43 protein-coding genes and 1 tRNA gene are annotated in these 57,671 nt (G+C 56.1%); 16 read left to right on the top strand and 28 right to left on the bottom strand.

The features are described 5' to 3' along the window. Nucleotides 1-212, top strand: a 212-nt coding sequence (locus tag EYC98_RS14490) for a hypothetical protein (RefSeq protein ID WP_279244865.1), incomplete at its 5' end; no start/stop codon positions are given. 380 nt (nt 213-592) lie between these two features. Here the strand turns inward: EYC98_RS14490 and EYC98_RS14495 are convergent. The 7 genes from EYC98_RS14495 to EYC98_RS14525 all read right to left on the bottom strand — a co-directional run bounded on the left by EYC98_RS14495 (nt 593) and on the right by EYC98_RS14525 (nt 11,287). Further along, nucleotides 593-668, bottom strand: a tRNA-Ala gene (locus EYC98_RS14495). An 89-nt stretch (nt 669-757) separates the two neighbouring features. Further along, on the bottom strand, nt 758-2,257 hold the full coding sequence (gene gltX / locus EYC98_RS14500) for a glutamate--tRNA ligase (RefSeq protein WP_279246091.1): 1,500 nt from the start codon (nt 2,255-2,257) through the stop codon (nt 758-760). Between the two features lie 44 nt (nt 2,258-2,301). Beyond that, nucleotides 2,302-3,771, bottom strand: coding sequence for an FAD-dependent oxidoreductase (locus EYC98_RS14505; RefSeq protein WP_279246092.1), 1,470 nt, complete (start codon nt 3,769-3,771; stop codon nt 2,302-2,304). Between the two features lie 4 nt (nt 3,772-3,775). After that, complete coding sequence (locus tag EYC98_RS14510) at nt 3,776-4,867, bottom strand: Gfo/Idh/MocA family protein (protein ID WP_279246093.1); 1,092 nt, start codon at nt 4,865-4,867, stop codon at nt 3,776-3,778. 7 nt (nt 4,868-4,874) lie between these two features. Next, nucleotides 4,875-6,227 carry a divalent metal cation transporter gene (locus EYC98_RS14515; protein ID WP_279246094.1) on the bottom strand — a complete coding sequence of 451 codons (1,353 nt, stop codon included), beginning with the start codon at nt 6,225-6,227 and terminating at the stop codon, nt 4,875-4,877. Next, nucleotides 6,224-7,369 carry a Gfo/Idh/MocA family protein gene (locus EYC98_RS14520; protein WP_279246095.1) on the bottom strand — a complete coding sequence of 382 codons (1,146 nt, stop codon included), beginning with the start codon at nt 7,367-7,369 and terminating at the stop codon, nt 6,224-6,226. Before EYC98_RS14520 ends, EYC98_RS14515 begins: the two co-directional genes overlap by 4 nt. Nucleotides 7,370-7,372: 3 nt before the next feature. Beyond that, entirely contained in the window at nt 7,373-11,287 is a 3,915-nt protein-coding gene (locus EYC98_RS14525) for a DUF7133 domain-containing protein (RefSeq protein WP_279246096.1), read from the bottom strand. A gap of 199 nt (nt 11,288-11,486) precedes the next feature. On the opposite strand from EYC98_RS14525, the gene EYC98_RS14530 reads away from it, so the two are divergent. Next, nucleotides 11,487-12,173 (top strand): SDR family NAD(P)-dependent oxidoreductase, encoded by a 687-nt coding sequence (locus tag EYC98_RS14530; protein WP_279246097.1) that lies wholly within the window; start codon nt 11,487-11,489, stop codon nt 12,171-12,173. Nucleotides 12,174-12,190: 17 nt separating this feature from the next. Here the strand turns inward: EYC98_RS14530 and EYC98_RS14535 are convergent, their stop codons facing one another. The 4 genes from EYC98_RS14535 to EYC98_RS14550 are packed head-to-tail and all read right to left on the bottom strand — an operon-like array spanning nt 12,191 to nt 16,803. After that, complete coding sequence (locus EYC98_RS14535; protein WP_279246098.1) at nt 12,191-12,766, bottom strand: nucleotidyltransferase family protein; 576 nt, start codon at nt 12,764-12,766, stop codon at nt 12,191-12,193. Between the two features lie 38 nt (nt 12,767-12,804). Continuing rightward, nucleotides 12,805-13,842 carry an XdhC family protein gene (locus tag EYC98_RS14540; protein WP_279246099.1) on the bottom strand — a complete coding sequence of 346 codons (1,038 nt, stop codon included), beginning with the start codon at nt 13,840-13,842 and terminating at the stop codon, nt 12,805-12,807. Nucleotides 13,843-13,897: 55 nt separating this feature from the next. After that, nucleotides 13,898-15,127, bottom strand: coding sequence for a CoA transferase (locus EYC98_RS14545; protein ID WP_279246100.1), 1,230 nt, complete (start codon nt 15,125-15,127; stop codon nt 13,898-13,900). 2 nt (nt 15,128-15,129) lie between these two features. Next, nucleotides 15,130-16,803, bottom strand: a complete 1,674-nt coding sequence (locus EYC98_RS14550; protein ID WP_279246101.1) for an acyl-CoA dehydrogenase family protein — start codon at nt 16,801-16,803, stop codon at nt 15,130-15,132. A 211-nt stretch (nt 16,804-17,014) separates the two neighbouring features. On the opposite strand from EYC98_RS14550, the gene EYC98_RS14555 reads away from it, so the two are divergent. The 4 genes from EYC98_RS14555 to EYC98_RS14570 all read left to right on the top strand — a co-directional run bounded on the left by EYC98_RS14555 (nt 17,015) and on the right by EYC98_RS14570 (nt 21,174). Next, a complete protein-coding gene (locus EYC98_RS14555) occupies nt 17,015-18,673 on the top strand; it encodes an ATP translocase (RefSeq protein WP_279246102.1) in 1,659 nt (552 codons plus the stop codon). Between the two features lie 107 nt (nt 18,674-18,780). Continuing rightward, nucleotides 18,781-19,773 carry a tRNA dihydrouridine(20/20a) synthase DusA gene (dusA, locus tag EYC98_RS14560; RefSeq protein ID WP_279246103.1) on the top strand — a complete coding sequence of 331 codons (993 nt, stop codon included), beginning with the start codon at nt 18,781-18,783 and terminating at the stop codon, nt 19,771-19,773. Beyond that, nucleotides 19,770-20,738, top strand: coding sequence for a transaldolase (gene tal, locus EYC98_RS14565; RefSeq protein WP_279246104.1), 969 nt, complete (start codon nt 19,770-19,772; stop codon nt 20,736-20,738). The genes dusA and tal overlap by 4 nt, the downstream gene beginning before the upstream one ends. Next, complete coding sequence (locus tag EYC98_RS14570; RefSeq protein WP_279246105.1) at nt 20,722-21,174, top strand: tellurite resistance TerB family protein; 453 nt, start codon at nt 20,722-20,724, stop codon at nt 21,172-21,174. The genes tal and EYC98_RS14570 overlap by 17 nt, the downstream gene beginning before the upstream one ends. Before the next feature lie 19 nt (nt 21,175-21,193). Here EYC98_RS14570 and EYC98_RS14575 read toward each other — a convergent pair whose 3' ends face one another. From EYC98_RS14575 to hrpA, 7 genes are all read right to left on the bottom strand, one after another. Then, nucleotides 21,194-21,673: an anti-anti-sigma factor gene (locus EYC98_RS14575; protein WP_279246106.1), complete on the bottom strand. Its 480-nt coding sequence runs from the start codon at nt 21,671-21,673 to the stop codon at nt 21,194-21,196. Nucleotides 21,674-21,676: 3 nt separating this feature from the next. Beyond that, entirely contained in the window at nt 21,677-22,858 is a 1,182-nt protein-coding gene (locus EYC98_RS14580) for a PP2C family protein-serine/threonine phosphatase (protein ID WP_279246107.1), read from the bottom strand. Between the two features lie 101 nt (nt 22,859-22,959). Then, entirely contained in the window at nt 22,960-23,694 is a 735-nt protein-coding gene (locus EYC98_RS14585) for an MlaA family lipoprotein (RefSeq protein ID WP_279246108.1), read from the bottom strand. Between the two features lie 63 nt (nt 23,695-23,757). Then, on the bottom strand, nt 23,758-24,564 hold the full coding sequence (locus tag EYC98_RS14590) for an HvfC family RiPP maturation protein (RefSeq protein ID WP_279246109.1): 807 nt from the start codon (nt 24,562-24,564) through the stop codon (nt 23,758-23,760). Continuing rightward, nucleotides 24,557-25,414, bottom strand: coding sequence for an HvfB family MNIO-type RiPP peptide maturase (locus EYC98_RS14595; RefSeq protein ID WP_279246110.1), 858 nt, complete (start codon nt 25,412-25,414; stop codon nt 24,557-24,559). Before EYC98_RS14595 ends, EYC98_RS14590 begins: the two co-directional genes overlap by 8 nt. Before the next feature lie 51 nt (nt 25,415-25,465). Next, a complete protein-coding gene (locus tag EYC98_RS14600; protein ID WP_279246111.1) occupies nt 25,466-25,849 on the bottom strand; it encodes an HvfA family oxazolone/thioamide-modified RiPP metallophore in 384 nt (127 codons plus the stop codon). Nucleotides 25,850-26,050: 201 nt separating this feature from the next. Further along, on the bottom strand, nt 26,051-29,788 hold the full coding sequence (gene hrpA, locus EYC98_RS14605; RefSeq protein ID WP_279246112.1) for an ATP-dependent RNA helicase HrpA: 3,738 nt from the start codon (nt 29,786-29,788) through the stop codon (nt 26,051-26,053). Nucleotides 29,789-29,865: 77 nt separating this feature from the next. Here hrpA and EYC98_RS14610 point away from each other — a divergent pair, with 77 nt between their 5' ends. The 4 genes from EYC98_RS14610 to EYC98_RS14625 all read left to right on the top strand — a co-directional run bounded on the left by EYC98_RS14610 (nt 29,866) and on the right by EYC98_RS14625 (nt 33,635). Continuing rightward, nucleotides 29,866-30,342: a MaoC/PaaZ C-terminal domain-containing protein gene (locus tag EYC98_RS14610; RefSeq protein WP_279246113.1), complete on the top strand. Its 477-nt coding sequence runs from the start codon at nt 29,866-29,868 to the stop codon at nt 30,340-30,342. 82 nt (nt 30,343-30,424) lie between these two features. Next, the gene (locus EYC98_RS14615; protein ID WP_279246114.1) at nt 30,425-31,252 is read left to right on the top strand and encodes an SDR family NAD(P)-dependent oxidoreductase; all 828 of its coding nucleotides are present in this window, start codon (nt 30,425-30,427) and stop codon (nt 31,250-31,252) included. Between the two features lie 181 nt (nt 31,253-31,433). After that, entirely contained in the window at nt 31,434-32,969 is a 1,536-nt protein-coding gene (locus EYC98_RS14620; protein ID WP_279246115.1) for a phospholipase D family protein, read from the top strand. A 162-nt stretch (nt 32,970-33,131) separates the two neighbouring features. After that, on the top strand, nt 33,132-33,635 hold the full coding sequence (locus EYC98_RS14625) for a YgjV family protein (RefSeq protein WP_279246116.1): 504 nt from the start codon (nt 33,132-33,134) through the stop codon (nt 33,633-33,635). Between the two features lie 75 nt (nt 33,636-33,710). Here EYC98_RS14625 and EYC98_RS14630 read toward each other — a convergent pair whose 3' ends face one another. Continuing rightward, the gene (locus EYC98_RS14630) at nt 33,711-34,193 is read right to left on the bottom strand and encodes a hypothetical protein (protein WP_279246117.1); all 483 of its coding nucleotides are present in this window, start codon (nt 34,191-34,193) and stop codon (nt 33,711-33,713) included. 131 nt (nt 34,194-34,324) lie between these two features. Between EYC98_RS14630 and mnmC the strand changes: the two genes are divergently transcribed. From mnmC to EYC98_RS14650, 4 genes are all read left to right on the top strand, one after another. Further along, nucleotides 34,325-36,322, top strand: a complete 1,998-nt coding sequence (mnmC, locus tag EYC98_RS14635; protein ID WP_279246118.1) for a bifunctional tRNA (5-methylaminomethyl-2-thiouridine)(34)-methyltransferase MnmC2/FAD-dependent 5-carboxymethylaminomethyl-2-thiouridine(34) oxidoreductase MnmC1 — start codon at nt 34,325-34,327, stop codon at nt 36,320-36,322. 79 nt (nt 36,323-36,401) lie between these two features. After that, nucleotides 36,402-39,338 (top strand): insulinase family protein, encoded by a 2,937-nt coding sequence (locus EYC98_RS14640; protein WP_279246119.1) that lies wholly within the window; start codon nt 36,402-36,404, stop codon nt 39,336-39,338. A 72-nt stretch (nt 39,339-39,410) separates the two neighbouring features. After that, nucleotides 39,411-40,103, top strand: a complete 693-nt coding sequence (locus EYC98_RS14645; RefSeq protein WP_279246120.1) for a response regulator transcription factor — start codon at nt 39,411-39,413, stop codon at nt 40,101-40,103. Beyond that, nucleotides 40,103-41,602: an ATP-binding protein gene (locus EYC98_RS14650; RefSeq protein WP_279246121.1), complete on the top strand. Its 1,500-nt coding sequence runs from the start codon at nt 40,103-40,105 to the stop codon at nt 41,600-41,602. The genes EYC98_RS14645 and EYC98_RS14650 overlap by 1 nt, the downstream gene beginning before the upstream one ends. A 32-nt stretch (nt 41,603-41,634) precedes the next feature. Here EYC98_RS14650 and ppc read toward each other — a convergent pair whose 3' ends face one another. The 4 genes from ppc to EYC98_RS14670 are packed head-to-tail and all read right to left on the bottom strand — an operon-like array spanning nt 41,635 to nt 46,935. Then, nucleotides 41,635-44,274 carry a phosphoenolpyruvate carboxylase gene (ppc, locus tag EYC98_RS14655; protein ID WP_279246122.1) on the bottom strand — a complete coding sequence of 880 codons (2,640 nt, stop codon included), beginning with the start codon at nt 44,272-44,274 and terminating at the stop codon, nt 41,635-41,637. An 8-nt stretch (nt 44,275-44,282) separates the two neighbouring features. After that, complete coding sequence (gap, locus tag EYC98_RS14660; protein WP_279246123.1) at nt 44,283-45,284, bottom strand: type I glyceraldehyde-3-phosphate dehydrogenase; 1,002 nt, start codon at nt 45,282-45,284, stop codon at nt 44,283-44,285. Next, entirely contained in the window at nt 45,281-46,303 is a 1,023-nt protein-coding gene (locus EYC98_RS14665; RefSeq protein WP_279246124.1) for a type I glyceraldehyde-3-phosphate dehydrogenase, read from the bottom strand. The genes gap and EYC98_RS14665 overlap by 4 nt, the downstream gene beginning before the upstream one ends. Nucleotides 46,304-46,305: 2 nt before the next feature. Then, complete coding sequence (locus EYC98_RS14670; protein WP_279246125.1) at nt 46,306-46,935, bottom strand: bifunctional 4-hydroxy-2-oxoglutarate aldolase/2-dehydro-3-deoxy-phosphogluconate aldolase; 630 nt, start codon at nt 46,933-46,935, stop codon at nt 46,306-46,308. 238 nt (nt 46,936-47,173) lie between these two features. On the opposite strand from EYC98_RS14670, the gene hexR reads away from it, so the two are divergent. Together hexR and uxaC are read left to right on the top strand one after the other, a co-directional pair. Next, nucleotides 47,174-48,019: a transcriptional regulator HexR gene (gene hexR / locus EYC98_RS14675; protein ID WP_279246126.1), complete on the top strand. Its 846-nt coding sequence runs from the start codon at nt 47,174-47,176 to the stop codon at nt 48,017-48,019. 142 nt (nt 48,020-48,161) lie between these two features. Continuing rightward, the gene (gene uxaC / locus EYC98_RS14680) at nt 48,162-49,577 is read left to right on the top strand and encodes a glucuronate isomerase (protein ID WP_279246127.1); all 1,416 of its coding nucleotides are present in this window, start codon (nt 48,162-48,164) and stop codon (nt 49,575-49,577) included. Nucleotides 49,578-49,591: 14 nt separating this feature from the next. Here the strand turns inward: uxaC and EYC98_RS14685 are convergent, their stop codons facing one another. From EYC98_RS14685 to EYC98_RS14705, 5 genes are all read right to left on the bottom strand, one after another. Beyond that, complete coding sequence (locus EYC98_RS14685) at nt 49,592-50,263, bottom strand: alpha/beta hydrolase (RefSeq protein WP_279246128.1); 672 nt, start codon at nt 50,261-50,263, stop codon at nt 49,592-49,594. A gap of 175 nt (nt 50,264-50,438) precedes the next feature. Continuing rightward, a complete protein-coding gene (locus EYC98_RS14690) occupies nt 50,439-53,183 on the bottom strand; it encodes a YncE family protein (RefSeq protein WP_279246129.1) in 2,745 nt (914 codons plus the stop codon). Between the two features lie 77 nt (nt 53,184-53,260). Continuing rightward, nucleotides 53,261-54,127 carry a serine hydrolase domain-containing protein gene (locus tag EYC98_RS14695; RefSeq protein WP_279246130.1) on the bottom strand — a complete coding sequence of 289 codons (867 nt, stop codon included), beginning with the start codon at nt 54,125-54,127 and terminating at the stop codon, nt 53,261-53,263. 243 nt (nt 54,128-54,370) lie between these two features. After that, nucleotides 54,371-56,539 (bottom strand): GumC family protein, encoded by a 2,169-nt coding sequence (locus EYC98_RS14700; RefSeq protein WP_279246131.1) that lies wholly within the window; start codon nt 56,537-56,539, stop codon nt 54,371-54,373. A 9-nt stretch (nt 56,540-56,548) separates the two neighbouring features. Beyond that, nucleotides 56,549-57,079: a polysaccharide biosynthesis/export family protein gene (locus EYC98_RS14705; protein WP_279246132.1), complete on the bottom strand. Its 531-nt coding sequence runs from the start codon at nt 57,077-57,079 to the stop codon at nt 56,549-56,551. Nucleotides 57,080-57,671 lie beyond the last annotated feature (592 nt).

Here is a 57,671-nt window from a genome sequence, read left to right on the forward strand (position 1 = left end):
CTGGGCTGGGCGCTCCCGTCCAGCTCCTGATGGGCAAACCGGATCAGGGGTTCGGCCGCAGCTCGAAGTTCGGTTTGCGTTTTGCCTTACCCTTCTTCAACTTACCGCCACCAGCCACAAAAACTCCTACCATCCAGCTCGGCATAGGCTCGGTTCCACCAACCTCCCCGCCATCCCCAGCAAAAACCCCTTCCCTTTCTTCCAGTTACTGACCACCTCCACCACACACCATCCGCCTCATAATCGGGTGCTCTAACTAGCCACTAGCATCCACGATAGAAAACGCTTTAAGAATCAGAGTCTTTACTGGCGCGAGAGCACCCGACTCTGAAAATCGCACTGGAAAAGTGGAGAGAAGATTAATGATTTGTGGTCGAATGAATTCGACCCCACAGTTTGGGTAGAGCCTGACAAGGTCAGCGGTTCGAATGCGGAGCAAGAAAAAAGACCAAGCCTAAGCAGACTCGGTCTTTATAAATATTGGTGGAGCTAAGCGGGATCGAACGGGCCGGCCATCCGGCGCTGACAAGGTCAGCGGCTCGAATGAGGAGCAAGAAAAAAGGCAGTACCCATGAGGTACTGCCTTTTGTATTGGTGGAGCTAAGCGGGATCGAACCGCTGACCTCAACACTGCCAGTGTTGCGCTCTCCCAGCTGAGCTATAGCCCCAGTATTTTGTGTTTCCGCTAACTGGTGCGGATTGGGGCCAAGCCCCAAGAAGCGCGCATTTTAGTGATGCACCGGTGCCCTGTCAAATGCTAATCCGGCAGAGCGTCGTAGGCCTTCTCCAGCTTTTTCATGCCCTTCTTGGAGACGCCGCCCAAAATGTCTATGGCTTGGCGCAATCGGGCGCGGGTCATGTCGGGGCCCAGCAAAATCATGGCGTCGAAGATGGAGAAGGAGGCGGCAGAGCCGCACACGGCAATGAAGAACGGGGCCAGGAAGTCTTTCATTTTCACTTCCAGGGCGTCGGCGATGGTTTTGAGGTCGTTAAACACGGCATCGCGCTCCCAGTGACGCTGGGCTTCTAGCCGCCAGAGAGCAAATTGCAGGGCTTTTACGGTGTCTTCGCGTTCGCCTTTGAGGTCGGCAAAGCTGTCTTCGGTCAGTGGCAGGGTGCCAGACACCAAAAAGCTGGCCAGCGGGGCAAAGTCGCTCAGGGTTTCCATGCGCTGACGGGCATGGGGCAGTATCGACAGCAGGGTCTTGCGGTTAAACGCCCACTCCTGCAGCCGGTCGGCCAGTTCTTCGTCGGTGTGGTTTTCGCGTATCCACATGCCGTTGAGCCAGCTCAGCTTTTCGACATCAAAGATGGGGCCACCCAGGGAGACGCGCTGAATATCAAAGTTCATGATCATATCGCCCAGCGTAAACTTCTCGCTTTCGTCGGGCATCGACCAGCCCATGCGGCCCAGGTAGTTGAGCAGCGCCTCGGGCAGAAAGCCCATGCGCTCGTAGTACATGATGCTGGTGGGGTTCTTGCGCTTGCTCAGCTTGCTCTTGTCGGGGTTACGCAGCAGCGGCAGGTGGCACAGTACCGGCATGTCCCAGCCAAAGTATTCGTACAGCAGCTTGTGCTTGGGCGCTGAGTTAATCCACTCTTCGCCGCGTAGCACGTGGGTAATATCCATCAGGTGATCGTCCACCACGTTGGCCAGGTGGTAGGTGGGCATACCGTCAGATTTGATCAGTATCTGGGCGTCGACCATGCCCCAATCAAGCTCGATGGTGCCGCGCAGCAGGTCGTCTACGGCGCAGCTGCCCTCCTCCTCGGGTACCATCATGCGAATAACACAGGGGTCACCGGCCTGTTCACGGCGGGCTACTTCGTCTGCGGGCAGTATCAGGTCAGAGGGCTTGAGTGCGGTGCTGTTGCCAGCCTCACGGCGGCCGTCACGCAATACGGTGAGTTCTTCCGGGGTGCGGTAGCATTTAAACGCTTTGCCCTCAGCCAGCAGCTGCTCAGCGTAGTCGGCGTACAGGTGCATGCGCTCGCTCTGGCGGTAGGGGCCGTAATCGCCCCCTACATCGGGGCCTTCGTCCCAGTCCAGTCCCAACCAGCGCAGGCTGTCTAATATGGCCTGCTCAGACTCCGGAGTACTGCGGGTCTGGTCGGTGTCTTCTATGCGCAGTATGAACTTGCCGCCGTGAGCACGGGAAAAGCACATATTGAACAGCGCAATATAGGCGGTGCCTACGTGGGGGTCGCCGGTGGGCGAAGGCGCAATACGGGTTCTAACGGGTTTTTGAGCAGTCATTTTAGAGTCTGGCCACAACTTAAGTGGCGGCGATTATACGGCAATTATCGCGCAGCGGCAGCCCGTCCGGCGCGGCGGCCAAAGTAAGTGGCATCACCAATCGACATACCGCTGGCATAGCCTTCTGCGGTGCGCGGCAGCCCGGCGGTGGTGCGCCCGGCGGCATACAAACCTTTGATGGTCTGACCGGTGGGGGTTTGTACTTCGCCGTCGATGCTGGTTTCCAGGCCACCGAAGGTAAATGAGGGGTAGTAAATACCGCTGTCTATGGAGAAGTCCAACAGCGCATAGGGCGGCTTGTTCAGCGGCCGCAGCCATTCTTCGCTTTTATGAAACAGTGGGTCCTGGCCCTGTTCGGCATAGCGGTTATAGGTGTCCATGGTGGCACTGAGCGAACCCTCGGCAAAGCCGGCGTCGCGCTCCAGGTCGGCAAAGGTCTCGGCCACCTCTACCACTTGCGCCGCCGAGTACATGGGCGGCTCGGTGTATATGTCGCTGTCGACCACCATATACACCTTGCGGTTGCTCTGGTTCAGGCAGTGATGAGCACCGCGTGAGTGATAACAGTCTTCATTGATAAAACGGTTGCCCTGCTCGTTGACGAACACGCCTTTGCAGAACTCGCCCGAGGGGTACCAGATGACGGAGACAAAGCCTTCGTGCATATTGATGGCAGCAGCACCGGCGCCCATGCCCATGAGAATACCGCTGCCGTTGTCGCCGGGGCTGCCAATAGGCGTGCCGTCGACCAGACGCGGTGCGTAACGGGCCACCATGTCGCGGTTCATGATGAAGCCGCCACAGCACAGCACCACGCCTTGTCGGGCACGCCAGGCGCGTTGCTCGCCGTCTTGACGCACCATTAGGCCGACCACCGTATCGCCCTCGCAAATCAGGGTGAGTGCGCGGGTATCAAAGTGCACGTCGATATCGGTAGCGGCAATGGCAGCGGTGAGGGTTGCCATGAGGGTAGCGCCGCCCTCTTCCCAGTGAGCTTTGGGTTTGTGCGCACGCGGGGCTGGTTGTGACAGTTGCTGTTCGGCATGGCCTTTTTCATTGCCGGAGTAAGCCAGCGATTGATACTCGGGAGTATTGGTGTGCTTGCCACCGTAAAACTGGGGGTTAAACACCACGCCCTGGCTCACCAGCCAGTCATAGTGTTCCAGGCTGTCGCGGCAGTAGGCCTGTACGCGGCTGTCGTCGGTATGGTGGCCCGCTGCGGTGCGCACGTAGGCTTCCATCGCTTCTACGCTGTCTTCAAAGCCACAGGCTTGCTGAATGGGAGTCCCACCGCCCAAGTAGATCTGGCCGCCGGCCAAGGCGGTGGTGCCGCCACTGCCACTGGCCAGTTCCAGCAGGGTTACCGCAGCGCCGCTGGCATGGGCCTGCAGTGCAGCGCAGGCACCGGCGCCACCATAGCCAATCACCAGTACATCGGTCTCAGCGTGCCAGTGGTCTATGTCGGCGGCGCTTAGGGGTTGATTGGGGTCTAGCTTATCGGTGGTCCCGGCCATTGGGTTAGTCTCCGGCTGATGCTAAGGCCTGCTCGGCTTGTCGCTGCGCTAGCAAGCTGATCTCTGCGGCCTTGAAGGCGTGGCGTTGAGTCATGGCATGTTCGGTGCGGTTGAGGCTATCCAGTATCAGCTGACCAAAGAACGGAAAGCCGCTGCGGCCCAGGCATTCAATTTCCTGCTCGCCTTCACCGTTGACCAGAAACAAACGCGAACTGGGGGCTTCGCGGGCCACATCCAGATACTTGCGCAGCTCCATGGTGCCTTCGGTGCCCACAATAAAGGTACGCCCGTCACCCCAGGTGCGCAGGCCGTCGGGGGTAAACCAGTCCACCCGGGTGTAGAAGGAGGCGCCGTTATCGCCGGTGAGCGAGATCTCGCCAAAATCTTCCAGGTCGGGCGTGGTCGGGTTGTTCATATTAGCGACGCGGGCAAAGTTGATGCTGGCATCGTGGCAGCCGGCGTAGGTTAAAAACTGTTCTACCTGATGGCTGCCAATGTCGGTGAGAATGCCACCGGTGCAGTCTTTATCAAAAAACCACAGTGGGCGCGTGTCGCGGGCCAGCCGATGCGGCGCAATGTTCAGCACTTGCAGTACGCGGCCAATAGCGCCTGCCTTAATCATCTCACCGGCGGTCCAGGCGGCGTCGTTGTGCAGGCGCTCGGCGTAATAGACCATGTATTTACGACGGGTCACGCTGACCACATCGCGCACCATGCTCAGCTGCTCCAAGCTGGTGAAGGGAGATTTGTCGGTGAAATAGTCTTTGCCCGCGGCCAGTACCTGACGACCCAGTTCGGCGCGGTCGTTGGGAATAACAGCACTGGTTACCAGGTTTATGTCCGAGTCGGTTAGTACTTGGCTCATGCGGTCTGCCACTTGTACGCCGGGGTAGCGCTGTACAAACTCGGCAACTTTTTGCGGGTCGGGGTCATAGACCCACTTCAGGGTAGCGCCGGCATCCAGCAGGCCGTTGCACTGGCCGTTGATATGGCCATGGTCCAGCCCTACCGCCGCAAACTGAAATTCGCCGGGGCCCACCACCACTTCGGCCTTGGCCGTGGGGGCGTAGTTGGCGCCATCGCTAATATCTACCATACCGTGCTTACCACATTCCCAGTTTGACCAAGGTACTGTACGTGACGCTGGCCAGCACCACCACAATGCACAGCACCATAGCGGTATTAAACAGCAGCGCGCGCCCGCCTGTGGGCATGGCATCGCCTAAGTAGTCGCGACGATTGTTCAGCACCAGCCAGCCGACGTAGGCGATGGGCAACAGAAACCCGCAAATGGCTGAGGTAGGCAGTACCACCCAGGCGCCCATGGTCGACCACACAAACACCCCCAGCACCGCCGGTGTCGGCAGCAACAGCGCCAGGCGATACTTGCGCGAATCATGCGACCAGCCAAACATCTCCGCAGCAGCAGCCCCGCAACACAGCATGTGCATAACCAGTGAACCCACCGCCATACCCAGCACGCCAAAGGCAAAGATCAAACGACCGGTGACCTCACCCAGCCCGGCCTCGGCGAACATGCCGCTGGCCTGCGCCGGTGACAGCTTGCCGGCTATATCCAGGTCACTGCCGTAAAAGGCTCCGGCGGCGGCAATTGATATCAAACTGGTCACCAGTATGTAGGGGATCACCAAACCCAGCACAATGTCATAGCGCGACAGCTCGCGGTGTGACGGCCCCCAATTGCGGTGCAACAGGGTGTAGCCGTAAACAAAGGTCATATTAATACCCACCGCTGTGCCCAGTGCGGCCATGATGGTGGTGACACCGGCGGCATCGGTGGGCAGGGATGAGGGAATGTAACCGGCCGCGACTGCGCCCCAGTCAACCTGACCCTGCGCGCTGGCCGATAGCACCACCCAGGCAAAGCTGATAATAATCATGCCGCTAAGCAGCTTGACTCCGTTTTCAAACAGCGCCACCGCACGGCCACCGGCACCGTAGTGCCACGCTGTGTAGGCGCACACGCACCACACCGCCACCGCCAGACCCAGCAGGTAAAAGTCGCGCGCCAGACCGCCGGTTTCTTTCAGACTGAAGCCGGTGCCTACTTCAACAATTTCTTCCAGCATGCCGGCGCTAAGCGGGTAGTGAGAAAAGCCCCAGATAATACTGGAGGCCAGCGCCGCAATGGCCCAGGCCCAGGCCAAACCCGGGTGCACGTATTCGCGCATGGCCTTGAACGGGGCCATACCAGTACTCAGGGTCTGGTGCGACAGGGCAAACAACATGATGCAGCCCACCAGCATAGACAGGGGTTGCACCCACAGCAGCTCGTAACCGTACATGCCGCCAATGGTCAGTGAAGTAATGGCACTGCCACCTCCGAGTGTCATGGCTCCCTGCAGCCAACCGGGGCCGCTCAGGCGCAGGTATGAGGGCAGCTTAACCAGCCAGGGTTTCTGTGCCAGTGCGTCGAGCCGTTCTGCTTCAGTCATCGGTACGACTTCTCCATATCCACATGCACTTCAATATCGGCTTTTTGACGCAGGCTGGAGTTGGCCAAACGGACCTCCAGTGCTTGTTGGTAAGCGGCGCTGTCCAGCGGCAGCTTGACGCACTGACCCTGCCAGGCTGACAACAAAATGGCGTTGGCCAGTGCCAGCGAATCCAATCCCTGCACAGCAGGTGCTATCAGGTCGGCGCCGCTGCTGATGGCGTCGACAAAGTTCTGCAACATGGCCGCATGTTGGTCGGTGGCCGTCGGCACTGTAATTACCGTGGTTTCCTGCTGCGGCTGACCGAACATGTCGCGAGTCTCGCGGTTGTACTGTGCGGTGCCGGGTTCGTTGCGCGTGTGGGTCAGCACCTCGCCGTCGTAACAGAGCATGCCCAGGTCACCGACAATATCCAGCCGGTTCACCCCCGGCGCTTCGCCGGTAGAGCCGACAAACACGCCGCTGGCGCCATTGGCATATTCAAAATGGGCGGTGGCTTCGTCTTCTACTTCAATATCGTGGTACTTACCAAAGCTGCAAAAACCGTTCACTACCAAGGGCATGCCACACAGCCATTGCAGAATATCCAGGTTGTGAATGCACTGGTTCATTAACAGGCCGCCGCCTTCACCGCGCCAGGTGGCACGCCAGTCGCTGACCTGAAAATACACCTCGGGCCGAAACCAGTTGGTCATGGTCCATTGAGTGCGTTGCAACGGGCCCAGCAGGCCTGCGCTTAACATTGATTTCATGTGCGCATACACGGGATCAATACGCTGGTTGAGCATCACCCCAAATACCTGCTCTTTAGTCGCCGCCGCCAATACGCTCTCGGCTTCGGCCAGTGACAAGCCCATGGGTTTTTCCAGCATCAGGTGCAGGCCACGCTCCAGCACGTAGCGGCCAATCTCGGCGTGGCTCATGGTAGGTGTCGCGACGATTATCGCATCACACAGACCGGAATCTACCAGCTCGCGGTAGTCATTAAATACAGTGGCTCCCGATGCATTGAGATCCGCAGGCGGATTACGCGCCGCAACAGCGGTCAGGGTAGCACCCCGCACTGCCCCGCTTTGAATACGACCGATATGCTGCTGACCAATGTTACCCAGCCCGACCACGCCTACGCGCACGGCGGTCATGGCTTAACCCTCCACTCGGGGAATAGGAATACGTTGGCCCTGACGTATCATCACCAGACTGCGCACCATGCCATCGTCTTCTACAATAAATTCCAGCTCTACGGTCTCATCACCGGCGGCGGCATTAAAGCGGTTGTCGCCCAACGGCTGCATGGGGCCATCGCCATACATAGGCACTTTCATATTCAGCTCACCGTCAGCTTCGTACACGGTCAGTGTCAAAAAGCTGATTTTGTAATCGCCGACTAAGCGGCCGTAACCGCGATCTACCGGTACTTGTTCCAACTCAGCCACGGTCCAAGGTGTGGTGCGCCCGGCAGTGGCTTCCCGAATGCTTTCTACCATGGCAATACTCACCGGATCTTCGCCGTGGCCCCAGGAGCGGCGCAGGTAAATCATCAGGCCTGCCAGCGTCTCGTCGTCCAGTGCCGCCTGACCACCATGTGGCGGCATCAGGCCATTCCACACTTTGCCATCTATCTCTACTGGCCCGGTCATACCCTGCAGCAGAATACGGCCCAGCCATTCCGGCGGCCCCAGGACCCAGGGCGCGTTGACCAGCGACGGTGCCAGTCCGGCAATACCCGCACCCCCGGGGCCGTGACAGCTGGCACAGGTATTGTAGAAGCGCTCGCCTTTTGCCATCAGTGCCAACTGCGTAGGACTCAACGGGGTAATACCGGCCGCTAATTCATCGCCGGGCCAGGTAAACGCGCGTCGGCCCGACAAACGTGCTGGCCACAGAGGGCTGTCTTCATCGACGCGGGTGTCACTGAAAATGGGTGGCGCAGCTGCCAGCTGGGCCGGCACAAAGCCAGTGCTGTAGGTCACGCTGCGCAAGCCATCGAGCAGTGCAATTTGTTGCCACTGATCACTAGCGGCTACCAGGTCGAGCAGTTCCAGCAAACCTGCTGGCGCTGGCTCAGTGCTATCGAGTGGACCGCGTAATTCAAGATAGGCCGCAGCCACCATCGCGGTTAGTAATTGCTGGGCACCTTCTTCATCTTGTAAAACATCAGCCGCGAACAAGGCCTGCAGCAATTTAAATTCGCGACCAGTGGCCGCACGCACCAGCGCCTGACGCAAAAGCGCGCTATCAACACTGGCAGCCGCCAGCTGCACCCATTGCTGCTGAATAGTCGGGTCCTGTAACTGCGCCTGCATGGCGTAGGCCAGTTGCAGATGCACCACGGCGGGCAGATCTTCGCGCTGCAGTAACGTATTAAGATCGGCAGCCGTTAGTAACTTAGCACCGGCACGCAGCGCCTGTAACTGACGCGCATCCTTAGCGGCATTGATAGCTGCCAGAACCTGTTTGCGGGTCAGCTCATTACGCCCAGCCAAAGTCCACAGCGCATGCACTGCCGCCAGTTCGTTGTCGGCTTGCAGCCAGTCGGCCAGCGCGGCGCCGGGTTGATGCTGTGGCTGCAGCAATAGGCGCTGTGCGGTATCGCGCACCCAGCCGTTATCGCTGGCCAGTGCCGCTACCAGTTCAGCCGTGGTTGCATCACCCAGTGTGATGGCAGTGCCATCAGCCTTACCTTCGGTATGCACCACGCGCCAGATACGACCGTGGCCCAGAGGCCGGTCGAGTTCACGGGTGAATATCTGCTCGCGCAACTCTTCGGTTAAAAAATGCTGCTCCTGAATTATGCCGCGGTACATATCCAGAATGTAGAGTGCTCCGTCGGGACCGTTAAAGGCATCTACCGGGCGAAAGCGCTCATCGGTAGAAGCCAGAAATTCGCGCTGCCCCCAGGTGCTGTCGGCGTACAGGCTATGCTCTGCGCTCAGCGCTGCGCCGTCTTCGCTCAACTGAAACTGGGCCACGACATTAGCCCCGGGCTCGGGCACAAACACGTTACCGCGATAACGCTGCGGAAACTGGTCGCCACGATAAACCGCCAGACCGCTGACGGCAGTGGCATGATACAAGCGTCCGTCTTCGCGCAAAGTGTTGTCCAGGTAAGCACGATTAACGCCGGGGTTGACCCGCGCGCTGAACACTTCCTCGGGTGCGGTTAACACCACACCAACACCAGCCGCGTCAGTAAGGCCTGCAGCGGTAGCCTGATCGCTGGCGGCAATAAAGTCGGCGGTAATGAAATTGGAGTTGTTGTTGTATAGCACACGGCCGAAGTCGTCTTTGGTAATACCCCACTGTCCGCGATGCACAGTCGTGCGCACTTCCAGCTCGCCGTCCACCATACGCATCTCGCGGTTAGACTTGGCGCTCAGCAGCCAGTTATCCAGCCCCGGCAGCAGGCCGTTTTCCAAATGCTCAATACTGGTATCACCGTCAGACATGCCGTACTCGCCCAGGCTGCGCTTATTGGCACAGGCAGATTCCGGTGTCGGCAATTCGCACAGCCACAGGTGCGGGGGTTCGCCAATCAGTATGCCGTCGTTAACGACAGCCACGGCGCGCGGATTAATCAGACCATCCAGAAATACCTCACTGGTATCCATCTGCCCGTCACCGTCGGTATCGGTCAGGCGAACAACCTGCCCTACCGGCTCTTCCTGCCCTACTCCATAGGCGTCTGGCATAAATCCACGCATCTCTACTACGTATAAGCGACCAAATTCATCCCAAGCCATGGCGACCGGGTCTTCAACCAAAGGCTCCGCCGCAACCAGTTCAATACTGAAACCCGGGGCCAGCAAAAAGTCGGCCTGCGCCTGGGCGGGTGTGAACACAGGCGCCGGTTCGTTATCCAGCGTCTCGTAAAACAGCGGTTCGGTGCTGCCACCGCGCAGATCGGTCCAACTGAAATTCTGTAAAAGGAAGCCGTCGGCACAAGCCGCCGGTGCAACAATAATCGGACCCGCATCGGGCAGGCCATCGCCCTGCCAGCGCAGCACTTCAACTTCACCCACGGTGACTACTACGCGGTTGCCCGATGCCAGCAGTCGCACCTCATGGGCATCTGCCTCCGGTAGTGATACAGCCTCGGCCTCGCGCTTGCCTGCGGCCGTGACTACGGTGGCCTGAGCCGAATTACCCGTCAGGCTTACCTCAACATGACGACCACCCTCAGCCCCCATGGGGTGATGCCGAAACTGCACCCGCTGTGGTTGCTCGCACACCCCCAGACTAAAGCGGGCCTCAAACTCACCAAATTGACGCCGTGTGGTCAACAGTGCGTCCGCTGCCGGTTGGCCCTGCCAGCCGCTGTCTGCAAACTGCACCTCGGGCATGTCGTTAACGCGCCAATCACCTTCTTTATCCAGCGCTGGGCCCGGTGCCAAAGGCGACTCAAGTTCGCGCAGTCGAATATTGCGCCAGCGTATCGCACCGCTGTTACCTGAGTGCACCTGGAGGGCAATAAACCCGCGCGCACTCAGAGTGTCTATCAGGTCGGCCGCCGGAACGCCGTTGAGCCAGGTTTGAATCGAGGCGCCGCTGACCTTGATGTGTACTTCGTTCCAGTCATCCAGGCGAATCGCCTGTCGCGCGGCTTCGTTGTCTTCAAGGTTATTGATCCAACCGCGTCTGGCCTCGTCATAAATACCGCCCGACCAGGCACGATCTGAATGGTCAAGTTCGTATTGGTAACCGTAGACGCGGCCATTACCCTTACTATTGCCGTCATCGTCACGCTGAGCGGCGCGGAACATGACACCGGAGTTGCCCAGTTCATCCCAACGCATCTCCAGCTTCAATTCAAAGTCGGTGAACTCTGCTTCGGTGCGCAAAAAACTGTTGGCGCCGGGGCCATAGGTGCCCAGTATCGTGCCGTCGTCTACCCGATAGGTGGCATCTCCGCCCACCGCATACCAACCGTCCAGAGTATGGCCATTAAACAGTGACACAAAGTCCGCTTCAGAGCCTTCACTGCCGCCAAACCGCGCTTGCCAGCCGGCAAAAACGGCAAACAAAACCATAAACAGAACGATCAAAAATCTAGACATCATTACACTTCAATAAATTGGCCTGACCAATTTACGAGTCTAACTCATCACCTGTTTACAATACAGACCTGCACAGGCTCGCCAGGGGCCTGCAAAGTGATCGCGTGCGCTACCAAAGCTACCTAATTCCCGCACTAACTGGTAAATCTGCCACAGTTATATCACCATTGAGCGCTAGCCATTAATCAGTGAGACCAACCCCATGTCGCTCAACCAGAAAATCATTGCCGTCACCGGCGCCAACGGTAACCTTGGCCGTGCTGTTGCCACCGCCGCTCTCGCCCAAGGTGCCTCGGTAGCGCTGCTCGACATTGCCTTTGCCGACGATCTCAAAGAGTCCAGCGATGAGCGCATCCGATGTTTTGAAGTGGACATGTTTAATGAACAGGCCACACGTGATGCCTTTACTGCGATCGGGGCAATAGACGGCCTGTGTAATGCTGCTGGCGGTTTCGCCATGGGCACGGCTGTTCACGATACCACCGAGTCTGACTGGCAAATGATGTTTAACCTGAACGTGCTGACTGTGCTCAACAGCAGTCGCGCCTGCGTACCGGCCATGCTGACCCGCGGTCACGGTGCCATTGTGAATATTGGCGCGGCGGCAGCCATCAAGGGCGAGGCACTGATGGGCCCCTATCTGGCCACTAAAAGCGTGGTACTGCGGGTTACTGAGACCATGTCAGAAGAGCTCAAAGAACAGGGCATTAACGTCAACTGCGTTATGCCCAGTGTTATCGATACGCCACAGAACCGCAGCGCTATGCCAGATGCCGACGGCAGTGACTGGGTCAGCCCCGAGCAGTTGGCAGAAGTGATTTGTTTTCTGTTATCCGATGCCGCCAGTGGTGTGCACGGCGCCTGTGTACCGGTTAAAAACCTGGCCTAGTTTTAGCAGGGATCCGGTCACGAGCGTTTGCCGTCCTGATGTCGCGTCAGGTCGGCGGGCGTGTCTACATCCCACAGCGCGGCGGCCAATTCAATCTCACGCAGGTCGCGGTTATCGCGCAGTAATGCCTGTGCACCACGGTCACCGCGCAAGCCTGTTAGTTTTTGATACCAGCCTCGGGTAAAAATCGCGGGCACGCCGCGGATATTGCCATAGCGGCTGCATACGCAATCGAAGCCGGGTAATTCATTGATTAAGTCCTGCAGATGTTGCGCCGTTACCGCTGGCTGGTCACCCAGCATGACCAGCAGCCAATCGTATTGCTCTGCCAGCGCGTCAACGCCGGCAGCCAGCGAGCTACCCATACCCGACGCCCACTGCTCATGCGCTATAAAGCGAGCACCATTAACCGCAGACTCGATTTCGGTGGCTCCGTTGCCTAACACGCAGTAGACATGATCTGGCAATACAGCAGTGGCGGCATCCACCGCATGTTGTAGCAGCGGCTTACCCTGCAGCGGCGCCAGTTGTTTGAGACTGCCAAAACGACTGCCGGCACCGGCCGCCAAAATGAGTGCGGCGCCACGGCTCATGGAAACGTCAGGCCTGTCACAGCGCTAACACGAAGTTATCACGGCTTTATCAAGCCACTCATGGAGACAGCGTCTGCGCCCTGTAAAACCGCGTGACACTCGGCCAAAACCGACAGCGCAATCTCTTCCGGTAATTCAGCGCCCAAGCGCAATCCGGCTGGCCCGGCCAGCGGTAGCTTGAGATCAGCTTCTGCAAGCCCTGCAGTCGCGAGCACCTCAGCGCGGCGACTCACCGGGCCCAGCAATCCGATATACGCCGGCGACAGCTGCTGCAGTGCCGTAACAGCTTCTGCATCCAGGCTAACGTTGTGCGTCATCACCACCGCTGCATCAACATCTGCCAGCGCTGCCTGTTGATGTAATTCTGAAGGAGCGCAGCGCAGGGTTCGGGTCGCATTCATAAAGTGTTCACGGCGAGCGTTGGCCGGGCGCGGGTCACACAGGCTGACATCCCAGCCCATTTGCGTGGCCAAACCTACCAGCGGCCGCGCATCCACGCCGCCCCCTATCACCAACAAATGTGGCGGTGGCCGCAGGTGCGTGCACAACCAGTCAGCGCCGTCCTGCTGCACCACACCGGCGCGGCGGCCCTGCAGTTGCTGTAGCAGTTGCGCGTAGGCACCGTCGTCAGGACCTACCGTGCGCGCTGAGGCCGTTTGTTTCTCTGTTGGTATGTGTTGCAGATAAAGCAGTGCTTCGCGGCGCTGCAGACAACCCTGCACCTGTTCAAGCCCAAGGTAATTGTTGGCGGCCTGCACCGACTGCAACAGAATGTGAATACGGCCGCCGCACCCTATACCCAACTGAAACGAGATATCGTCCTCGTCATTGCCGTCATAGCACAGGGTGCTGGCCTCACCGCTGGTCATTAGCCGGCGTGCATGATTATGAATATCCGACTCCAGGCAACCACCGCTGAGCATGCCCAACTGTTGGCCCTGAGTATTGAAAAACATCATGGCGCCGGGCTTGCGATAGCTAGGCCCTTCGATGGCGTAAACGGTACCCAGCACCCAGTCGAGCTCGTCGCGCTGCGGCAGCCATTGACTCAGGTGTTCAGAAAATTGGTTGGGCATTGTCGGTAGGTAAGCCGTTAGGTAGGTTGGTCAAAGGAAGCGCTATTATAGCAGATCAGTCCGCGCTGCCCGCGCTGTCCATTACTATGCCGCGGTCATGCAGGGTGGCAATTTCACCACTACTGAGGCCCAGGGTGTCGGCCAGAATTTCATCGGTATGCTGCCCCAGCAGTGGTGCCGGCACTACCGGCTCGCGTGGCAGGTCGCCAAAGCCCAGTGGGTTACCCGGCATCAGGTAACTGCCAATACCGGGTTGTTCAACCTCATCAAACAGCGGGTTTTCGACACTGCAGTCAGGGTCGTTAGCCACCAGCTCCGCCACACTCTGGTACTCACCCCAGCATACACCCGCAGCATCCATAGCCGTCACTGCCTCGGCAAAGCTGTGCTGCGCAAACCAGGGTTCTATCAAGGCTGCCAGTGCTTCGCGGCTCAGATAACGATCACCCTCACGGGAGAAGTCGCGCCCCTGACTATCTGCCAGCGCTGCCGCCTGGGCACTAATACCGGTAGCGGTTTCAATCGCCTGCCATTGATTAGGGCTGACCCCAACAATCATCACTCGCTTGCCGTCGCTGCAGCAGAAGTCACGGCCAAAAGTGCCGTAAATATGATTACCTATTGGCTCGCGTTTGGCACCGTTAACCTGGGCCTCGGCGATATAGCCCAAGTGCCCTACCGTAGCCAATGCTACATCTGCCAGCGCCAGCTTGATCAACTGGCCTTTGCCAGTGCGAGTACGGTGACGCTCGGCCGCCAGCAAACCCAGCGCGATATGCTGACCGGCAATAACATCCCATGCCGGCAGCGGATTATTAATAGCCTGTTCGCTGCCGGGTTCGCCTGTGAGCAGGGGGAATCCCACTTTGCTATTCACCGTATAGTCCAGGGCACTGCCGCCGTGGCGATCACCGGTCAGATTCAGGTAAATCAAGTCTTCGCGGTGCGCCCTCAGCTTCTCATCGGCGAGCCAGCCCCGCGCCGGAAAGTTGGTCAGGAAAAGTCCCGCATCCGGGCCCGGCAGTGTGATCAGCCGGGTCAAAATCTCTTTGCCCTCGGGCTGACGAAAATCAACCGCTATCGAACGCTTGCCCTTATTGAGGCTATGCCAGTAGAGGCTGCGCTGGTCGTTGGTCACCGGCCAGCGGCGATAGTCAATGCCACCTTGCAAGGGGTCAAAGCGAATCACGTCGGCGCCGAGTTGCGCCAGAGTCATACCGCCCGATGGCGCGGCGACAAAGGCACTGCCTTCCACCACTCGCATGCCGCTCAAAATCTTCTGCATAATTAGTCCTGTCCTGCGCTGGCGACCAGGTCGCGAGCGACCACTTTTAGCGCCAGTGTTTCTTCGGCGCCCTCAAAGATAGACAGCACCCGCGCATCGACAAAATAGCGACTTACCGCGGACTCTTCCGCATAGCCCATGCCGCCGTGAATTTGCATGGCCTCCCGCGTCACCCACTCGGCTGCACGACAGGTATAGAGCTTGACCAGGCTGGCTTCCATTTTACCGCCGCCCGCATCCAACTGGCGCGCCACGCTGTAGCTGAACTGTCTTGAGGCCGTCAGCTTCATTAGCATGCGGGCCAACTTGACTCGGGTCAGTTGATATTCGCCCACCGCGGCGCCAAACACTTTGCGCTGAGCGGCATAGTCCAGCGCCCGCTCCAGAGCTGCCTGCATTACGCCAGTAGCACGTGCCGCAGTTTGAATGCGGCCGCCGGCGAAACCGGCCATGGCATGGTAAAACCCTTTACCTTCGCCTTCGGCACCACCGACCAGATGCGTATCGGGCACAAAGAAATCCTCAAAGAAGACGTCGTAGGAATGCATACCCCGGTAACCCAGAGTGGCAATGGCGCGACCAGTGACACGCCCGCCCGACTCTTGATGATGATCAAACTCATGGCCAGCGACGGGCGGCTTCTCTACCAGAAATAAACTTAGACCCCGGTGCCCGGGCTGATCATTGCTGCGTGCCAGCGTCACCAACACGTCGGCCTTGCCGGCAAAGGTACACCAGGTCTTGCTGCCATTGAGCAACCAACCACCGTCTACGGCGCTGGCCCGCAATACTACAGACGCCACATCGGAACCGTAATCTGGCTCTGTAACGGCAATTGCTGCCAGCACCTCGGCACTTGCCAGGCGCGGCAGCCAGGATTGCTGCTGCGCTTCGGTGCCGCCAGCTAATAACGCCCGGGCGGCAATTTCCGGCCGCGTAATCAGACTGCCTGCAGCGCCCAGGGAGCCGCGAGATAACTCTTCAGTCACCACAATCATGCCCAGACAATCAGCCCGCTCATCCGGCATCAAACCGCCAAAACGCTCGGGAATACAAGTACCAAAACAGCCCAGCTCCGCTGCGGCGTCAATCAGTGACTGTGGGATATCCAGGTCTTCTCGGTGCACTTGCTCGGCTACCGGCATCACCTGATCGTCGGTGAAGCGCGTAAAAGTCGAGCGCACCATTTCTTTCTCAGCATCCAGCTGAGTAGGCAAGCGCAGGCCGGGCAGCGCCAACGCCTGCTCGCCAATGGCAGCCAGGCGCACCGGCTCCAACCACTCATCCAGCAAAGCGGTACAGACTGGCGCAGCTATAAATTCCATGATCGCAGCGCGCGTCAGGCCGGGTGCACCGGCGTGAGCCAGCAAGCGCTGCTGAATACTAAATACAGAATCGGCAACACTGGCCACGGCAACATCAGCGGCCAAAGCCGATTCGGCAGCCTCGGCCTGCGCATAGTCGAGCATGACCCGCGCGGCCTGCAGTTCGGCAGCGCAGAACGCCAGGTCGTAACACAGCAGCTGATGTTCATCCAACAGTACGGCCTGCACACGACCGTCTCTGCTGCACAGCAGGTGCAGTTGTTGCAACGAGCCATTTACCAGCTCTGCGGCCAAATCAAGACAGGGAAGACATTGTTCCAAATCGGCGTGTCTGGCGTTCGTATTGGTCAAACTAATATCACCTTTGCAGCTAACAATATTCAGTGTTTTTTAACGCTATCGGTACGGCACTCGCGTCTCTAATTCTGAGCTTCCTGACAGCAGGCGACTACTATCCGCATTGGCCGCCACTCTGACAAGTTGAATTTCGAGGCAGCACTCGTTTTAACCGCATAATCCGCTACACTGCTTGGACAGTATATGTTTCGGAGCCGTCGTATACATGCAAAGCTTCAGCGCCAGCGAGCGTATTCTATCGCTGTTCACTACCCTGCGCCCTGGAGAGGGTCGCAGCGCATTGCTACTGGGCGCGCAGTCGTTTGTGATTATGTTTTCCTATTACCTGCTCAAGGTCATTCGCGACCCGCTGATACTCGCCGAAGGTAATCCCGAGCTAAAGGCCTATACGAATGCCATGCAGGCTGTGATTCTGATGCTGGTGGTGCCCGTTTTTGCCAAGATCTATCAACACCAGGCCGCTAATCAACCCCAGCACCTGCTGGTACAGCGGATACTACTGTTCTTCATCGGTAACATGGTTCTGTTCGGATTGGCGTATAACGCTGGCTGGCGTATCGCTATAGCCTATTACGTCTGGCTCGGCATCTTCTCGGTTATGGCGGTAGCGTTGTTCTGGTCGTTTGCCGCAGACCTTTACAACGTCAAGTCCGGGCAACGGTTGTTTCCGGTGATCGCCGCGGCCGCATCGGCCGGCGCTTATCTGGGCGCAAGTTTTGCTGGCATGTGGGACCCCATGGTCGGCCACGGCGGCACCATCTACACCGCCGCCGTGCTGCTAATGCTGCCCTGCTGGCTCAGCAGTCTGGTAGCACCGACAGTGCCGGCAGGTTCCGGTAGTAGTTTTGCTGGCAGCGCCCAGAGCGGCGAAGAAAAGGAAGACGAGCACACCTCTTTGGCCGAGGGTTTCCTGGTGGTGTTGCGCAGCCGCTACCTGATACTGATTGCGGTTTTTGTGATTATCATGAACCTGATTAACACCAATGGTGAGTTCATTTTATCGGCCTTTGTGTCACAGGCCGCCGATGCCAGCTTTGGGCTGCCGGCACAGGCCGCCGAGCGCGATGCCTTTATCACACGCTTTTACTCCAGCTACTTCGCCTGGTTCAACCTGCTCGGCTTCTTTGTTCAACTGTTTCTGGTGGCGCGAATATTTGACAAAGTCGGCTTACGAGGGGCCATTTTGATACTGCCAGCGCTAATGATATTGAGCTATTCTGCGATGCTGATTTTTCCGCTGCTGGCGGTTGTGCGCGTCTCCATGATCGCCGAGAACAGCCTGAGTTACTCCTTGCAGAACACCACGCGTCACGCTCTCTTTCTACCGCTCAGTCGCAAGGAAAAATACGTAGGCAAGCAAAGCATAGACACCTTTTTCTTCCGCTTCGGTGATCTACTTTCCGCGGGAGCCGTGTTTATAGGCAGCAGTTTACTGGGCCTGCAACTGAGCGGTTTCGTGATTGCCAATATCGGCTTGGCAGCGGGCCTGTTTTGGATATCCTGGGTTATCGGCAAGCAGAACCAGGGCGTAGTGGAGGCCCTGATTATCAACGCTCCCCCAATACTGGCAGTACCCATCCCCGACCAACACATAGCCGCCGGTGAGCCCTACGATCTGACCTTACCCGCTGGCACCTTTCTAGACCCCGATGAAGGTGATGCTCTGAAGTTCCAGGCCTACGGTCAAGCCCGCGGCCAGCTGCCCTCGTGGGTACGCTTTGACACAATGCGCGGCCACTTTCGTCTGGCCCCCCCGGCGGGCAGTAGTGGCGCATTAATATTGATGGTGGTAGCGACAGATTTTGACGGCCTTGAGGCCGAGGCGGAGTTCACGCTGTACTATGGTGATATGTCGGAAGCGTAGGCGCTCCACCGACAATTGGTCTCAATTCCTGTATATTCCACTGCTCACACAGCACCACGGTTGTGACTGACTCAGACCACTGACTAAAAACTACGATTCGACTTACCATGGAACAACCCAACCGCCGTTTCAGCGTCGCACCCATGATGGATTGGAGCGACCGCCATTGTCGTTACTTCTGGCGCCTGCTCAGCAAGCAGGCCCTGTTGTACACCGAGATGGTGACCACCGGCGCCCTCATTCACGGCGACCGTGAACGGTTTTTGCGCTACAACCCTGAAGAACATCCCTTAGCACTGCAGTTAGGCGGCAGTAACACTGCCGATTTGGCGCAGTGTGCTGTGTGGGCTGAGGAATGGGGTTATGACGAGGTCAACCTGAACTGTGGCTGTCCCTCTGACCGGGTTCAGTCTGGCATGTTCGGCGCCTGCTTAATGGCGCAGCCACAGCTGGTCGCTGACTGCGTAAAAGCCATGCAAGACGCCTGTTCCATTCCGGTCACGGTAAAACACCGCATTGGTATTGATGATATGGAGTCGTGGCAAGAAATGGCCGACTTTGTCGATACCATCGCCACCACCGGCTGCAACACCTTTATCGTGCATGCTCGCAAAGCCTGGTTGCAGGGCTTAAGCCCAAAACAGAACCGGGAAGTTCCGCCACTGGAATACGAGTGGGTCTATCGCCTCAAGCGCGAGCGCCCGGACCTGGAGATCATTATCAATGGCGGCATCAATTCACTAGCAGCAGCGCAGCAGCATCTGGAGCAGGTGGACGGCGTTATGTTGGGACGTGAGGCCTACCAGAATCCTTATCTGCTAGCGGAAGTTGACCAGCAGCTACTGGGTCACACCTCAGCTGTGGCCAGCCGCGAGCAGATTCTGCTACAGTTGATGCCCTATGTCGCGCAGCAACTGGCGCAGGGCACCGCGCTAAACCATATCAGCCGCCACCTGTTGGGGCTATTTCAGGGAGTGCCCGGTGCACGCAAGTTCAGGCGCCATATCAGCGAAAACGCCTGGCGCGAAGGCGCCGGTATCGAAGTGCTGGAAACCGCACTGGGACTGGTACTGCAAGAAACGGAGAGATTGGCATCGTGAGCAATAAACTCGAACAACTACGCAGCATGACCACAGTGGTCGCCGATACCGGTGATATCACTGCTATCAAACGCTTTACCCCGCAAGATGCCACCACCAATCCATCGCTATTGCTGAAGGCTGCGCAGTTGCCTCACTACGCCGGGCTGGTCAGCGCTGCGTGTAAGGAAGCTGGCATCAGCCGCAGCGCGTCCAGCGAGCAGCTGGCAGCCTGTTGCGACCGACTGGCAGTCAGTATTGGTAGCGAAATCATCGCGACCATTCCGGGGCGGGTGTCCACTGAAGTGGACGCACGACTGTCGTTTGACACCCAGGCCAGTAGCGAACGCGCGCGGCATCTGATTGGCATGTATGAAGCAGCCGGCATTGATCGCAGCCGCATTCTGATTAAGTTGGCTTCCACCTGGGAGGGCATCCGCGCCGCCGAGCAGTTGGAACGCGACGGTATTAACTGCAACCTGACGTTGCTGTTCGGGTTTGAGCAGGCAGCGGCCTGTGCCGACGCGGGGGTCTATCTGATTTCCCCGTTTGTCGGGCGAATTCTCGACTGGTACAAAGCTAACACCGATCTGAACATGCAGTCCCCAGCCGATGACCCCGGCGTGCAATCGGTTAAGAGAATCTTCAACTACTACAAGCAGCATGATTATAAAACCGTGGTTATGGGCGCCAGCTTTCGCAACACCGGCGAGATCGAAGAGCTGGCGGGCTGTGATCGCCTCACTATCAGCCCGGGCCTGCTGGAAGAACTGGCGGCCGACGAAGGCGACCTACCACGCAAGTTGGACGCGGCACACGCAAGCAGCGAAGACTCGCGCAGCGCGCCTTCTGAAGCTGAATTTCGCTATGCCCTGAATCTTGACCCTATGGCAACGGAAAAACTGGCCGAAGGCATTAGAAACTTCGTCGCCGATCAAGAGAAACTGGAAACCTTACTGCTGGCCTTCGATGATAAAGTCGCTTAAATCACTGTTTCAAAAGCCCGAGCAGAGTGCCGGGCCAGAGCTGCAACATAGCCTTCATTTAGCTGCTGCTGCCTTGCTGATCGAAATGACGCGTGCCGACTTTGAGATTGCCAAAGCGGAGCAGGATGCGCTGGTTAAGGTCCTCTGCAACACGCTGGAGCTGGAGCATGCCGAAGTTCTGGAGTTAATTGAGCTGGGCTCCGTCGCTGCCGATCGGGCCACGTCATTGTACGAGTTTACGCGGCTGATCAATGATCATTACAGCCCGGATCAGAAGCGCGAGCTGGTGCGCAGTATGTGGCAGGTGGCGTATGCCGACAATGACTTGGACAAATACGAAGAGAGACTGATACGTCAGGTCTCTGACCTTATCCATGTCTCGCATGCGGCCTTTATTAAACTCAAACTGGAAGTGACCGGGCAAAAACCGGGCTGAGCGCTTCTCAACCGTTACTTCAAGACTCCTGCAGCACCACCATCAGGTCTTCAAAGCGCTGGCGGTTTTCTTCACTCAGGTCCATCAGCGCACGATGCGCCTCGATAACCTTGGCCTTAACCGCCGCCTCGTCGCCCGCTACCGTGGGTACTTCAGCAATATGGTCAGGCTCGTCGCAGGTTTCGTGGCGAATATCGAACAACTTGCCGAATGCCATGCTCTGCAACAAGCGGTTAATACCCGCATCGCAGGAGTAAATAACTGGTTTGAAGCTATACTGCTCGCGGGCGCGCAACGCCAGCCGTGCCAGCAGCCCCAGCGTGGTACTATCGATACCCTCCGCTGAACACAAGTCCACGACCACACTGTCAAAATCTGGCGCTGAAAACATGCGTTCCAGATAGTCATCAATGGTTGAGCACAGGCTGACCCGAACATCTCCTACCATTTTCAGGGCGTAGGCTCCCTCATGTTCTGCGGCAAGTATGCGGCCATTCATCGCTTACGCACCCTTGCCAATAAATAACGCGGCTATATCGTCGGGCGCAGCGCTGACCTTGTCCAAACCGAGTTGCACCACCAGCTGCTCGGGAGACTCCTGAGTACCGGCAAACGCCTCGAGAAAATAGGCCTCTTTTTCTATCAGGTTATCCGGCGGCAGAATCTCCAGAATGCCGTCGGTGAACAGGGCCAACATAAACTGATCCGGCAGATCCACCTGATACTCTTCAAAACTCACGTCTTCCATAATACCTACCGCGCTGCCCTCGCCCTCCAGATAGCGCGCGCCGCCCTGTGACACCAGCACCGGCAGCGGCAGATGTCCTGCCACGCTGTAGCGCATGTTCGCCGTCTCCAGATCAATAACTCCCACCACCATGGTGGCAAACTTGCCAATCGCCAGCTCCAGCAGGTCATGATTAGCCTGTTTCAGCATAGCGACAGGCTCAATGACGGTCTGGTCTTCCCGGTGAATATAATCGGAGCGTTTACGGGCAAACAGATTCTTGAGTAATACGGTAACAAAGGCCGAGGATGAGCCGTGACCGGACACGTCGGCAATCACGAAGGTCGCGTAACGATCACCGACCAGAAAATAATCAATAAAATCGCCGCTCAGGTAAAGCGACGGTATGACGCTATGGCTGCAGACATAATCGCCGATACGCGAGGGCGATTCTGGCAACATACGCAGCTGCACGTGCCGACCGGCCTGCTGGTCCTGTTCAAGCACCTGCACAGTGCCGCGTAGCTCGGCGTTGGCCTTTTCCAGCTGCCGTCCATAAACAGAGTTTTCACGGCGCAGAGCGCGCTGCTGCATGCACCGCTGGACACTTAAATACAGCGCCTCCCAATCATCGATGGGCAGTGCAAAGAAATCGCTGAAACCCAGCCGCAATGCCCTCATCACCTGATTGGCATCGTCCCGTCTCGAGGTCATGATGGCAGTAATGTCGAGTTCGCGTTCGCTCAGCACTTCCATCACGGCTTCCCAGGAAATACCAGGCATATCAATATTAACCAACACCAGGTCAACGTCGTCGTCTATGTCGGTGCCGATGGAGGGATCTACTTCAAAGACGATTTCGACATAGAAACCCCTGGCAGCCAGACGATCAGCAATCTCGTCAGCTGCAGCTTTATCGTGTTCCAGAATGAGGACATGGCCTCTACGATCGGTCATTCAGGCGCTCTAACACCACTAGTGCCGGAACCCTACTCCCATAGACAAGGGCCTGCAAGCAAGCGAAGCTCCAAGTGCGAACGATTTCACAAACTCGGCACTCACTCTTCATCCCAATCGAATTCATCGCCAAATTCGTCCTCGAAGTCAGAGAACGTATCCTGCACCACGCCATCGTTAACAAAGGCTTCGCGAGTCTGCAGATAGATGTCGCGGATAAAGATATAACGGTCACCACTGATCAATTGCTCGGCATCAGTCAATGCCGCTCTGTTGTCGATCACCTCCAACGAAAAAAGTCCGGCGCGGACACCAAAACTGTCAATACTCCATTGCACGGAAGCGACGGTATCCACCATAAAGCCGGTGCCGCTGCGCACGGTTCTGGGACCGAAGAATGGCACCATAATATAAGGGCCGGAGTCCATGCCCCACAGGGCAAGGGTATGGCCAAAATCTGTACGATACGGGGCAATACCCATTTCCGAGGCCACGTCGACCAAACCAAACATGCCCACGGTAGAATTGATCACAAAACGACCGCCGTCGCGCCCGGCTTCTGGGAAACGGCCTTGCACAATGGCATTTAGCGTGCCGTTAAAATCATAAAGATTGGAGAAAAAGTTACGCACACCGCGTTCTGCAAAATTAGGCGTAATAGCGCGGTAGCCCAATGACAGTGGTGCAATGATATTGCGGTCCAGCGCATCATTGAAGGCGAATACCTTGCGATTAAAGGCCTCATAGGGATCGCCAGGGGCTGTCTCTGCGGCAGTGGCGCACGCGGACGTCGCCAGGACCAGGCTAAGAGAAATGAGGCGCAACACAAATTTCATACGCAAACCAAACCTACAGATGGCGTGATTTTAGCTAGCACAGGCACCGTGAGCAACCGTCTTTCAGTGAGAAATGCAATCCAGCAGAATATCCTGCTGCAAAAACTGGTTAAGCATGTTCTCGCCAAACTCAATAATTGACCTTACGGAGTCGGCATTCATTTCCTCTGCCAGCTGCTTTAACAAGTCCCGTGCGGTCAATTCGCCATCATTATCCCTGATCAGCTCCAGCAACCGTGCAGTGGCAGCGTTAGTCTCCATAAACTGCACAGCGTCGTCACGATTCCGGTACACCACCAAATAAGTGGGTTGCGGCGGCGGTGCGTCGGGCTCACAGCCAGGCCCGATGGTATGCACCGGATATTGATAAACCAGCGACCACGCTAATGGCGACAGTACCGGCACCCCATCCAGCGGTGACTCAGGTGCGGCCGCCGTGGAGACGGCCGCCGTGGAGACGGCCGCCGTGGACTCGGCCGCCGTGGACTCGGGCAGCTCCTCGTCGGCAATATCCAAGGCTAACTCTACCCATTCATAGTGCACCAGTTCCACTAAAAACGGCGGATCGGCCGGACTCGGCTCGTAGTGGTGCATCACAAACTGAACAAATTCCTGACTGACCTCCAGAGCGTAAGGCGACTGACAGCGATAGTCTCTGATAAATACCCGGACCAGCCGGTGCCAGTCTTCATCGCGGTACAGGCTCCGGGTCACCGGAAAGCCACCTTTAATAAAGGCTTCAATGTTGTTGTAGACAAGGTCGTTATAAATCTTGATGCGACGACTCTCAATACCTGCCGGCGGCTTGTTCGCCGCAGGGTCGCGCAAATGCTCGGTCAACTCTCGCTGCTGCTCGGCAAGATCAGGCATAGCGGGTATTCGTCCTGGCTGCCGCAGCCTGCTGACAGCCTCGTATTCGGTCTATTTCCAGCAGTAACTCCTGCATCGGCGGCAGGTTGAAATCGCGTTCCAGCAGGGTCGGCAGCGCGCCGCACAGGGCGTAGGCCTCATCCAGCAGTTCCCACACCGGGTCGATGACATCGGTACCGTGGGTGTCCACCTTGAGATCTTCCGCCTCGTCATAATGACCTGCTATATGGATATAGCGGGCGCGTTCCAAGGGTAACTGGCGCAAAAACTCACTGGCATCATAGCCATGATTGATGCTGTTAACGTAGACATTGTTAACGTCTAACAACAGATCACAGTCGGCCTCAGCCAACACTGCATTAATAAACTCGGCCTCACTCATGGCCTGGTGGGGAGCTGCGTAATAGGACGCGTTCTCCAATGCTATACGTTGACCTACAATATCTTGTACCTGCCGTACCCGCTCCGCTACATGGTGCACAGCCTCTTCGGTGAACGGAATCGGTAGCAGGTCATAGAGATGGCCGTCATCGCCACAATAGGTCAGATGCTCGCTGTACACAGGGCAGTCGTATTGACCCATGAACCCGGCAACTGCCGTTACCAGATCCACATCCAGCGGTGCAGTGCCGCCAATGTTCAACGACACCCCATGCAGCGCTATCGGGTAGCGCTCTGCCAACTGTTGGAATTGCCGGGCGAGCCTGCCGCCCAGACCTATCCAGTTCTCCGGCGCCACTTCCATAAAGTCGATGCGGCCCGGAGAGGTATCCAACAGCGGGCCCAAAAGGGCCCGCCGTAGTCCGAGTCCAGCTCCCTGGAACCCGGTTTTTTGATCAGTCCCGCTCACAACAAACCCGTCTATTAAACCGGTTATTGCAAAACGTAACTGTTAAGGACATTACTCGCCGCCACAATTGTGCTCAGCGCCAGCTTTCTTGTCGCCGCCACAATTGTTTTCACCGGCAGCTTTCTTGTCACCACCACACTTGTGTTCACCGGCAGCTTTCATGTCGCCGCCACAGGCTTGTTCACCGGCAGCTTTCTTGTCGTCGCCACACTTGTGTTCACCGGCAGCTTTCATGTTACCGCCGCACTTGGCTTCGCCACAGGCGCTTTCGCCTTTAGCTTTCTCTCCGTGGTGGCCGTAGTTAACGAGATCATAGCCTCCGCTCAGCTGGTTAGCCGCGAATGGGTTAACGTCGGCCGAAGCCAGGGGAGCAACCGCGGTTGCCATGAATGCAGCACCTAGTGCTACTGCGAGAGGTTTTCTTGAATAGGCCATATTGACTCCTGAATTGTTAGTTCTAACGACTAATGTTGCGCAGAGCGGTAACACTTAAACTCAACGTGCTAACTATGACCGGCTATCAAACCACAAGTTTCGTGATTTTCGACAAAGTTTTGCTAATTAACGAAGAAATGCTGCTTTACCTGCAGTGAAAACCAAAACGGGTCACATTTGAGCGCATAGCAGACCTATAAGTTAGCGAGGATTAGCAGCATCCCAGTCCAGCGCAAGTTGCCACTGCTGCTGCAGTCGTTTGGCGGAAACGGGGACACTGGTGCCCAGAGATTGCGCAAACAGCGACACTCGAAACTCCTCCAACATCCAGCGATACTGATTCAAGGGCGGGCTAATCAGTAGAGCCTGCGGATCATCTTGCAGCCGCGTCTGCAGTTGCTTAAGCCCAGGCGCCAGCATGGCCAGTTGCTGCTCATCTTTGAGCGGGCTGCTGGAATAACGTTGCAAGCGCTGCAAAATAGACTTGCAGTAACGCGGGTAGTGGCGCAGCCACTGTAGCGGCGTATCGCGCAGAAACCCGGGACAGAATAAACCGTCAACCTGCTCTATTATATCGTCGCGCAGAGTCTTCGGAATAGCAGCGGCCGGCCACAATCTGCGCGCCTCGGTCAACGGCTCCAACGCATTAAGCAACAACGACTCACACTCGTTGGCTGCGGTCACCAACTGCCCGCGTCCGGATTCGAGTGCTGCGGTGAATGCTGCTTGTTCTCGCGGGAGCTCAGCGGCACCGAAAATGGCGTGAGCAATAGCCGCGTCAATAAGGTCTTCAAGCAGTTGCTCGCGGGTCATGCCGGCTCCGGCAATCACCAGACTGGCGGCATTACCTTTGAGCATCTGGCGCTTAATATAGCGCACCGGTTCACTGCACTGCAGGCGCGCCAGGCGAATCAAACCGAGGCGATGGGTGATCTGTGCCTGCAGCCGATAATCGAGCAACTGCACCGCAACGCTATCGCCCTCATCCACCAGTGCGGGCCAGGATTCGATGTCCACTCCCGCCTGACGAGAGCGCCAGCGCTCCGGCAAATCACCAATCGACCAGCGCGTGAGTCCGCTGGTAGCCGGGCTATCGACTGCTGCCACCTGCAAGCCTTGCTGAGTCAAGGGGCGGAACTGTTCAATCAGCTGCATCAGGTCACGCCCCTGCTGCAGCAACTCGCCGCCTTCATCGACGACGCGAATATTCATCCGATAGTAATCTTCCAGCGGCTGAGCCTGCCACTGCTCAGCCGCAACCTTAACACCGGACATAGCTCGTAATCGTGCCGCCAAAACCTCGCTCAGCGGCCGATCAAGCGGCGGCATATCTGCCAGAGCACGGTCAACGTGATCAGGCACGGGTACCAATTGCTTACGCACCAGCTTGGGCAGACCCTTTACCATCTGGATACACTTCTCTCGCAGCAGCCCCGGCACCAACCAGTCAAACACATGTCGTGGCACTCGGTTCAGCAGCCCCACGGGTACTGTTACCGACACTCCATCAGCCGCATGACCTGGTTCGAAGTGATAGCTGAGCGACAAACGCAGGTCTTGCCACTCAAAATGATCCGGAAACAGGTTACCGGTGTCTTCCTGCTCTGCGCGCAGACTCAGCTGCGCACGCGTCATACGCATTTCCTGATCGGCGCCAGTGGTGCGCTTCAACCAGGACTTTAGCCGACTTAGCGTTGTTATCTCCGCCGGCAATCGCTGTTGATAGAAATCTTCCTGTACCTGCGGATCGACCACAATGTCGCGACGACGCAGTCGCGACTCAAGTTCCTCCAGCTCCCTAACCTGCTGCTGGTTATGGCGTAAAAAAGCCGGTGGCTGACGACAACGCCCCGCTACCAATGCCTCACGTATCAGAATCTCGCGCGACTCTACTGGCTGAATTGGCCCATAGTGCACGCGCACTTTGTCCTGTACCACCAACCCAAATAAACTGCTGCGCTGATAAGCCATCACTCGACCCTGGCGTGGCTGCCAATGGGGCTCGTAGTAATGATGTTTAAGCAGATGCGGCGCAATCGCCACACTCCAGAGCGGGTCCACCTCTGCCACGGTACGCGCGTAAACACGACTGGTCTCCACAACTTCCGCCGCCACTATCCACTTGGGCTTGCGCTTGAACTGCGAGGAACCGGGAAATATCTGGAATTTACGGTTACGGCTGCCCAGATATTCCTGGCCCTCGCTCCAGTTACCCATATTGGTCAGCAGACCGGCCAGCAATGCCTGATGCACGCCGTTGTAGTCGGCGGGTTCCTTGTTAGTGCGCAGACCCAGTTGCCGGCAGGCAACGGTCAGCTGAAAGTGAATATCGCGCCATTCGCGCATGCGGGTAAAACCCAGAAACTCCTTTTTGCACATCTTGCGCAACTGGTTCTGGCTCAACTCTTGCCGCCGCTCTTCAAAGTAATCCCAGAGCGCAACCCAGGCAAGAAAGTCGGAGCGCTCATCTAAAAAGCGCCGGTGCTGTTGATCAGCAGCCTGCTGGTGGTCTGACGGCCGCACGCGGGGGTCCTGCACGCTGAGTCCGCTGGTGATAATAAGTACTTCACGCAGACAGCCAGCTGCGCCTGCTGCCAGCAGCATTTTGGCCAGCCGCGGGTCCACTGGTAGATCCGACATCTGGCGGCCAGGCTGCAGTAGCTTGCCGCGCAAATCTACGGCACCCAGTTCTTCCAATAACTTGTAGCCGTCTCGCACCAGACGTCGATCTGGCGCATTGATAAACGGAAAGTGCTCTACCTCGCCTAAGCGCAGTCGCAGCATTTGCAGCACCACCGAAGCCAGATTGGTGCGCTGAATCTCGGGCTCAGTGAACTCGGGACGACTATCAAAGTCCTGTTCGCTGTATAGGCGCAGGCAGACGCCTGCGGCGATCCGACCGCAACGGCCCTGGCGCTGATTGGCACTGGCGCGAGAAATAGCCTCTACCGGCAAACGCTGTACCTGACTCTGATAGCTATAGCGACTAATGCGGGCATAGCCAGGGTCAATCACAAAGCGGATACCCGGCACGGTCAATGAGGTCTCTGCCACGTTGGTCGCCAGCACAATGCGCAATCCGCGCCCGGAGGGTTCAAATACCCGCTGCTGCTCCGCCGTAGATAAGCGTGAATACAGCGGTAATACCTGCAAATCGTTGTGTTGAACGCCGCGCAGCATCTTCGACAGTTCACGGATCTCACGTTCGCCGCTGAGAAACACCAGCATATCGCCGGGCGTACCGTATTCGCGGGCCAGAATCCGCTCGACGGCGTCGACTATCCGCGAGTTGAGATCGAAATCGTCCTCCCCCGGCTCGAGATAGTGGGTTTGTACCGGGTGATTACGTCCCGAGACTTCTATGACCGGCGCATCGCCAAAATGCTTCGAGAAACTATCAACGTCGATGGTTGCCGAGGTGATAATCAACTTAAGATCGGGACGCCGCGGCAACAGACGTTTCAGATAACCGAGCATGAAGTCGATATTGAGACTGCGCTCATGCGCCTCGTCGATAATAATCGTGTCGTATCGCTTTAGTTCGCGGTCGCGCTGAATTTCCGCCAGCAAAATACCGTCGGTCATCAGTTTGATCTGGGTCTGCTCGCCGACCTGCTCATTAAAGCGGACCTGGTAACCCACCAGCTCGCCCAATTGGGTGCCGGTCTCTGCAGCTATTCGCTGCGCTACCGTACGCGCCGCTAGTCGACGTGGCTGGGTGTGCCCGATCAGTCCATTAACACCCCGCCCTACCTGCAGGCATATTTTAGGTAACTGAGTGGTCTTACCGGAGCCGGTCTCGCCCGCCAGAATAACCACCTGATGCGCGGCAATAGCGGCGGCTATTTCATCGCGCCGCTCGACCACGGGGAGCTCAGCCGGAAAATTCAGCTGTGTTAGATCAAAAACTGGAGTGCTTTCACCCGCAGTGGTTTCCATTTGCTGTGCCCATTACTCCGCTTAGCGACATGAATAGATTACAATGCCGCAAAACTTAAAACGGGAGAGTATAAACCATGAGCCAACTCAGTAACTTCAGCTACGACGAAATAACTATCGGGCAAACCGCCAGCTATAGCAAACAGATCGGCGAAGAAGATATCCAACTGTTTGCCGCCGTGTCCGGAGACGTGAATCCAGTGCATCTGGATGCCGAATTTGCCGCTACCACCCAGTTTGGCGAGCGAATCGCCCATGGCGCCCTGACTGGAGCCATCGTGTCTGCGGCGATAGCCTTGGAATTACCAGGTCCGGGCACCATTTACCTGAGCCAGAGCCTGCGCTTTCGTCTGCCGGTGAAGATCGGAGATACCATTACCATCCAACTGGAAGTGACGGAAAAGCGCGATGACAAGAAGTTTGTCACATTGCAGTGCACAGCTGTTAACCAGACTGGCAAGACCGTTGCCAGTGGCGTGGCTGAGGTCATGGCTCCCAGCGAGAAGATGACGCTGGCACGGCCTCCGTTGCCGCAGGTTAAAATCGTCTCGTAATGGTGGGCTTATTGTCCGAATGAATTCGGACCCATAGATTGTGGCAGGATCGCGTTATTACAAACAGTATGAGACATTATTCATGAACACTCTGGAAGGGAAAGTTGTCGCGCTTACCGGCGCTGCTTCGGGCATTGGACGCTGTCTGGCCATTGAACTCGCCGAAAAAGGCAGCCATCTTGCCATCGCTGATGTCGATGAACAGGGTCTACAGCAAACACTGGAGCTGCTGCCGAAGGAGGCAAAGGCCAGTTTACATATCGTAGACGTCTCCAACCGTGAGCGCGTTTATAGTTGGGCAGATGAAGTGGTAAAAGAGCATGGGCACGTAGACTGCATTATTAACAATGCGGGTGTTGCATCCTCAATGACCATCGAGGATATAAGCTATGAAGATTTTGAATGGGTCTTTGATATCGTATTCTACGGCGTGCTTTATGGTACCAAGGCTTTCTTACCCTATTTAAAGCAGCGGCCTGACGCCCATATCGTGAACATATCAAGCGTCAACGGCTTCTTCCCCTTCCCCACGAATGGGCCCTACAATTGTGCCAAGCACGCTGTAAAAGCACTGAACCAGACCCTACTTCAGGAACTGCGTCATACGTCTGTCAATGTAACCTCTGTTCACCCTGGCGGCATAAAAACCAATATTGTTCGTAACTCGAGGTTTGCAGAGGGCACTGAATCTGGAGAAGCAGCGCAGAAAAAAATCGAAGGGTTTGATCGAATGGCTGGTACAACACCTGAAAAAGCCGCCAGTATTATTATCAAAGGTATGCTCAAAAACCGTAAGCGACAGCTCGTCGGTGTTGATGCGGTGATTATCGATCTTCTGGTTCGCTTAATGCCGCAGGGGTTTTCTGACTTGGTCGGTTTGCGTCATGATCGGGCCGTTGCCGAAAACTAGGCAAAAACTGTAGGACAGCATTCATTCTGCCGTTTTGATCGCACGCGCCAGTCTTGCAGCTTTGGGGACCTCGGGCGTCTTTATAAAAATGATCAAGCATGCAATAGAGGCTCGGGCTCAGATTGGTCTATTAGGGCTTTTACACCTACACTTTAAGAACAACACTATAAAGGTGAGTGCGGTGCTTAAACTAATTCAAATACTCGCGTTGGCAGCTTTGGCAGCTGGCTGCTCCACGGTCGACTTTGATTACCCTAAACCCGAATCAAGTGCACTGTCTGAAACTCAGGATACCTATTTGGCAAAACACTTTCGAGGTGCCGGAGATTCCTACCCGGAGGATTACGCGGGATTTCAGACTCTGAGCGACGGCATTGAAGCATTATCTGTTCGCCTCGCGCTGGCAGATCTCGCTGAGAAATCCATAGATGCTCAGTACTACCTGTTGAAAAAGGACGTTACAGGCAAGGCATTTGTCTTATCGCTACTGCGGGCGGCCGACCGGGGAGTGCGTGTTCGTTTGCTGCTGGACGATATGTTCACTGGCGGCTATGACGCCGGACTGGCGGGTCTAGACTCACACCCCAATATAGAAATTAGAATATTCAACCCGTTTGCTAGTAGGTCTGCCCGTTTCTGGGATGGCATTACTGGTTTTAGCCGTATCAATCGGCGCATGCACAATAAGTCTTTTACTATCGATAATCAGGTAACACTTATTGGTGGGCGAAATATAGCTGATGAATATTTCGGGGCCCGAAAAGACGCAAAATTCGGAGATCTTGACGTACTCGGGATCGGCCCGGTGGTGCAGGATGTTTCCAGTATGTTTGACACCTACTGGAAGCACGAGCGCTCTGCCGCGATCAATGCGTTTGCCAAAATGCCGGAAGATCCCGCTATCGAGCTTGAGAGACTACGTAAGGCGTTTACGCAGGCTGAAAAGGAAATTATGACAACCCGGTACGCTGCTGCTGTCACCGAAAGTATCATCACTTCTGCCCAAGGCGAATTGGGCATGTTTACCTGGGCGCCATATCAGCTGGCTGTAGATTCACCAGACAAGAGTATCAGCAGCAAATCCGCTACCGCGGCGTCAATTACAACACCACTGCTCGAGTCCATATTGGCGGCAAAAAAGGAGGTTCTTATTATTTCACCCTACTTCGTACCCGGGAAATCAGGTGTGGAAGCTTTAGTTAAACTACAAGAAAGCGGCATTGCCGTAACGATCATCACCAACTCTCTGGCCGCAAATAATCAAATCATGGTGCATGGCGGCTATGCGCCATCGCGAAAACCGCTTCTTCAGGCGGGCATTAAAATCTATGAAGTTCGCGCAGATGCGACTATTGCCGGTTCAGAAATTGTAGCGGCGGACGATGCCAAAACCACTCTGCACACTAAAGCCTTTGCTGTCGATCGAAAAGAGGCGTTCATCGGATCATTCAACTTTGACCCGCGCTCAGCAAACATTAACACCGAGCTCGGGGTCATCATTCGTTCTGAGAAGATTGCGACAGAGATTGCCGTCTTAATAGAAGAAAAAGCGCCGGCTGGAGCTTTCGAGGTGTTCCTCAACGACGACAATAAACTGCGCTGGCGCGGCCTGGACAATGGGGTAGACGTTGTTCTGGACAAAGAGCCACAGAGCACTCAGTGGCAACGCTTTCAGGCTGGCTTCTATCGGATTTTGCCCATAGACAGCCAACTGTAGGGCATTGCGGCAGCGACAGGTATACGCGTCAGAGATTTGCCGATTCGATCATAGCTGAGATTTTGGCTGCCTCAGACTGCGGGGCGCCTGACACTATTCGTCCCTATCGGTTAGACTCTCCGGCCTTGAATCTTTGGGCTACCACGCCTGAGCGCTCCTAATATGTCCGACTTTGTTCTTTCTCAGATACTGGTGGGAATAACGTTTTTCTTCAGTACCGTGAGCTTTCAGTTTCGCGATCAACGAGCTGTAAAGCTGTGTCTGGTGATTGGCTGTGTGTTCCTGGCGGCCCATTTTTATCTGCTAGAAGCCTATACGGCGGCGGTAACCACCACTATTGCTGCGGTGCGCTTTACAGTGTCTATGTACTGGCGTGATGACAGGCTGTTTTACCTGTTTTTTGCCATGGTATTGGTCAATGCGGTGCTCACGTATAGCGGTTTGCTTACTGTGCTTGCCACCATCGCCACTGGGCTCTCCACCTGGGCCGCGTTCAGGCATTCGGATAAGCAATTCCGTATGTTTATGATGGCCGCATCCTCGGTGATGATGATTCACAATATTCTGGTGGGCACGCCAATAGCGGTGCTGATGGAGGTGTTCTTTATCGGCAGTAATCTGATTGCTTATCGGCGCCTTTATAGGCGGCGGGGTTTGTCCGAATGATTTCGGACCCACGGATGGTACAGACCACCCACCTCTTGTGGGGCAGAATTTATTCTGCCAATAGCTGCAAGCTGTTTAGGAGCCTGCTGGCTGCTCAAGGAATTGGGCGGGGTCCATGTACTGCAGTTTTAGCAGTACGGTGCCAGGAACATCTGTTGTAGAGGCCAGCATCATTGCGTTGAGCTCACCCTCCTCCTCGGTAAACCCGGGTATACCAAACAGAACGGCGGAACTGTCCTGATCTTTGAAAGTGGTCAACTGCTTTTCATCACGCAACAAGTCACTGACTGACGCAACCAGTGACTGCACACTGGCACGGAACGAACCAAAATTGAGTTTGCCGCGAAATTCACTGTGGTCCAGCATCAAATCAAAGCGTGATTCCGAGCCATCTTCCATGCGCAAGGTGATCAACGCCACCCGCTTTTTGTCCATCAGGGCATTGAATATATTCTTTGCCGAGGTGCGCTGGGCTTCCAGCAAGGACTGGTGAATGACGTTATTGGCGACCGTCAGGAATTTTTCCTGCGGCATACTGTGCTGTTCATATTGGCTCATGGCGGCAAGTCTAAACCCGCAGCAGGCCAAACGCCAGTACCGGGCACATGAGTATTTTTTGCCACGGCCCCGCTCTGGTATGATGCGCCGATGCCAAGCCCCCGCCTGACCGTCAACTCCTGTACTCCCGTATGAATGCCACACCTCCTTGGCAGGCCGCGCCCGCACCCGAATTAAACTGGGAGGGCGACCAACCACACTCGCCCCACTTCGATGACTACTATTACTCAAGCGCAGACGGACTCGAAGAATCGCAGTACGTGTTTCTGCAAGGCAACGACTTACCCGCTGCCTGGCAACAACGCGCACGTTTTACCATCGCTGAAACCGGGTTTGGCACCGGTCTCAACTTTCTTGCCGCCTGGCAGGCTTGGCAACAACAACCGGGACAGTGCCAAACCCTTCACTACATCAGTTACGAAAAGTTTCCGCTGCGTCAGGCTGATCTGACCCGCGCGCTGCAGCATTGGACCCAATTAGAGCGCTTTACTCAGCCTCTGCTGGCCACTTACCCGCCACCTTTACCCGGCTTGCACCGGCTCAGCTTTAACGGTGGTCAGGTGATACTTGATCTGGTCTTCGGGGACGTGCTGGAGGCCAGCAAAGAGCACTTACTGGACCCCAATTTGCGCATAGACTGCTGGTTTCTTGACGGTTTCACCCCCGCCCGCAATCCGGATATGTGGCAACCACAGCTCTATCAGCGTATGGCACAACTGAGCGCCAATGGCGCCACTTTCGCCACGTTTACCGCTGCTGGCGAGGTAAGACGCGGTCTCAGCGAAGCCGGGTTCAGTGTCACCAAAGCATCGGGCTATGGCCCCAAACGCGAGGTGTGTCACGGGCAACTGCTGCAAACTGCTGCGCCGCGTCCGGAGTCGCCGGCCACCCCCTGGCACCACCACAACCCCATTCAACCCAGAGTCCGCCATGCCATCGTATTAGGTGCAGGGCTGGCCGGCGCCACCGTCGCCGCCGCATTGGCGCGACGCGGCTGGCACGTCACTGTACTGGATGAAAACGAGGTTGCCAGCGGCGCCTCTGGCAATCGGCAGGGCGTTCTGTATACACGGCTCTCGCACCGCAGCTCGGACCTGAATAGTTTCTCTGTGCACAGTTACAGCTATGCAGTGCGCCTCTACCAAGCGCTGTTGGGCAGCGGAGCGCTGCAGTCTGGCAGCGACGGTGAACTCTGCGGCGCACTACACGCCTTGGCCACCTGGGGCCCGAGCCACGAGTTGTTCGACACCGTGCAGTCCTTGCCAGAGCTGGTGCAATATCTAGACCCGGCAGCCAGCTCAGCAGCCACTGGACTCGCCGATTCTCCCGCTGGACTCTGGTATCCGGGAGCTGGGTGGATGGAACCAGCTGGAATCTGCCGCGCATTGCTAAATAATCCACGAATCGAAATCCGGCAGCAGTGTGGGCCACTGTCACTGGCGGCGCAGCCTCAGGGCTGGGCTCTGTTAGATACCAACGGCACTGCTCAGGCCGAGGCAGAAATCGCCATTTTGGCCACTGGCATCAGCAGCAGTCAGTTCGCCGCCACCGACTGGCTGCCATTACAGAAAATCCGCGGCCAGACTACCGAACTGGCCAGCAGCGGGGACTTGCAGGAGTTGCGCAGCGTCATCTGTCACGATGGCTATATCGCACCAGCCAGCGCCAACAGTCACTGCATCGGTGCCACCTTTGATATTGATGATACGGAATTGGCGCTACGTGCAGCAGATCACGAACGCAACCTGCAGGCACTGGAGCGCGCCCTGCCCGCTCTAAACCTCCGGCAAAACGCCAGGCAAGATTGGCAGGGACGGGTCGGATTTCGTTGCGCCAGCCCCGATTACCTGCCTATGGCAGGCCCGGTGCCAGATCGTGAAGCGTTTATCGACACCTTCGCCGCCTTACGCCGCAACGCGCGCCGCGTGATTCCAGAGGCGGGGGCTTATCTGCCCGGCCTGTACCTGAGCACAGCCCACGGCTCGCGAGGGCTGACATCGACGCCGCTGACAGCGGAATTGCTGGCCGCACAAATTTGTAATGAGCCACTACCCGTCACTACCGCGCTGGCACGGGCGCTAAATCCGGCCCGCTTTTTGATCCGGGACCTGTCCCGAAACCGTATCTAGACCGAGACTGTTACCACGGTTATGCCGGTAACGAAAACACGCTAGAATAGCCGCCCCTTGATAGAGAGTATGCCGCAGCATGACCCAAGCCGAACCACAGAGCGCCTTCAAACTCGTTCGCAATGAGCACATTGATTCACTGAACCTGCAGGTGGAGCAATATGAGCATCGCGCCACGGGCAGCGTGCACTATCATCTGGCAGCAGAGAACAATGAGAACGTTTTCATGGTCGCCCTGCGCACCGTGCCTCACGATTCCACTGGCGTCGCTCACATACTGGAGCACACGGCGCTGTGTGGCAGCGAAAAGTACCCGGTTCGCGACCCATTCTTTATGATGCTGCGACGCTCACTGAATACGTTTATGAACGCGTTTACCAGCAGTGACTGGACCGCCTACCCGTTTGCCAGTCAGAACCGTAAGGATTTCAACAATCTGCTTGAGGTGTACATGGACGCGGTGTTCTTCTCGCGCCTGGACCCCCTGGACTTTGCCCAAGAAGGTCACCGTATTGAATTTGCTACACCGGGCGATACCAGTTCAGAGCTGGTCTACAAGGGTGTGGTGTTTAACGAGATGAAAGGTGCCATGAGTTCGGTTACCAGCAGCCTCTGGCAGACCCTGTGCACGCATCTGTTTCCCAGCACCACTTACCACTACAACAGTGGCGGCGACCCGGCCTGCATACCCGACCTCAGCTATGAGGAACTGCAGGAGTTTTACCAAAGTCACTACCACCCCAGTAACGCCATCTTCATGACCTTTGGCGATATACCAGCTGCGGAGCACCACCAGCGCTTTGAAGAACTCGCTCTGTCACGCTTTGAGAAGCTGGACCAACGCATTCAAGTGCCTGCTGAGCAGCGTCTCCTGCAACCGCTGCGTATCAGCGAAACCTATGCCTTTGACGACAGCGGCAGCACCGATGACAAAACCCATATTGTGGTGGGCTGGATGTTGGGCGAGAGCACCGACTTACAACAACTACTGGAAGCACAGCTGCTCGCCAGCGTGTTACTGGACAACAGCGCTTCCCCGCTGCAACAGGCGCTGGAGAAGACCTCGCTGGGACAGGCTCCTTCACCCCTGGGTGGACTGGAGGACTCCATGCGCGAGATGGTCTTTGTGTGTGGCGTAGAAGGCAGTGAGCCTGAACATGTTGACGCGGTGGAAGCACTGGTAATGGAAGTGCTGACTCAGGTAGCTGAGGAAGGAGTTGCCCCCAACCGGCTGGAAGCGGTGCTGCACCAGCTGGAATTACATCAGCGCGAGATCAGCGGTGACAGTTACCCCTATGGCCTGCAGTTGACCCTGACGGCGCTGGGCTGCGCCACCCATTACAGCGACCCCATTGCCGTGCTCAATTTGGACCCGGTACTGGAGCAGTTGCAGCAACAGATCAAAGACCCCGACTACATCAAGGGACTGGCGCGCAAACTGCTGCTTGAAAACCCACACCGGGTGACATTGGTCATGACCCCGGATCGCGAATTGTCGCAACAGCGCCAGCAAGCCGAGGCGGAGCGACTGGCAGTGATCAAGGCCGGACTGGACAACGATCAAACACAGGCCGTAGTGGATTTGGCGACAGCCTTGAGCCAGCGCCAGGAGCAGAAGGATGACGAGTCCATACTGCCGAAGGTAGAACTCTCTGACGTACCGGCAGCATTACCTGAGCTGGAGGCAAGCACCCGTGAAATAGCCGGTTTTGCCTGCACCAGTTATGGTCAGGGCACCAACGGCCTGGTCTATCAACAGGCGGTGGCACCGATGCCCGCGCTGGATCGGGAGAGCATGCAACTGTTGCCCTACTACAGCAATATTCTCACCGAAGTGGGCCTGGGCGACGCCGACTATCTCGATATACAGGATCGCCAGTCAGCCACCTGCGGCAGCATCAATGCCTTTACCAGCATGCGCGGTGGTGCTGACAACGAGCAGAATGTATCGGCCTGGCTGATACTGTCCGCCAAGGCACTATTGCGTAATCAGAAGGAACAATCTCAACTGATGCGCGACACGCTGGAAAACGCCAGATTCGATGAATTGGATCGGATACGGGAACTGATTGCCCAACAGCGCGCGCGTCGCGAGCAGTCTGTGACCGGCAATGGTCACGGTCTGGCAATGGCAGCGGCCAGCGCCGGCATGAGCCCCGCGGCACTGTTGAGCCATGAACTCTCTGGTCTGGCCGGTATCCAGTCCACCAAAGCGCTGGATGATTCGCTGCGTGATGATACCGAGCTGGAAGCTTTCGCCGCACGCCTGCAGGTACTGCACCAGCGCTCGCAAAGCATGCCCCATCAGTTTTTGATTGTAGCGGAACAGGAACAACTGGACGGTGTGTGTGACACCAGCGCCTCGGTTTGGTCAGGCTTTAGTACCGATGACAACGCTGCTTGCTACCAGCCAGAGCCTTTCCGCGAACAGCGCCGTGAACTGTGGGTGGCCAACACCCAGGTCAATTTCTGCGCCACCGCCTACCCCACCGTGGCGCTGGATCACCCTGATTCACCAGCCCTGTCGGTGCTGGGCGGCTTTCTGCGTAACGGCTATTTGCATCGTACTATTCGAGAACAGGGCGGTGCCTACGGCGGCGGTGCTTCGCAGGATTCCAATATCGGCGCCTTCCGGTTTTACTCCTACCGCGATCCACGTCTGGTAGAGACCCTGACCGATTTTGAGGCCGCTATCGAATGGATGATGAGTGAAATGCATGACGAAGACACCCTCGAGCAGGCTATCCTCGGTGTCATAGGCTCCCTGGACAAACCCAGCTCGCCGGCCGGTGAAGCCAAGCAGCATTTTCACAACAATCTGTTTGGACGTAGTCATGAGCTGCGCGAGCGTTTTCGCCAGCGCACACTGGACCTGACTCTGGAGGACTTACGTCGGGTTACCGATACCTACCTGCGTCAGGGACAAGTCAGCACCGCTGTTATCACCAGCCAAAGCACCGCCGATAGTCTGGGCAGTTTTATTGAGGAACGAGGTCTACGTACCCTAGAGCTGTAAAGAAATGTAAAGTTAGTTTCGCTCCGGGTAATGCCGGATGACAAGCAGCCCAGGCTTGTTCAAACTGTGTGCATGGAATCACGCATACTGATCATCGACGACGACAAGGAGCTCTGCGCCCTGCTGGCAGAGTTTCTGACTCTGGAAGGTTTCAACGTCAGCAGCGTGCACGATGGCGCTGACAGCATTGAACTGTGCCGAACTGAAAGCTTCAGCGCGATTGTGCTGGACGTCATGCTGCCGCGCGTACAGGGCTTTGATGTACTGCGCAGGCTGCGCGAATTCTCTGAGACCCCCGTGATCATGTTAACCGCCCGCGGCGATGCCACCGACCGCATTGTTGGCCTGGAAATGGGCGCCGACGACTATCTCCCCAAACCCTGTAACCCCCGCGAATTGGCCGCGCGCCTGCGCGCAGTACTGCGACGCAGTGATCACCGCGGCAGTGAACCCAAGCGCGGACTGCTTGAGTGCGAAGATCTGCGACTCAACCCGGCAGATCGTAGCGTCCACTTTGCCGATGAGGCACTCAAGCTGACCACCGCTGAGTTTAATGTGCTGGCCGTACTCATGGAGCGAGCAGGCACCGTGGTAGACAAGGAAACCCTGTCGCAGCAGGCTCTGGGGCGCGCACTCACCGCCTATGATCGCAGTATCGATGTGCATATCAGTAACCTGCGTAAGAAGATCCCCGAACAGCAGCGTGAGCTGATCATGAGCGTGCGCGGCGTCGGCTATCAACTGACGCTGTCGAGCGCGAACTAATGCTAAATCTGTTTACGCGCATTTTTCTCGCCATTTGGCTCGCCATGATCGCTATCACGGGCAGCTGGATGCTGGCCGCGCGCTACTTCAGTCCCGATGTACCTGAGCTCTCCGCTGCAGAAACGCCACGTGACTTTGACTATCACCGTGGCCCACCCGACGCCAACCGCGGTCCGAAAAGTGGTGAGCAGAGGCCCCCCGAGCATCTAAGACCCCGTTCCCGCCAAGTAATGGAAACTGAAACAGCCGGCCATGCTGACAAGCTGACGCCCAGGCAGAAGCGGCCACACCTCCGACCGCCGCGGGAAACCTTCAGAATTCTGTACTCGCTGCAAAACGCTCCTGAGGCTTCATTGCAGGATACGCTGGAAAGAATTGAACAGAAGTCTGGGCTGCAAGTGTTCCTGTTCAACACACAGCAACAGGAGATCTTTGGCCGCAGCGCTCTCCCGGGCACCAAAGACATACTCAATCAGCTGCAGGGCTACCGCCGCAGAGCGGCGATCCCCACAGCAGACTACACGCTGTTCGGGCAGGAAATTTATCGACCACAGCGCGGACAGCTAACCGTGGTTATCGCCGCCAGACCGCCTGCCTCTGCGCTACTGCGAGTAATTACCGAACATCTCTGGCTACGCCTACTACTGGCTGTGCTTATCAGTGGACTGATTAGTTACGCGGTAGCGCGTTATCTGACCCGGCCGCTACGGCAACTTCAACAGGCGTCGCAGCAACTTGCACAGGGCGCACTGGACACGCGCATTCCCGTACCAATCTCCGGCGGTGGCGAAACCTCAGCTCTGGGCCGCAGCTTTAACAGTATGGCCGCCCAGCTGCAGGAGCAGATCGAAACCCAACAACGACTGCTACGCGATGTTTCCCATGAACTGCGTTCGCCACTGGCGCGCATGCGGGTGGCGCTCGCACTGGGAGAGACGTCGCCGCAACAAGCGGCTAAACAGATGCAGCGGCTAGAAAAAGAGGTGACGCGACTGGACGAACTGGTTGGTCAGTTACTAGCTGTGCCTGCAGGCAGGCTGGTGCTGGAGGATAGTATTGATCTGGTCGGATTACTCACCGAGCTGTGCGAAGATATTGGCTTTGAAGCCGCCAGCAGTAACAAGGCCTGCAGGTTTACCACGAGTCTTGAAGAGGCCGTAGTACTTACACACACAGACTTACTGAAGAAGGCCTTCGAGAATGTCACCCGCAATGCGCTGACCTATACCGCACCCCACTCCACTATCGAGGTTGCGCTAGAACGAGACGGCGACGCTTATCAAGTCACCGTGACCGATCAGGGGCAGGGTATTCCCGAGGCCGCTCTGGAGCACATATTCGAAGCCTTTTATCGGGTGGATGATGCACGCCAGCGCGAAACCGGAGGTTATGGCCTGGGCCTCTCCATTGCCAGCCGTGCCGTGCACCAACACGGAGGCAGCATCCGCGCCGAGAATACCGGCAGTGGCCTGCGCGTTACTTTATTAATACCGGCCTGAGCAGCTCGCTAAACCCATGAGCGGTCAATTCCTCAGCCCGTATTGCGCATACCCGCGGCGATACCCGCAATAGTCACCATGATGGCCTGTTCCAAAAATGGCTCTGACTGCGCTCTATTGCGCTGCAGCAATTCCGCCTGCAGATAGTTAAGCGGGTCTGTATAAATATCACGCAACTGCAGTGATTGACGCACCCAGGGCTCGCTATTGAGCAGCTTGTCTTGACCCGCAATATTCAACACGGTGCTGCAATCAGCCGCCAATTGCTCACGCAGGCGTTCGCCAATATGGCGCCACTCAGGTGGTACCAGACGCCCGTCGTAAAAAGCGGAAAGACCGCTATCGGACTTGGCGTAAACCATTTCTAACATCGAAATACGGGCTGCAAAGAAAGGCCACTCCCGGACCATCGCTCGCAGCGTATCGCCCTCGCCACGTTCCAGTGACATTTGCAGTGCCGCACCAGCACCAAGCCAGGCCGGCAGCATGAGCCGGTTCTGCGACCAGGCAAAAATCCAGGGAATTGCGCGCAGGCTTTCAATGCCACCACCGCCACCGCGACGTGCAGGGCGCGAACCCAGCGGCAACTTGGCCAGCTCCTGCTCAGGAGTCGCGTGCCTGAAGTAGGGCACAAAATCGGGTTCTTCGCGCACCACAGCACGATAGGCAGCACAGGAATCAGCCGACATTTTCTCCATCAGCGCACGCCACTCTGCGCGCGGCTCTGGTGGAGTCATCAAATTGGCTCGACAAATCGCGGTGGTGTACAGAGCCAGCGTCTTAATTGCCAACGAGGTCCAGCCCAGCTTGGCGCGAATCATTTCGCCCTGCTCAGTAACCCGCAAACCATTGCGCAATGAGCCTGGCGGTTGCGATAACAAGGCAGCGTGTGCAGGGGCGCCACCGCGACCAATACTGCCGCCCCGGCCATGAAACAGCGTCAACTTAACGTCGTGCTCCTCGCATATCGCTAACAGCGATTCCTGAGCCGTATACTGGGCCCAACTTGCGGCCAGTACACCTGCGTCCTTGGCCGAGTCGGAGTAACCGATCATGACCATCAGTTCGCCCTTGATGGTGTCTTTATACCAAGGCTGCGACAGCAGCTGCGAAACAATGTCACGAGCCCGCGACAAGTCATCGAGGGTTTCAAATAGCGGTACCACTGGCACCTCAAAGTCGCAGCCCGCTTCACGCAACAAAAGCTGCACGGCCAAAACGTCAGACGGCTGACGGGCCATCGAAATCACATACGCTGCCAAGGCTGAGGGCGGCTGGGCGGCGACCACCGCACAGGTAGCCAAAACTTCAGCGACATCTTCTGACGGCTGCCAACGCTGGGGAATCAAAGGTCGACGATTGCCAAGCTGCTCCAACAGAAAGCTCTGCTTTTGCGCCTCATCCCAGTCTTCATAGCGGCCCAATTCCAGATACTCGGTGAGCTCGGCGAAGACCTGAGTATGTCTGGCACTGTCCTGACGCACATCGTGACGCACCAGATGTAGACCAAAGCAACGTACCTTGCGCAGCAGGTCCAATAAGGCGCCCTCTGCTACAAGGCCCATACCGCATTCATGCAGTGAGGTATAACAGGTATGTAGCGGCTGCCACAGCTGATCGACATCGGTAAAGATGTCCTCATCTTCGATGGGCTGAGACTCCAGCTGCAGTTCAATGGCAGCACGGGTGCGCCGCATACGGTCACGCAGGTCGCGCAGCAAAACCCGATACGGTTCGCGCGCCTCACCCACCAGCGCATGCACATCAGCATTGGCGGCAGTCATCGACAGTTCTTCTACCAAAGCAATGAGGTCACCCAGATAGAGATCGGCCGCCTGCCAGCGACTCAGCAACAGCACTTCCTCGGTTATATCAGCTGTAACATTCGGGTTACCGTCGCGATCGCCGCCCATCCAGGAAACAAATGTCACCGGCGCTGCATCCAACGGCAAGTGCACACCACAGGCGTCAAACAGTGCCAAATCAAGACGGCGCAGGTATTCCGGCACCGCATGCCAGAGAGAGTCTTCCACGACCGCAAAGCCCCACTTGGCCTCGTCTACTGGAGACGGTCTGGACGCACGAAAATCATCGCCAAACCAGATCTGGGTCACCAGTTCGCGCAGCCGCTTTTGCAGCTTGTCCCGCTCGCGATCGGTCAGTCCACTAAGCTCCAATTGGCTCAGACAGCCACGGATTTCACTGTGTTTATGAATCAAGGTACGGCGCATGATTTCAGTGGGGTGCGCAGTTAATACCAGCTCAATTTTTAGCTCCGCGATGGCACCGTGCAGAGCATCAGCGCTAGCACCCTCTTCCAACAATTCACCAAAACCACTGGCGAGCGTCTCTGAAGCCGAGAACAGGGGCGCCATCTCGCGCGACACGGTATGGTGTTGATCGGCGATATTGGCCAGGCTTAAAAACTGACTAAAGGCCCGCGCTACCGGCACCAACTGCTCGTTACTAAGACCCCGCAATAGCACCAGCAACTGCTCACCGGCCTCTGTCTCGCCGTCACGTGCTGCGCGTGACAAGGTACGTATCTGCTCTACCAGCGCCAACAGCTCAGGCCCCTGAGCCTGAGAGATCGTCTCACCCAACAAACTACCGAGCGCACTAACATTACTGCGCAGGCTGGTGTAATCAGGATCCGCCGCTGGAATTTTCATAGCGCCCGTTAGCTCCACTTCCCAATGCGCGCGAGCAAGTCACACACACGACTGGAGTAGCCCCATTCGTTGTCATACCAGTTGAGCACGCGCAGGTAGCGGTCACCTGTTACCGCAGTAAACTGCGAATCGTAAATTGACGAATGGGCGTTACCAATAATATCCGAAGACACAATAGGCACTTCACTGAAAGACAGAATACCGCTGAGGTGGTCCTGTTGGGACGCTGCCCTGACTACCGCGTTAACATCGTCAACACTCACTGATTTCTCTAATTTCGTGAACAGATCTACCACCGAGCCATCGGGTACCGGAACCCTCGCAGCGATACCGTGGAGACGACCATTCAAGTCCGGCAGTACCTCACCCACGGCCTTGGCAGCTCCAGTGGAGGTGGGGATAATATTTTCGGCAGCAGCACGGCTACGACGCCAGTCAGAGTGCGGCACATCGGCCAGACGCTGGTCGTTGGTGTAGGCATGAACAGTGTTGATAACGCCTTCAACAATTCCGAACTCCTCATGCAGCACGCGCGCCATCGGCGCCAGACAGTTGGTAGTACAACTTGCGTTGGAGATAATTCGGTGTTCCGGGAGCAGACCATCATCGTTGACGCCTATCACCACGGTGTAGTCAATCGGCTCCGCTGCCGGTACTGTGAGCACTACGCGTCCAGCACCCGCCTGCAGGTGCCCTTCGAGCTGCGCCCGCTTACGAAATACACCAGTGGCTTCAACCACCGCATCAATACCCATTTCTGCCCAGGGTAGATCAGCAGGGTCGCGCACGCTCAATAACTTGGTGCGGCCTTTGTCGGTAACAAATTCATCACCGTCCAATTCCAGACGCTTACCGAATGGGCCCATAACGGTGTCGTAATCCAGCAGGTAACGCAGTGCGTCATAGTCGAACAGGTCGTTGATCGCGACCACGTCAATACCTTCAACCTCGTCCAAAATCCGAAATACCGAGCGGCCGATGCGGCCAAATCCATTAATAGCAACTTTCATGCTGCGCCCTCCTGACGATCTAACTCAGCGTACAAGCGCACCACATCCAACAGGCGCGCGGCGTGACCCAGATTTTCATACCAACCCAGAGTCTTGAAGATGGTCTCACCGGCCTTGATAGTGCCCTTGGTATCAAACAGCAGTGAGTGGGGGTTACCAATCACGTCCGAAGATACAATCGGATCTTCTACCACATCAACGATACCTGGGTAGTCTCCGACACTGTTACGCACGGCGTCGTTGATATCCTCAACCGTGACGCTGGCATCACTGAGCACCAAATTGGTGTCCAGCAAACAGCCTTCATGGATGGGTACGTTGAGTGCCGATGTAGTGATTTTTCCCTCAAATTGCGGCAACACGCGACCCAGCCAGTGTTGAGCCTCGTGACCATTGGGAATAATATTTTTCGCTGCTGAACGACTGCGGCGCATATCGCTACCGGCATAGTCCTGCAATACCTGATCCGAGGTGTAAGCATGAATCGTGGTCATACTGCCGCACTCAATGTCGAAATGGCGCGAGAGGATGTTTAACAGCAGGCACAAGGCTGTAGTCGTTGCGGAGCCCGCAGAAATCATCCGGTCTGCGGCAGTAATACTGCTCTCATTGATACCGGGCATAACAATGCGGTCGATGGTATCGGCGGGTAACGTGCGTAATATCACCCGACCCGCACCATTGTTGAGGTGGTCGTGCATTGAGCCGCTGTCACCATAAATACCGGTTGAGTCTATAACGGCATCGACGCCGAAAATATCCCAAGGGGTTTCTGCCGGAGTATCAATACCCATTAACCGGGTTTTAAAATTCGGGTTCACCAGAAAGTTGCCTTCAAGCGTATGCCGCTCCGGTTGCTTAACCTCGGAACGTAACAGGTAGCTGAGGATATCCGGCTTACCTATATCGGCGATGGCAACTACTTCAACATCATCACTGCGCGACGCCAGATCGTAGATCTGCCGTCCGGTCTGACCGAAGCCCATAATTCCCACGCGGATGGGTTTTTTTTGCGTCATACCTATTCTCCTTGTGCCAGCGGCGACATCGCATCGCGCGCTAAATTTTCTATCTGATCCCATTGTTGATTATCTACCAGATCGGCAGCAACCATCCATGATCCACCGCAACAGACCACGTTAGGCAAGGCCAGATAATCGCGAAAGTTTGCTGGCGTCAAACCGCCAGTGGGACAAAACCTGACATCGGGATAAGGCCCACCCAATGACTTCAAAAGCGCCAGGCCACCTACCGCCACCGCTGGAAACAGCTTGAAACAGCTATAGCCTTCATCAAGGCCCTGCATGACTTCAGAGGCGGTGGCCACGCCCGGCACAAAATCCACACCGGCATCGCGGGCGGCGCGTAATAATTGAGGCGTCGAGCCTGGGCTAACGACCATAGTGGCGCCGGCAGCTACGGCGGCATCAAGCTCTGCAGGGTTAGTTACCGTACCCGCAGCAACCAGCAGTTCTGGCAGCTCTGCTGCCACCGCGCGAATACTGTCCAACGCAGCGGACGTGCGCAACGTAATCTCCACCGCCTGCATGCCACCGCGGTGCAGGGCCCGTGCCAGCTCCACTGTACTTGAGGCGCTAGTCGCCGTGATCACCGGCAGCACACGCGCTTTAGATAGTTTCTCTGCAATCATTGAGGGACACCTGTCTTTCAGAAAAGTAATTATATTCCACTTCGGACCTTGTGGTCGATTTTCCAGCCGAACACTGTGTCTCAGAAGAAACGTGATATTAGCACACGAAAATCGGCTAAACCGCCGAAAAACCGCAATTCATCGTAGTGAAAGCTCGCTTTAACGCTCTACCTCCGACACCAGCTTGCAATAAAAATGTAATTTTATTACTTTCAGTACCATAAATAGAGGGTGTTACATGTCATTAATGGCAGATCTCCAGAACCACGAAGCTAGACGCAGTAAATCAGCTCGCAAGCTGATTGACTTTGTCCTTGCTGAGCCGCAAGCCGTGGTCTCTATGTCAATTGCCACTCTCGCTGCCTCCGTTGGTGTCAGCGAACCTACGGTTAACCGATTCTGTAAGGGGTTAGGGCTGAAAGGTTTTCCTGACTTCAAGCTGACACTTAACGCTGAACTAGCTCGCGCAGAGCCGCGCATTGCTCGCGACATAGAGCCCGACGACTCCACCAGTCAGATTATCGCCAAAGTGTTTGAAGCAAACCATGCCAGCCTTACCCGGGTTCTTAACCGTCTGGATAGCCAGGCAGTGGAGCAAGCAGTGAGCGCCTTGGATAAAGCCCGCTCCATAATTTTTTGTGGCCTGGGCGCATCAGCACCGGTTGCCATAGATGCTCAACACAAGTTCCTGCGCTTCTTTACGCCGGTAGTGGCGCACACCGAGATGATCAGCCAGCGCATGATTACAGCCAGTCTTACGCCCGAGGATTGCCTGGTCTGTATTTCGTATACCGGGCGCACCAGGGCACTCACCGAGGTGGCGGAGCTTGCGGCTGACACAGGCGCCACCATACTCGGAATAACGGCACCCAACTCGCCGCTCGCCACAGTCTGCACGCAGCTATTGGCCATTGAAGCTGATGAAGATACTGATCTCTACACGCCCATGACCTCACGCATTGCCCAGCTCACGCTGATCGATATACTTGCGACGTCATTGGCCTTGCGCAAGGGCGACGGGTTTGACGCCCACCTGTTAGCAGTCAAACAGCGCCTCACCAATACTCGCCAGCAGCTTGATTAATAATCACGCGTAGTTCCCGAGTATTAGCGATAGCTAAACTGCCAATGTGTCCTGACGGCGCTTGTCAGCAACCGCTTGCCCAGCCGCCCACAAAACCGTAATCTGCCACGGCATTCCTCTATTGCGGACCCCCATCAAAGCCATGTCAGATCCACTGCAAATGCATCCCGATCGCTTGCTCCCAGCGGAGCCCGCTACTCGTAACCTTGCTCGTCAGCTGTATCAGGCTATCAAGGACCTACCGATCATCAGTCCACACGGCCACACGGATGCCCAATGGTTCGCCAGCAATGATTCCTTTACCGACGCGACCGCGCTGTTTATCACGCCTGATCACTATGTTTTCAGGATGCTTTATAGCCAGGGCATCACGCTGGAGCAGTTGGGTATAGGCTCTCAGGAAGGTGCCGCCGCAGCCGCGGACCCGCGAGAAATTTGGCGCCTGTTCAGCGAAAACTACACATTATTTCAGGGCACCCCATCAAGACTCTGGCTGGATCACGTATTTGCCGAGGTGTTCGGGATGCAAGTGAGATTGGACGGCAATAGCTCGGACACCTATTTTGATACTATCAATGCCAAATTGAGTAGCGATGAGTTTCGTCCACGCGCTCTGTTCGAACGTTTTAATATTGAGCTACTGGCCACTACAGAATCCCCGCTCGATGCCCTGGAACATCACGCCAGCATCATCGACAGCGACTGGCAGGGTCGGGTGATCACAACCTACCGGCCAGACCCAGTGGTAGACCCCGATTACGATGGCTTTAAAGATAATCTTATTGAATTTGGACAACTCACTGGCGAAGATACTAGCAGCTGGCGCGGCTACCTGAATGCGCACCGCACGCGCAGAGAGTATTTCAAGCGCCACGGCGCTACCGCCACTGATCATGGCCACCCTACCGCGGGAACCGAGAACCTTGACGCACAGCAGGCCGAAAAACTCTTTCAGCGCGTCATCGCAGGCGATCATAGCCCCAGTGACGCCGAACAATTTCGCGGCCAGATGCTGACAGAGATGGCCGCCATGAGCCTGGACGATGACTTGGTGATGCAACTGCATCCGGGCAGCTATCGCAATCACAACCAGTCACTGTATGAACGCTTTGGCCGTGATAAGGGCGCAGATATACCTCGCCAAACTGAATATGTGCAGGCGCTAAAGCCGCTGCTGGACAAATACGGCAATGAACCAGGGCTATCGATAATCCTGTTTACCCTCGACGAAACTGCGTACAGCCGCGAACTAGCGCCACTGGCGGGACACTATCCGTCACTCTTATTAGGCCCGGCCTGGTGGTTTCATGACAGCCCCGAGGGCATGCGCCGGTTTCGACAGCAGACCACTGAAACCGCCGGCTTTTACAATACCGCAGGCTTCAATGACGATACCCGGGCATTTCTCTCCATCCCGGCACGGCATGACGTAGCACGACGGATAGATTGCGGTTATCTGGCAGAGCTGGTGACTGAGCATCGACTTACTGAAACCGAGGCCGCTGAGATAGCGGTAGACCTAACCAATAATCTGGCGCGTAAGGCATATCGACTGTAGTCGTGGATGCGGGCTCAGCTATTCACCGCAAGCACTGACTGCAACCAACGGCTGATCTCCTGGATTTCCTCCATACACACTTCATGCCCCATCGGATACTCTCGCCACTCGATTGCATAGCCTGAGCCCTGCAGGGCCTCTAGTGCAGACTTACCCAAGGCCATTGGTAACACCGCATCCTGCTGACCATGGCACATGAGAATAGGAATCTGCGCATTAACCCTCGCCTTCTCAGAGCCAAGACTTTCACTGTCTGCAAGAAAGGTAGACAAGGCAAGAATGCCGGCCAAACGCTTCGGGTAATAAAGTGCGGTGTGAAATGCCAGCACTCCGCCCTGGGAAAAACCCGCCAGTAGAATGCGCTCAGCGGGGGTACCGCTATCAATCTCATATTGAATAAGATCACGAACCTGCCTCACTGACTTTTCCAGGCCCGGCGAATCGACGCCACCTCCAGGATCAAAATCAAACCAAGCCCGTGCGCGCTGTCCACCAAAGGCTGTCACGGCCATTTCGGGGGCGTGCGGAAACACAAAGCGAATGGGCAAGTCAGCAGGTAAATGAAGCTCGGGCACAATGGGTTCAAAATCGTGTCCGTCAGCGCCCAGTCCATGGAGCCAAATGACAACGGCAACCGGCGCTTCGGCAGGATTTATTTCAACAGTTGGTAATGGTGCAGACAGCATATCGAATTCTCTTTCCTCTTCACTTAACCCACTGCAGCCTGACGCTCGCTGCGTGCAGACAAGATAACTTATTATCGTTCAAAAATGATCAGCTGCAGGCCGATAAATGGCATGGGGTAGATCTTGGCATGCAGATTTGTCTGCGCTCCACACCAGCTGGCGTTGATTCTCTCAGCTAGCTGTCCAACGCCAAACGGGACCCACTACCAGGAGGCACACAGGTAAACGTTAGACCATTGTCTTCCTCGGCCGCTGCTGCGCGCAGCTCGGTGCTACTGATAATATTGGCGTTGTTATCTTCATAGCTACCGGCATCAAATAGCAGCGATACCCGCACCTCATCTAACACACCGCGAACAATCAAATCACATTCTGGCAACGGGTCTACCACGACAGCCTGCTGTTCCAACAGATCTAACCTATTTATTGCCGCCTGGCCCGTACTGGCGTTTAGCGTTACCTGCTGCCCCACCACCGGCGCCATATTGCTATCCGCCGCCATAACGAAGCGCACAATATCTTCCTGATTTTCTTGCCTGGGTGCAGGAAACACAAAGGTGGGAGAAGCAAAGAAATCCAGCAGAGTGGCGATAGAGCCATCGTGAAGATAGCCAAAGCCCTTAATCTGTGGACCCTGATGTTGCCCGTTACCCAAAAAGTCCCCAGAGGTACCGAACATACCTACCTTGGAATAGGCGTTGCGAATATGCGGTATTTTGAAGTTCTCGGCAATACCGGCACCCTCAAATGACATTAGGCCAGAGGTTCCAAACTGCTTCTGCTCGGGGTTCAAGACATGGCAATGATTGCAGCTACCAATGCCGGTGATATTGTTTACATTGAAGTAGATGTCTTCGCCCCGAGCCTGGGCCGGGGTGAGACTGTTGTCCAGATTGCGTACCGGATTTGGCGGAGGCGTAATGGCCAGCGCGAAGTCTGTAAAGACCTGCAAGTCCTGAGCGCTCAACTCCTCAGTTCTGCCGACGAGCCCGACAAAAGCAGGGTTAAATTCCTTGAACGCAGCCGCCTCTATGCTTTCCAGCTCACCATTAACCAGGGCGCGGTTCTGCCCGGTACGATCACCACGCCAGTGCTGTGGGCCTGAATCAGCTATTCCGCGCAGAGTTTGAGTGGTCATGGGCCCTTTCATGGGATGGAAATTAAAGGTGGTGATGGGGCTATTAGCGACATACTCGTTGGGATTGCGCTGCAACGATGCGTCCGGATCACCCAGATCCCAGGCCAGCTGATCCATGTCGCCGAAAATATGGCAACTAGAGCAAGCGGAGGTACCGTTGGCAGATGTCTCCAGAGCATCATAGAGAAACCGCCTGCCTTCGATTATCCCAGCTGGCTCAGGGCTGAACAGTGGCTGGTGAGCCAGCATTTCGCCATCTTCTGTACGCCAGAGCGATATCGCGTTGTCGAAGCGGGTATACACAATAATCTGCTCGCCATCGCTGGATATCACCAATCCGGAAGGGCCTCCGTCAGCAAGTTCAGCGTGGCGCGCGGCGCTGGGAACGTAGTTGCCTGTGCGCAGCTGCTCTGTTGGAATGGCCGCTACCTTGGCAGAACCAAATGCAGCAACATACAAGACGCTACCGTCGGGGCTGAACACCATGTTAGTGGGCTGACTCAGGCTACGCGCCACATCAGGACCTGGATAGCTGCTGCCCTCGTCCACATCAAAGTCTATGTGCGGGTTAAGGTGGTTGTTAGTCACTCCACTAGCACCCAGAACAGCTATACGACTCTCGGCAATTCTGCCACGAACCGTAGTAGAGCCATGACCGGGGCCTTCGAAGCGTATCTCATTCAGCGAATCGAGATTGCTGACAAAAACATCACCGCTCACCGGGTCGACCGCCATATTGAACAAGATGGTGCCAACGCCAGAATGCTCATTGGTAATCGCTGGTACATCCGCCATTGCGTCAATGGTAAAAACATCAAGATCAGGTAGGTCGAACCTGACCTCTGCGGCCCAGTCTGTACCCTCTTCGTCCACCCAGGCACTACCTGATTTTTTAACGATAAGACCGGTGTCCGGTTGTCTGACGCCGTCAGCATTTGAGACAGGCTCTGGTTTAACCCTCGCGACCACTTCCTGTGACAAGGTGGTACTGCCATTACCCGACATAAAGGCTGCAGCGTAAACCGTGGTTCCATCGACAGACACTGCCAGCGCCCGGGGTGTGTCAGCAAACAGGTTGACGATAGTAAGTGGATTACCAGTGAGACTGGTATCCATAGAATCCCGGTCATACACCCACACGTCTGCTCTACCAAGACCAGACCGAACAAGATCATCTACATTGAAGCTGGGGTGGTTTTGCCCTCGGTATGCCGCCGTGACAAAAGCTCGCCGGCGATCAGGTCCTGCAAATACGATGTCTCTGGGTTCATCGCCCACCTGCAGGGTTTGCACTACCCGTGGCGTAGCACTCAAATCCACAATGCTCACCGAGTCGCTCAAGTGGTTGACGACCCACGCTTCGTTGTCATTGGCAAAGGCCACTGCCACTGGCTCCATACCCACCATTACGCTATCCACAAGCGTGAACCCTGCGGCTTCGACGGTGTATATCTCCAAACAGTTTGCGGCGGTATTGGTCACCAGTAATCGACTGCCATCTTCACTCAACGCCAACGGGCGAACCGGACCACTTTCGAACAACACATAACTGTCAGGTGACTCATTGGCGGTCAAAGTTGCGCCAGAGGAACCACAGGCAAAAGATGCGATTGGCTCTGGTTCTGGCTCTGGTTCTGGTTCTGGCGCTGGTTCTGGCGCTGGTGGGAGCGAATTCTCCGGATCGGAGCCAGAGGAAGAGCCGCCACACGCGGTGATGGCGGTTAGGAAGAGAGCTGCGAGCAGAAAACGGTTCACGATAGATCCTAAATCCAATATTTTCATAACCGACACTACCGTAAAAAACCGGCCTATCCCAGAAATTAGTTGCTCGCTAACATAGGCCATACACTGCTGAATTTTCAATTGACCACAGCTGGCAACACATAGATACCCATGATGCTATCCGCCTGATTGACATACAAAGGCCACTCCAGGTAATTCCCTTGTGTCATCACGATGACCATATTCTGTTCGGGGAATATATTGATATACTGCCCTCCATCTCCATCCGCTGAAATGTAATTGATTCCGTTCAGCGATCGATGCCAGAAATAATAGCTGTAGCTACCCGCACCGCTCACTACCTCTACGTTGGATACCTTGTTGACCCAATCGACGGGAATAACCTGCTCATCGTTCCAAACACCCTTGTTCAGATAAGCAATACCCACTTTCAGCATATCGCGAGGCCGCAACAGCATGCGCGCTGCACCTTCGGGTGTGCCATCAGGCTGGGATTGCCATTCATAATCTGTGATGCCCAGCTTGGCATAATAGTTCGCATCGGCCCAGCTACGAATGCCGCCGTCTACCACCCCATCCAGCGCCTTCAGCAGCATGTTAGGCCCCGCACTGTTATACACCCACGACGAACCAGGTCCAGCGTTGCTGCGTTCGAGCAGGAACTCGGTGAAATCGGTAGACTTCCAGAGCAGCGCAAGATCGTTGCTGGACCATTCATTCCAGACAAATCCCGACTGCATGTTGAGCAACTGCCGCAGCGTCAGCCCCGCCTTGGCCGGGTCTGCAAAGTAGCTCGAATACTCATGCAACAGCGGGGCAATAGGGTCATCTACTTGCAAGCCGTATTCAGCCAACACCATGCCGGCGATAGTTGAGGTTAACGCTTTGTTCACAGAGGCAATGTAATGCTTGTCAGTACGACCCCATTGTTTGTCAGGTGCAGTTGGGTATGCGCAGCCGCGGCATTTCTGCGTTCCGGACAATATTCTTGGCAGATACTACTTTCACTTACGGTTCCCCCAAACTTCAGGAACCTTTGGCTCCTCAATTGATAAGCGCTTTACGTCATCAGCGTAATATTCCACCAACAAATTCAAAATTCTGGACGATGGCTTAGAATCCGCTGAATCGTCGCCTCTGCGCGCTTGGGGCACTATTTAAAAGCTAGTGCGCCATCCGGTTATGCTAACAATGAACATACAGTCAGAGATTTGACCTGCCCTGATCTAATAACCGTATTCGGCACTGCCGGTTGCCTTGCGCATATCGATCTGGTTCACCACAACGCCGGCAAAGTAGTCCGTCGCCCGCCTCGAAGTTGCGCCTCGAGAGGCCGCATGCATCGGCGCGCTGAAACGCTGCAGTTGTCCGATACCTGCACCTATCTGCCTCACCGGGGTGGCATCCGCCTTGATCACATAAACCAAAGAATCGGCGTGAGTGGATAGTACGGCTGAATCACTGACTCCCAGAACAGGCGGGCCGTCAATAATCACACGATCATAGGTATCACGGAGTTCAACAATCAGCTGGGTGAAAGCACTTGATGACAATAGCCGCAGCGGTTCGGGGGGAATAGTACCGCTGGTCAATACATCCAGGCCGCCATCCTCCAAGGTCGTAACACAATCCTCGATGCCTGCCTGCTGCGCCAGCAGTTCTGATAGGCCTGGCCGCGTCGGGTCGAGGTTCAGATTCAGTGCCACGCTGGGGCGACGCATGTCAGCCTCCAGCAGCAAAACTTTTTCCCCTGGAGCGATCGCCATCGCCAGGTTCATCGCCAAGGTAGATTTACCTTCGCCACCTACGGATGACGTTACGAGGAGAACCTTTTGTGGTCGATCGAAACTCGATAGTGAGATGGCGGTAAGAATGGTGCGAATGGACTCGCCAAACCTGTGTTCGCCGTCTTCATGCAAAGCCAGCGCAGGCTGCGTGCGCGCCGTCTCGGACAGCTTCGGCACCAGACCCAGCAGCGGCAGACCAATCTTGGCCTCTACATCAGCTACATTACGGATCTTGTTATTGAACTGCTCCAGCAGGAACGCCAAGCAAATACCGGCAAGCAGACTCAGTAAAAATGCCAGCACTACGGCACGTGACTTATTCGGAGAAATTGCCTCTCTGGGCACAACTGCAGGCTCAACCACGGTAGCATCAAACGCTTGGAGGTCAGCGGTCAGCGCAGTTTCCTGCACACGGCCATAAAAAAGTTCGTATAACTCTCGGTTGGTATCGACTTCTTGCTGCAGACTGGCAAGGTTGGAACCCTTGCGCGTCAACTCCTGATATTGCTGCTTGGCATCTGCCAAATCGTTTTCCAGCGCAGCAACCTCTGCCTGAGCTGCAAGATACTCGGCGCGAATGCCACCAGCAATGCTTTGCCGCTGTACGTCAAGGTTTCGCGTCGCTTCAGTCAGCTTGGACTGAGCAGCAATCATAACGGGGTGCTTGGGCCCGAATACTTTGCCTGCCTCTGCGACCTCTTGCTCTGCCAGTGCCTGAATAGACCTGAAATCCTGTGCCGCGGCATTTTCCAGGACTGCTGGAACACTCTCAATGGCAGCGGAGTCATTACCGTATACCTGCTGATAGGCAATATTTGAGGCAGCCAGCTTGCGGCGCGCATTGACCAGGCGCGTGCTTAAATCGTTCACCTCCTGAGTTTGCAGCGCTCGGTAGCCCTCGGAGTCTATGAGTTTTTCCTGCTCACGAAATGCCTGCAGCTCCGCCTCCGAGTCCAGCAGATTTTTGCGTAAACCCGCAACTCGCTCGCCCATCCAGCTCAACGCCAATTCAGTCGCGGACTGCCGCGTTTCAATAATACTCTCCATATACGCCGCAACATGGGCGTTGGCATACTGCATCGCCAGTCGAGGGTCCTCGGATACGTAACCAACCACTACCAGCTCTGTCTCTGCGACCCGCTGAATCCACAAGCCTTCCAGGTAATTATCGACATCCTCGGATTGTTCGCTGAATTCAATCGAGCCACCGGGCGGCTCAGGCGGTTTTAGCGGCAAAAGTGCACGCCAGTCAAAACTGAAGAAACTGGCAATTCCGGAAGACTCGACTTCTAGCGGGACACCGACGGCCTCAATGACCTTGACGGCAATCGGGCGCGACTGCAAAATCTCGGCCTGCGTATTGTAGTAACCTTGATCACGAGACTCCACGCGATAAAGTTCTTCGATGGAAACAATATTCGCCTGTCTGGATTCAATATGCACCAGCGCCGACGCACTGTATATCGGTGTCATTGAAAAGACGACCACCGCCGTCACCAGAGTGACAACAAGTGCCAACGACAAGATGGCCCATTTGCGACTATAAACAGTCGTCAACAAAAAGAGCCAATCGATACCGCTGTCTTCAGCCTCCAAGTCTTCACGCATTTTCGTCACCTAGAAAAAACTCTGTGGTACGTCAATGACATCGCCAGCGTGGACAGCCTCGGACATCTCAATAGCAACGGCGGCAGACAACGCTTTACTAGCACGCTTCACCACAATCTCATCGGTTGCAGCGCGCGGGCCTAAGCCGCCCGCCAGTGCTAACGCCTTCTCCAGGGTGAGGCCGGGCTGGTATGGATAACCTCCCGGACGATTAACTTCCCCGTTGATAAAAAACAGACGGTATTGCGTTATAGAAACGCTTACGTCAGGGTTGATCAAATAGTCTCCCCGCAAACCATCAGCGATACGCTGCTCCAACCTAGGGAGCGTCATGCCTGCTATGACTATCTCGCCGAGGAACGGATAGTTACGCGTTCCAGCGTCACTCAGCGTAAACTCCATACTGAGATCCGTTTGTCCAAACACCGTGATGGCTATCCGATCTCCCGGCCCAAGCACGTAGCTCCCCGACTCCTGCGCCGTAGCAACCGAGCCCAGTGTAATGAGCAGGGTCACTGCCATAATTCTCAATATTTGCATTTATGCATGATCCAAAAAAGGAATCTGATTGGACTTAGGCTAACACCAATACCGCCCAAACCCACCATACGTCGTCAATCAATGAGAACACCGTCACAGATAATTGAAAGAGCTGTCGATTCACGTCCGCTCGATATTGAAATTCCGCCACGCGAGGCTTAACGTGGTCAATGACTCAAGTGTATTTCTGTCACACCCCAACAGCGGCACGTAATTATGGTGTCACTGGTTGAGAAAAAATGAAAGGAGAGAAAGCTCCAGTCACGATTATGTTGTTGACGCCAACAATTGTCCAAAGGGTTGTGGCGCCCTGAAGTCACGAGGAATTGAAATGTCGCAATATCATAGATCGGGAAGCTTCAAGACTTGTTCTCGAAGCCTCCGCTACCGTGGGGGGCTGGCCCTTACAGTTTTCGGGTTGTTTTCTTCTCCGCACCCAGCAATATTTTTTTGAACAGAAATGAGCTCCTTACGTTGGCCAGCTCGATAAGTACTTCCTCGGGACATGCTACCATTCCCTTTGGGCCTGTTCCTGGCCAATGTGTCTACATTGCCGAAGTAGTGCAACCGGAGAAGGGCTCTGACCCTCTGT

The organism is Candidatus Litorirhabdus singularis (genome assembly GCF_026262625.1).
Classification (GTDB): Bacteria; Pseudomonadota; Gammaproteobacteria; order Pseudomonadales; family Halieaceae; genus Litorirhabdus; species Litorirhabdus singularis.

What these genes read in the sequence shown, in the direction of transcription:
- EYC98_RS14510 (WP_279246093.1), bottom strand. Translation starts at nt 4,867, where the DNA reads ATGGTAGATATTAGCGATGGCGCCAACTACGCCCCCACGGCCAAGGCC.
- EYC98_RS14610 (WP_279246113.1), top strand. Translation starts at nt 29,866, where the DNA reads ATGAGCCAACTCAGTAACTTCAGCTACGACGAAATAACTATCGGGCAA.
- EYC98_RS14650 (WP_279246121.1), top strand. Translation starts at nt 40,103, where the DNA reads ATGCTAAATCTGTTTACGCGCATTTTTCTCGCCATTTGGCTCGCCATG.
- hexR (WP_279246126.1), top strand. Translation starts at nt 47,174, where the DNA reads ATGTCATTAATGGCAGATCTCCAGAACCACGAAGCTAGACGCAGTAAA.
- EYC98_RS14555 (WP_279246102.1), top strand. Translation starts at nt 17,015, where the DNA reads ATGCAAAGCTTCAGCGCCAGCGAGCGTATTCTATCGCTGTTCACTACC.
- gap (WP_279246123.1), bottom strand. Translation starts at nt 45,284, where the DNA reads ATGAAAGTTGCTATTAATGGATTTGGCCGCATCGGCCGCTCGGTATTT.
- uxaC (WP_279246127.1), top strand. Translation starts at nt 48,162, where the DNA reads ATGTCAGATCCACTGCAAATGCATCCCGATCGCTTGCTCCCAGCGGAG.
- EYC98_RS14645 (WP_279246120.1), top strand. Translation starts at nt 39,411, where the DNA reads ATGGAATCACGCATACTGATCATCGACGACGACAAGGAGCTCTGCGCC.
- EYC98_RS14520 (WP_279246095.1), bottom strand. Translation starts at nt 7,369, where the DNA reads ATGACCGCCGTGCGCGTAGGCGTGGTCGGGCTGGGTAACATTGGTCAG.
- EYC98_RS14570 (WP_279246105.1), top strand. Translation starts at nt 20,722, where the DNA reads ATGATAAAGTCGCTTAAATCACTGTTTCAAAAGCCCGAGCAGAGTGCC.
- mnmC (WP_279246118.1), top strand. Translation starts at nt 34,325, where the DNA reads ATGAATGCCACACCTCCTTGGCAGGCCGCGCCCGCACCCGAATTAAAC.
- EYC98_RS14665 (WP_279246124.1), bottom strand. Translation starts at nt 46,303, where the DNA reads ATGACGCAAAAAAAACCCATCCGCGTGGGAATTATGGGCTTCGGTCAG.
- EYC98_RS14540 (WP_279246099.1), bottom strand. Translation starts at nt 13,842, where the DNA reads ATGCCCAACCAATTTTCTGAACACCTGAGTCAATGGCTGCCGCAGCGC.
- EYC98_RS14525 (WP_279246096.1), bottom strand. Translation starts at nt 11,287, where the DNA reads ATGATGTCTAGATTTTTGATCGTTCTGTTTATGGTTTTGTTTGCCGTT.
- EYC98_RS14545 (WP_279246100.1), bottom strand. Translation starts at nt 15,127, where the DNA reads ATGCAGAAGATTTTGAGCGGCATGCGAGTGGTGGAAGGCAGTGCCTTT.
- EYC98_RS14575 (WP_279246106.1), bottom strand. Translation starts at nt 21,673, where the DNA reads ATGAATGGCCGCATACTTGCCGCAGAACATGAGGGAGCCTACGCCCTG.
- EYC98_RS14685 (WP_279246128.1), bottom strand. Translation starts at nt 50,263, where the DNA reads ATGCTGTCTGCACCATTACCAACTGTTGAAATAAATCCTGCCGAAGCG.
- dusA (WP_279246103.1), top strand. Translation starts at nt 18,781, where the DNA reads ATGGAACAACCCAACCGCCGTTTCAGCGTCGCACCCATGATGGATTGG.
- EYC98_RS14625 (WP_279246116.1), top strand. Translation starts at nt 33,132, where the DNA reads ATGTCCGACTTTGTTCTTTCTCAGATACTGGTGGGAATAACGTTTTTC.
- EYC98_RS14505 (WP_279246092.1), bottom strand. Translation starts at nt 3,771, where the DNA reads ATGGCCGGGACCACCGATAAGCTAGACCCCAATCAACCCCTAAGCGCC.
- EYC98_RS14700 (WP_279246131.1), bottom strand. Translation starts at nt 56,539, where the DNA reads ATGCGTGAAGACTTGGAGGCTGAAGACAGCGGTATCGATTGGCTCTTT.
- EYC98_RS14530 (WP_279246097.1), top strand. Translation starts at nt 11,487, where the DNA reads ATGTCGCTCAACCAGAAAATCATTGCCGTCACCGGCGCCAACGGTAAC.
- gltX (WP_279246091.1), bottom strand. Translation starts at nt 2,257, where the DNA reads ATGACTGCTCAAAAACCCGTTAGAACCCGTATTGCGCCTTCGCCCACC.
- EYC98_RS14670 (WP_279246125.1), bottom strand. Translation starts at nt 46,935, where the DNA reads ATGATTGCAGAGAAACTATCTAAAGCGCGTGTGCTGCCGGTGATCACG.
- EYC98_RS14615 (WP_279246114.1), top strand. Translation starts at nt 30,425, where the DNA reads ATGAACACTCTGGAAGGGAAAGTTGTCGCGCTTACCGGCGCTGCTTCG.
- EYC98_RS14585 (WP_279246108.1), bottom strand. Translation starts at nt 23,694, where the DNA reads ATGAAATTTGTGTTGCGCCTCATTTCTCTTAGCCTGGTCCTGGCGACG.
- ppc (WP_279246122.1), bottom strand. Translation starts at nt 44,274, where the DNA reads ATGAAAATTCCAGCGGCGGATCCTGATTACACCAGCCTGCGCAGTAAT.
- EYC98_RS14640 (WP_279246119.1), top strand. Translation starts at nt 36,402, where the DNA reads ATGACCCAAGCCGAACCACAGAGCGCCTTCAAACTCGTTCGCAATGAG.
- hrpA (WP_279246112.1), bottom strand. Translation starts at nt 29,788, where the DNA reads ATGGAAACCACTGCGGGTGAAAGCACTCCAGTTTTTGATCTAACACAG.
- EYC98_RS14690 (WP_279246129.1), bottom strand. Translation starts at nt 53,183, where the DNA reads ATGAAAATATTGGATTTAGGATCTATCGTGAACCGTTTTCTGCTCGCA.
- EYC98_RS14590 (WP_279246109.1), bottom strand. Translation starts at nt 24,564, where the DNA reads ATGCCTGATCTTGCCGAGCAGCAGCGAGAGTTGACCGAGCATTTGCGC.
- EYC98_RS14630 (WP_279246117.1), bottom strand. Translation starts at nt 34,193, where the DNA reads ATGAGCCAATATGAACAGCACAGTATGCCGCAGGAAAAATTCCTGACG.
- EYC98_RS14535 (WP_279246098.1), bottom strand. Translation starts at nt 12,766, where the DNA reads ATGAGCCGTGGCGCCGCACTCATTTTGGCGGCCGGTGCCGGCAGTCGT.
- EYC98_RS14705 (WP_279246132.1), bottom strand. Translation starts at nt 57,079, where the DNA reads ATGCAAATATTGAGAATTATGGCAGTGACCCTGCTCATTACACTGGGC.
- EYC98_RS14580 (WP_279246107.1), bottom strand. Translation starts at nt 22,858, where the DNA reads ATGACCGATCGTAGAGGCCATGTCCTCATTCTGGAACACGATAAAGCT.
- EYC98_RS14600 (WP_279246111.1), bottom strand. Translation starts at nt 25,849, where the DNA reads ATGGCCTATTCAAGAAAACCTCTCGCAGTAGCACTAGGTGCTGCATTC.
- EYC98_RS14515 (WP_279246094.1), bottom strand. Translation starts at nt 6,227, where the DNA reads ATGACTGAAGCAGAACGGCTCGACGCACTGGCACAGAAACCCTGGCTG.